Below are 43,822 nucleotides of genomic sequence, written 5' to 3' on the forward strand. Positions count from 1 at the left end.
CAAGCAGTTCCGGGCGGTCGCGACCAGGTACGACAAGCGCGACTACATGTACCGGGCCACCGTCGACATCGCCACGATGAAGATCTGGCTACGCGACCTCACCCAAGATCGACGAGACACGGCCTAGCCGCGAGCGTCCTTTGGGCGACGCGCGCGTTCGACCAGGCTCTCGGACGTCCGGCGCTGCCGATGTGAGGGCGTTCGAGGGGGCGGACGCGCAGTCTCGGGTAGCTATTTGGTGCGAATGCCGGCCAGCATGTGCATGGCGAGGCGCTCCTTGTCTGCGAGTTCGGTGAGGGTCTTCGAGGCGCGGGTCAGGTGGTCGGGATTGCCGGTTTCTCCGGCGGTCGCGATACGGCGGGCGACCTCGGTCCATAGTGGGGCGATCTCGGCGTACGCCTGGTGACCGAGGTGCAGGTTGTCGTCGTCGACGATGGTGGCGCATTCGGCGAGGAAGTCGCGGTACATGTTGCGAAACAGGGCGCCACCGGTGCCGCCGCGTTCCATCAGCGTCGCGGCCAGCGGGAGGTCGCGGGACGGGTCGCTTGAGCGGTCCAGCCACCGCGCCACCTGTCGGGCCGCCTTGCCGATGCCTCGGTGGCCGAGGTTGGCGATGGGTGGGTTGAGGAAGGCGTGCGCGTTGCTGCGGATGGCCGCCCGGATGGCGTCGCCCAGGTCGGGTCGGGTGGCGGGGCCTGCGATGGTGTAGGAGAGGTTGCGGGCGGTCATCGGTCCGCGTGCGCTGCGGGCCCGTTCCAGGCTGTTCAGCGTGGTCGTCACGGCGCCGCCCTGCTGCGCGGTGTCAACCAGATACGCATGGGTGTCGTCGTAGCCGTACATCGCGACGTTGTGGGCCCCGAAATGGATCTTCGTGGTGAAGTAGTCCAGGTGGTAGGAGTCCAGTTGCAGGCCGACCGGCCGCCCGGCGTCGAGTGCGGCGGCGACGTTGCGCCAGGCCTTGTGGGGCGAGGCGGTCTCCTCGATGCGCAGACTCAGGCCGAGCCGGTCGGCCAGAGTCCGGGTGATCGCGGTCGGCTTGGTACGGCCGCCGATGAACGGGAAGTCCATGCTCTTGGCGTCCCAGTAGACGAAGCTCAGGCCTTCGCCGAGGCCGAAGAGCATAGGTTCGGACAGGTTGATGCCCTCGTGGCGCAGCAGGGCGCCGAGCGTGGTGGTCTCGCAGTGCCGGCCGGCGGGGAAAGCCACACCCTCAATGATCATTTGGTTCCTTGGGCTGTTGGGCGGACGGGGGCCGGACGGCGAGCAGACAGCCCGGCAGTTTCCCGGCCGATCGTCGCGGTCGGCCGGGGTGGACGCGCCACGGGCACGAACGACTCCCACGGGTAGCCAGCCTGGCACGCGTCCCGGCTCGGCCAGCACAGCCCCCAACCGCCCGGCGAGCTCGTCGAGCCGGGCCTTCTGCGCGGCCATCCGTTCCCGGTGCCGCCCGAGAGTTCGACTGCGGCGTGCTACTCGTACTCCTGCCCGCACCGGGCCAGTTCCGCGAGATCGGCCCAACCGAGGGGGCCGATGGTGTACGCGCCCGGCTCCGGTTCGTTCACGAGCGGCACGACGGGGCCAGGAACCGGCTTCCGTAAACCGTCGTCTTCGCTCCAGCCGCCCAGGGCTCCGGCCATCCCGCATTCCAGGTACGCCTGTGGGTCGAAGTTGTACCAGCGGATGTCCGTGGCGCGCACACCTCCTGCCGGCCGGGGGGCGTCAATGCCGAGCCGGGCGTACTCGTCCAGCGGTCCCTGATCGGCGAAGTCGGCCAGGTCCGCGATCTGAGACAGCACGATGGCTTCCCAGTCGGCGTACGACGTCGGTTCGTCCGTGTAGCGAAACGAGGCGGAACGCCACGAGGCCTGCAGCGGAGCCGGCTCGACCATGCCCGCCGCCACGACCATCGCGGCAACGGTATCCAGGTCCAGCGAGACCCGATCCGACAGCGGCCGGGCAACCCGCCACCACGCACGCAGGAACACGTCCAAACTGCGCGTGGCGGCGTTCATGCGTTCGCCTGCTGAGACAAGGCGCCGGTAGAGGTCGCGGTTCGTGCGGCAGACCGGCCCGGGTGGCCCGTCGACCCAGTAGGTCTGCTTGTGCACCACACCAGACTCCAGCACCAGGACCTTCGCCAGCGCCTCGACCCGATCAGCGAAGGTGCCCATCCGGGCCCGGTTGCCGTTGTCGTCCTGCCGCCAGAGCTCCCACACAGCCACGGCAGCCACCGTAGTCGTGGCCTCTCTCCGGCGAGCAGCCACATCCGCTCTCGCCGTGGACCGGCCGTACGCCGCCAAGCGTTCCGTCACAGATGGCGACTATCGGCCGTCCTCCCACCGTGCGGCCGCCCACGCCCGCTCGAACTCGTCGCGATCGATTTCCTGGTCTAGCAGTTGCGGATCGAAGAGGTCGACGACCGGCGGATTGAAGGGCCAGTCCTCGGCGTCGGTCTTGATCGCGGTCCCGTCCTCGGCTACCTGCACCTGCCGGATGCGGCGACCGTCGGGCCCGATCTCCATCAGATACGTCGCAGGGTCCTCGCCGTTCCACGCCTGACGCAGGAACACCACCTGCCGGTCGGCGGATGCACCGAAACCAGGCAGCGCGCGCTGCCTGTCGCGCGTGGCGCGGAGCTCGTCCAGGCCAGCGGGAACCGCCGAGGCACCGATGTCCACCTCGTCGAGCTCCCAATCCTCGGCCCGTGCGACGGCGGCCGGATCGTCGACGACCTCGACCTCGGCAAAGGTTTCCCGCACCTCGCGGACCGACCGGGCGTGGATCCACCACCACAGGCCGCCCATGCCGTAGCCAGGTAGAGGTTGCCGAAGACCTGGTCGCGGATGCGCACCGGCAGTCGTGGAGAACGAGGTACCGCTGCTTGGACATCGGATCAGCATGCCTGGCCGCCGCTCGCACGCGTCGACTGGGCGGTCAGTCGCTGCTGCCGTCCGGTCGCCGCCCGGGAGCGGGTCCGGAGCCAGGCGGGTCCACAGGACGACACCGTCCGGCGTGATGTTCCCCGTCCCGGTGTGTAGACGCTCCTGCCCTGGAGGATCGGATGTCCACTCATCGACAGATCCGGATGCCGAGGCCGGCTGCGTTGCCCGTTGTCAGCCTGCGGGTGCCGGCTCGGTGGGCCGCGGCGTGAAGAAGCGGATGATGTCGTCGGCTGCGGTGGGGGACAGCATCATTGCCTGGACTCGTGCGGACATCTCGGCGATCGGGTGGATTCTGGTGAACATGGCCTCCTCGTACGTCTGGATCGCCGAGTCGGGGTCGGCGGGGTTCGTGGCGAGTTCGGCGGCGAGTTCGGCGGCGTCGAGCATGGCTTGGTTGGCGCCCTCGCCGACCGGCGGCATGAGGTGCGCGGCGTCACCGATGAGGGTGATGCCCGGTTGGTGGGCCCAGCGTGTGCCGGTGGGCATCGCCTCGATCCTGCGTGGGGCCGGCGGGCTGTCGCCGGCTTCGATGAGTGCGGTGAGGCTGGGGTCCCAGCCATCGAACATGTTGAGCAGAGCGCGCTTGCTGCGGTAGGTGTCCAGAGGGCGATCGTCCGCGCGTAGGGAGATCCCGACTCGGATGCTGCCGTCGCCGAGGCGTTGCGCTGCCAGGATCTGGTTCACGCCGATGCACCAGAGGTTTCCGGGGCCGACCAACTCGGCGAGATCCGGGTGGCGCCGGTCGACGTTGCTGACGTTGAGCTCGACCAGAGTGGCCACGGAGGACAGTGTCGCGTCGGTCAGCAGCGACCGGACGACCGAGCGTGCGCCGTCCGCGCCGATGAGGACGTCGCAGTCGGCGCTGTGGCCGCCCTCGAACGTCAGCCCGAAGCCTCCGTCGGGTCGTGGCGTTGCCGCGACGAGCCGGTGCTGCCAGGCCACCGCGTCGCCGGGGAGCGAATCGAGCAGAAGATCACGCAGTGTGCTGCGGTCGATCTCGGGGCGTCCGGAGAATGAGCCGGGTTGTGGCTTGTGGTGCACGAGGGTGCGTCCGGCCGGGTCGAGGATGCGATGTTCCTCGCCTTCCGGCCGTGCCGCGGACCGGAATCGGCCGGCGAGGCCAGCATCGGCCAGGGCCCGTTGTCCGGACTCGGGGTGCAGGTCGAGCGATCCGCCCTGTGGTCGCGCGGATCGGCTTGCCTCGCGTTCGTACACCACCGCGTCGATGCCGTGCCGGCGCAGGATTCGGGCCAGCGTCAGGCCGCCGAGGCCACCACCGGCAATCGCAATTCGCATCATCATCTCCGTTACCGTACGGTGTATGTCATGGAGACGTCGTACGGTAGCGCACCGCTGCCCGTCTGGGAACGGCCCGAGCCTCAGCCGCGGGCGGCGCCGGTGCCGCTGAGCCGCGCGAAGATCGCCGCCACGGCGATCCGGATCGCCGACGCACACGGCCTCGACGGGCTGTCGGTGCGCAAGATCGCCAAAGAGCTCGGCGTCGGTCCGATGCGGCTCTACGACTACGTGATCAACAGATCCGAACTGCTCGATCTGATGGTCGACGCCGTGTACGCCCAGATCGCCGAGGCCGGCCAGCACTCCGGGTGGCGCGCCACGGTGCTGGCCATCGTTCACCGGACCCGCGATGCCGCTCTTGATCACGAATGGTTCGTCGACCTGCTCGGGGCAAGGCCACATTTGGGACCTCACGCGCTCGCCGTGGGCGAATCGACCGCGGCGGCGCTCAGCCAGGCCCCTGGCGTGCGCGGCATCGACGATCTCCAGCGGGCCTTGGGCGCCCTCAACGCGTTCATCGTCGGAGCGCTCCGCAGGGAGATCACCGAGCGACGCACCGCCCGTTCAACCGGCACCGACGTGTCCGCTTGGCAGGCCACCCTCGGGCCCTACCTGACACGCATGCTCGAAACAGGCCGCTACCCCACCGTCGCCCGGCTCGTCATCGACGGCGCCCACCTCAACGCCGAGGAAACCTTCCACCACAACCTGATCACCATCCTGGACGGCATCACCAGCCATCCCCACACGTGACCTACTGCTCGCAGGGCGGTACCGGCCGAACACCGGTACACCTCGGTCAGACATCCGGATCTTGCTGCCGCCGACCGTGCGGTCATGTAGCTCGACGCCGTCTGTCGGACGCGGTGGCGATCGCCGGGTCAGCGGATCGTGGCGGTGAGGCGTTGCAGGGCGGCGTGGGCGGGTGGGCCCCAGGTGGGCTTGCCGCCGGGGCGGCCGTGGACGCCGTCGTCGCCGATGAGGATGCCGCCGAGGGCGCGTGCCATCGCCCAGCCTCGGGCGCGGCGCGTGGTGGCGGTGTTCGGGGTCGGCTGGTAGGCCGCGTGGAAGTGGTCGGTGGTGTCGTCCGATAGCAGGAGCCACACGGCGGCGAGGTCGTATGCCGGGTCGCCTGCGCAGAGGTCGCCGAAGTCGATCACGCCGCAGAGGGTGCCGTCGGCGGTGAGGACGTTGGCCGGGTGCAGGTCGGCGTGAAGCCACAGCGCCGGGCTCGTCCATGGAGGCGCGGTGACCGCGTCGTGCCAGACGGCGCGGACGGCGTCCGGGTCGTCGATCAGCCCTCGCTCGGTGGCGGCGGTGACCGCCTTGGCGAATCCCTCGGCGTGGTCGGCCAGTGGCCCGCCGCGGTCCCGGCCGGTGGGCGCGTCGCTGGGGGCGGGTTGGTGAAGAGCCGTCAGGAAGGTGGCCAAGGATTCGGCCGCGTCGGAGGCTCTCGTGACGGGGCCTGGTCGGCGGGTGTGCCCGGAACCCAGGTGGTGACGAGCCAGGGCCGAGGGAACCGCTCGGAGGGCTCGCCGAGTCGCTGCGGGACGGGGGTCGGCAGCGGAAGGCGCGGGGCCAGCGTGGGCAGCCAGGAGTATTCCTTGCGTAGCAGCGCGTCCGCGGACCCGGTGGCCCAGGGTAGCCGGACAGCCAGGTCGTCACCGAGCCGCCACAGTTGGTTGTCCCATCCACGCGCGCCCAGCCGGACCGGGCGGTCGGCGAGGTCGGGGTGCTGGTCGCGGACCAGATCCCGGACCAGCTCCGCCGTGATCTCGATCTCGACGTGGGTCATGCAGAGCAACAGTAGTCCCGTAGGACCGCCTGGCCATGCGGCAGCGGGTCGACGTCGACTACTGCTCACCCCGGTTCGTGCCGCGCTTCGTCGGGGTCGAGGCCGGCCATACCCTGACCCGTCTCCGGGTCCCACGGAACCGACTCGTGGTCGTGGACGATGACCCATCGTCCGTCGCGCCTGCGGCATACGAGGGTGGCGCGCACCCACATGGAGACCTCCTCGCCTGACCGCAATCTCCCGGTCACGTGGTACAGGAATGCGCAGTACCCGAGGTCACCGTCGGCGTCGACATGAAGGTCTCGAACGTCGTATCCGGGCCCGTGGGCGTACCCGTCGAACCATGCCTCGGTCTGAGGCGCCACCTGGTCGGCGCCCTGCAGTCGCAGCGGGGGCAGGACGTTGAAGGCGAGCACGTCTGCGGCCTGTTGGGCGGCAAGCGCCTCGGCGTCCCGGCGCGCCACGGCCGCCACACGCTCCTCGATCAGGTGCCGCAGCTGCCGCTTCGCGTCGTCGGCCGTCATACCTTCGCCCTACCCCAGCCGCGAGCAACGCTAACCTCGTGTCCTGGCGCTCGTTGACACCGCAGTCGATGCGCGGATCCGCCGCGATCCGAGCGTCAACCCAAGTGAGCGTGGACGGCACGCCGGCAGGCTCCTGGAACTGCCGATGGGCGGATGCCCGCGGGCGTCTGGCGCCGTAACCCCGGGCGGCCAGATCCGACCGGGCCACCGACCTCCTGTCAGCGGCACTGGGGCGGTCCGGCCGTCTGGGTCAACGCTGGACGCGGGCGCCGGTCCCTCGGACGAGTGCCTCCACCTCCCTGCGGCTGGCCATCGAGGTGTCGCCCGGAGTGGTCATGGCCAGGGCGCCGAGTGGCTCGGCGGCCAGCTCACCAGCCAGGCGGTGCCACCGGACGAGAACGCCTGGATCGAGACCCAGCTGGCCGCCGTCAGTTACGCCGACTGTAGTCGTCATAACCATGCACTCTGCCGCTGGAGGAATCCCCTTGGGCATAGCAATTCCGGCCGTCCGCATATACTTTTTTGCCATGGTGACGCTGGACGGCTAACTGCTCGCCCCGTCCCAGGATCAGTTCAGCCTCAGTTTCGACAGGTACGACGGCTGGTGCCTGCTGCTGCCGAGGACCGGATCCTTCACCTTCGAGGTCTCCGGCGGGCCGCAAGGGGTGGCGAAGCGCGGCGACATCGTCGTCTGCCCGCCGGGCGGCACGCTCTGGCGCCGGATGCAGACTCCGACCTCCTTCTTCCATGCGCGCTTCAGCACCGAACTGGAGCCGCCGATCGGCCGTACGCGCGTACCGGACGTCGACCGGTTCCGCGCCGATCTGGCAATGCTCGAGGCCGCCGAAGCCCATCCCGACCTGCTGGCCGCTCATGTCGTCACCGACCTCATCCTGATGATGCTCCGTGCCCACCGCGGAGCGCCCGGAGACGAGCTGGTGCGGCAAGCGACAGCGTTGATCCTGGACCACTTCACCTCTCCGGACCTTTCGCTCGGTGAGCTGGCCGCCGCACTCGGCATCAGTCCAACGCAGCTCTCACGTTGGCCCAGTGGGCGCAGGAGAACCTGCCGGCCGAGGAGACGCTTCCGAGCCGTCCGGGGCGTCACGCCGGTCGCATACCTCCGCGGCGTCCGGCTGCGGAAGGCACGGGAGCTGCTGACCGAGACCGACGCCACACTGCAGGCGATCGCCGAGCGCTGCGGGTACCGGAGCGCGTTCTACTTCAGCCGGGTCTTCAGCAACCACACCGGCCAGTCGCCATCGCAGTACCGGCACGACAGCCGCGTCTGAGTGACGAGGGACGTCGCAGCGGACGATCTCCCCACCGCCGAGCAGCTCACCGGCGCGGTCGTCCCCTCACGTACCACGATGACGTGGTTGACGTTCCAACGGGTGCGACGGAGAACTTGGCTGAACGACCGAAGGAACGTTCCACGTTCATGGTTGAACAGTCAACGAATATTCGTCGCGCAAGGGTTACCTGGTGCTACCGGAGCGACCTAGTCTCCGCACCATGTCAGACATCTCCCGCCGCAGGCTTCTCGGCGCCATCGCCGGTGGCACCGCCCTCTCTCTTCTGCCCCCGTCACTGCTGAAGGCGATGGCCGCGCCGCTGCCTCCCGGGGGTATGGATGCGATTGAACACGTCATCATCCTGATGCAGGAGAACCGTTCCTTCGACAACTACTACGGCACCCTCAAGGGCGTACGCGGCTTCGGTGACCGGACGCCGCTGCGTCTGCCCACCGGGGCCACCGTCTTCGAGCAGCCGCGGTCCGGTGGTGGCAAGGTCCTGCCGTTCTCGGCCCGGCAGGCGGCGGTCGACGCCGGCCGCCGCGAGAGCGACATCCAGTACCTCGGCGCGCTCCCGCACGGCTTCTCCGACGCCAACCAGGCCCGGGCGAACGGCTGGTGGAACGACTGGGTCGCGGCCAAGGGCCAGAGCACCATGGCCTTCTACGACCGGCGCGACATCCCCCTCCAGTACGAACTGGCAGACCGTTTCACCATCTGCGACGCCTACTTCTGCTCGGTCTACGGCTCGACCAACCCCAACCGCAACTACCTGTGGACCGGCACGACCGGCTACGAGCCGGGCGGCGTCAACCGGGCTGTCACCAACGCCGCATACTCGTACACCCACGCGGGCTATGACTGGACGACATACCCGGAGCGGCTGGAGACCGCCGGCGTCTCCTGGCAGATCTACCAGGAGTGGGACAACTTCACCGACAACGCGGTGGAGTACTTCCGGCCCTGGAAGGAAATCGGCCGGAAGATCCTCTCCAAGGTCAGCGGCCAGTACTCCACCACCGAGCAGTTCTACGACGGCCTGTGGGGCAAGACCGCGGACCAGCGGAGGGCCGCGCTGGCCCAGTTCCAGCAGGGCGTCGACTCGCTGAGCGAGGCGGAACGCCGGCTGTTCATGCGGGGCGCCTACCGCTCCGAGCCGAACACCCTCGTCCAACGGATCAGGTCGGACATCAAGAACGGCACGCTGCCGAGGGTGAGTTGGCTGGTTCCGACGGCGGCGCTCTCCGAGCACCCCAGCTCCTCCACCCCGGTCGGCAGCGCCAACCTCATCTACGACATCCTCGACGCCGTCGCGAGCGACCCGGAGACCTGGTCGAAGACGGCTTTGTTCATCAACTTCGACGAGAACGACGGCTACTTCGACCACGTGCCCGCCCCGGTCGAGCCCCGGCCCGACTCCGGCAACAGCGACGACTGGTTCAACGGCCTCCCGGTCGGCCCCGGCCCGCGGGTGCCGATGACGGTCGTCTCGCCGTGGACGGTGGGCGGTTTCGTCTGCTCGGAGACGTTCGACCACACCTCGGTCATCCGGTTCCTGGAGAAGTGGACCGGTGTCCAGGAGCCCAACATCAGCGCCTGGCGCCGCAGCGTGTTCGGCGACCTGACCTCCGCCTTCGACTTCAACCGCGGATACGCGCAGCCCGCGCTGGAGCGGCCCGGCCCGGTGCCGTCGGCGGTCGGCCGCTGGAACCCCGTACCGCCGAAGAACCAGTCGCTCCCGCAGCAGGAGGCCGGCACCCGGCCGACGCGCCCCTCTCCGTACCGGCTGTCCCTGCGCGCCGACGTCACCGGCTCCGGCGTCCGCCTCCGGCTCGGCAACGCGGGCACCACCGCCGCGACGTTCACCGCCTACCCCGGTGACGGCACCGCCCCACGCACGTGGGCCGTCTCCGCGGGCGGGACCGCGGACGACACGGTCGGCTACGGCGCCGACGGCTACGACCTGCAGGTCACCGGCCCCGGCTGGTCCGTCTGGGAACTGCGCGGCACCGGTGCGAGCGCCGAGGCCTACCTGGTCGAGCAGGCCGTCCCCGGCCAGGTGAAGGTCCAGTGCGCCAACCCCTCCACCGTCACCCGGACGCTCCTCGTCGGCGAGTCGGTCTACCCGCGCAGCCCCGGGGACCATGTCCAGACCGTCACCCTCGCGCCCGGCGAGACCCAGACCGTGCCGATCCACCTCCCCGACCACGGCTGGTACGACGTCGTGGTCGTCGACCAGGCGGACCCGACGTTCCTGCGCCGGATGACCGGCTGCCTGGCCGACGGCAGGCCCGGCGTCACCGACCCGGCGACCGGGGCCGCCCCGGCGCTGGCCGCGACAATCACCCTGCCGCAGCCGCTGCCATCCCTGGACACGCCGTTCGTCCAGGGCAACCCGGCCGATGTCGTCGTCACCGTGCGGAACCAGGCCGACGCCAAGCTCGACCAGCTCTCGGTCGCCCTGCTCGCCCCCTCCGGCTGGACGGTCGAGCGGACCGCCGCGGCGCCGACCGTGGTCGCCGCCGGGGACTCGGCCGATGTGCGGTTCACCGTCACGCCCGCCCCGAACGCCACCACCGGCAGCCTGGTGGTCGCCGCCCACGGTGACGGCGACGGCCTGCTGAGGTTCGCCGACGCTCGTGTCCGCTCCCGGGTCGCGCCTGCGATGAGCGTCTCGCTGACCGGGCCGGCGAGCTCGCCCGGCACCGACGGCGCCGTGATCTCGCCGGGTAGGCCGGTCACCGTGACCGCCGCCGTCACCAATGCCGGCGGCACCCCGCTTACCAGCCTGGCCGCCACGTTGGCCCTCCCGACGGGCTGGACCGCCACCCCCAGGGGCGACGCGCCGGCGTCCGTCCCGGCCCGTTCCTCCGCCAGCCTGGAGTGGGACGTCGTCGCGCCCGCCACGGCGGCGCGCGCCTCCGGCAGCGTCAAGGTGACCGTCACGGCGAATCTGAACGGCAGCGTCCAGCAGGCGACCGCGTCCCTGTCCACCAAGACCGGGCCCGTCATGACCGGCTATCTGCTCGCGGAGGACTTCGAGTCCGTCGCCCCCGCGCTCGCCCCGGCGGCCGACCTCAGCCGGCCCGGCCTGCTCGGCTGGACCCGGACCACCCCCGAGGGCTGGACGGTCAGCAACGCGCCGGCGATGCCGCAGGGCACCCGGGAACTGCAGGGCTGGACCTTCCTGTCCAAGCAGTTCTGGTTCCCCGGCGGGCAGAACCGCCCCAACTTCAGCCGGTCCCTCGGCGTCGTCGCGGTCGCCGACCCCGACGACTGGGACGACACCGGCAGCCCGTCCGGCCGGGGCCGGTTCGACTCGACCCTGACCACCCCGGCGGTGGCCATCCCGTCGGGCACCCCCACGCTCCACCTGGGCTTCGACTCCCACTACCGGCAGGAGAGCCCGCAGGAGGCCGAGGTCACCGTGCAGTTCGACACCGGCGACAAGGTGCAGCTGCTGCACTACAGCAGCGCCACCTCCGGGAACACCAACCAGGGCCGGGACCAGGAGAACCGGCTGGTCCGGCTCTCCTGCCCCGTCCCGGCTGGGGCCGCGTCGGCGAAGGTCAACTTCCGGATCTTCAATGCTGGCAACAACTGGTACTGGGCGATCGACAACGTCCGCGTGGGCACCAGCCCGATCGTCGATGCCTGACCGGCCGGTGGCCTGACCGCCTCCGCGCGGGGACGCGTGGCCGTCCCCGCGCGGAGCCGCAGCGATGCGCCAGGAGGCGGGCGCCGGTGCCGGCCGGCCCGCCTCCTCACGTGAGCGCCGCTGGTCTTTGCGGCGTCGAGGCGATCCGTCACCGCCTCGGTGGCCGGCGAGGACATGCCGGTTTCACCCGATGCGGGTGACGTTGGGGCGCCCCTCGACGGACTACCTTGTCCCGGTCGGGAGTCGAGCCGAGGGAGTCTTGATGTCCGATCGCACCGCGGAATTGTTCGGCGGGCTCGGCCGCCGCGGCCATGAACCCCTGCTCGAGGAGGCCAACGCCGCCGTACGCTTCGACCTCGAAGCACGAACGCGGAATCGACCACTGGCTCCTCGTGATCCGCAACGGCGACGTCCAGGTGTCGCGTGAGGATCGCGAAGCAGACCTCGTCGTTCGGGTTGACCGGGCACTCTTCGAGCGGATCCTCGGCGGCGAGACCAACGTCTACGCGGCGTGGTTGCGTCACGAACTCTCGGCCGAGGGCGACGTGCGCCTGGCCCGGCTCATCCAGCGGATCATCCCGGGGCCCTCGGGCGCGCGCCATCCGCGGGCCTTCGCCCGCGAGCAGGGACAGCGGACATGAAAGAGGACCTCGTCAGGCTGCTGGACGGTAACACGTTCGTGGTCAGTGAGGACAACGGCGACATCGACGCGTCTCCCACCGTCCCGACCGGATTGTTCTCCTTCGACACGCGATTCCTGTCGAAATGGCTTCTGCGCATCGACGGGGAACGGCTCACCACGCTCACCGTCGACGAGGTCGAGTACTTCGAAAAGCGCTTCTTCCTCGTCCCGACGACCCCCACTCTCGCCGACGCCCAGGTCTCGGCCATCCGGGAACGCTGTATCGGCGGGAGTTTCACCGAGCGACTGACGGTGATCAACCACAGGAGCCGGCCCGTCGATCTGCGGATCCAGGTCGAGATCGAGAGCGATTTCGCCGACCTGTTCGAGATTAAGGATGTCCAGGCCAAGCGCGGAAAGTATTCCGCACGGGTGGAAAACGGGAGCCTGTTCCTCGGGTACGAGCGCGACACGTTCCGGCGGGAGACGATCATCTCCACCAGCGAGCCGGCGCGGGTCGACGAGGACGGCCTGACGTACGACATCTGCATCGGCCCGCACGGACAGTGGGCTACCGAGCTGCATGTACGCACCCTGGGCCCCGACGGGCGGGACATCCGCGAGAGCCTCCAGGGCAGGACTGGTCGAGAGACGAAGGAGATGCGCCGCGAACTGGACCGCTGGCTGTCCGAGGCGCCCCGCCTGGTCTGCGATTCCGCGGCGCTGACGAAGACGTACCGGCGCTGCCTGGTCGATCTCGCCGCCCTACGTTTCACCCCCCTGACGGGCGGCGGGCAGACCCTGCCCGCCGCCGGCCTGCCGTGGTTCATGGCCATCTTCGGCCGGGACAGCGTCTTCACCAGCCTGCAGGCGCTACCGTTCGCGCCAGACCTCGCCGCCACGACGCTACGCCTGCTGGCGCTCACTCAGGGCGTCGTGCTCGACGACTTCCGGGAGGAGGAGCCGGGAAAGATCATGCACGAGTTGCGGTACGGCGAGACGGTCGGGTTCGAGGAGCAGCCGCACGCGCCGTACTTCGGCAGCGCCGACGCGACGCCGCTCTTCGTGATCCTGCTCGACGAGTACGAACGCTGGAGCGGCGACGCCGACACGGTGCGGCTGCTCGAGCGCGCCGCGCGGGCGGCGTTGCACTGGATCGACGAGTACGGCGACATCATGGGCAACGGCTACATCTGGTACCAACGCCGCAACCGACGCGTCGGCCTGGAAAACCAGTGCTGGAAGGACTCCTGGGACGCCATCTCCTACCGCGACGGCCGACTGCCCGGCCTACCCCGCGCCACCTGCGAACTCCAAGGCTACGCCTACGACGCCAAAATCCGCGGCGCCCGACTCGCCCGCGAATTCTGGAACGACCCCACCTACGCCGACCAACTCGAACACCAGGCAGCCGACCTCAAACACCGCTTCAACCACGACTTCTGGGTCGAAGACGGACAATACTACGCCCTCGCCCTCGACACCGACGGCAACCAGGTCGACGCCCTGTCCTCCAACATCGGCCACCTACTGTGGAGCGGCATCGTCGACCAACCCCGAGCCGCGAAGATCGCCGAACACCTACTCGGCCCCCGCCTCTTCTCCGGCTGGGGCGTACGCACCCTCGCCCAAGGGGAAGCCCGCTACAACCTTCTCGGCTACCACGTCGGCACCGTCTGACCATTCGACAACTCACTCATCGCCTGGGGCCTACGCCGCTACGGCTTCAACACCGAAGCCGCCCGCATCGCCGAAGGCATCCTCGACGCCGCCGACTACTTCGACGGCCGACTACCCGAAGCCTTCGCCGGATACCCCCGACACCTCACCCGCTACCCCGTGCAATACCCCACCGCGTGCAGCCCGCAGGCTTGGTCAACCGGTGCCCCTCTGTTGTTGCTGCGGACCATGCTCGGCATGGAACCGCGCGGAGATCACGTGGTGGCCAGGCCGGCGGTGCCCCGTAAGGTCGGCCGGATCGAACCTGCGCCACATACCCGGGCGCTGGCGGCGGGCCGATGTCTTCGGCCGAGGCCGGTTCGGCTGACTGCTCCCGTCCCGGAAACGCAGACTCCCTTCCTCAGGGTGAAGCGTCAGAGCGTGTCCTGCCGATCCTGCACGCGGCTGCGGCGGGCCCGAACGACATCGGCAGGCGTGCCGGAACTGTACCCAGTGCCGGCTCCAGGGCCGGTGCCGTCGCTGGCGTGGGGTCAAGGGTTGACTAAGGTGAGCACAGTTGTTTTCCGGTGAAGCAATTGCCGTGGCTCCGACGGTCGGGGCCGGCCCGGAAGGAGCCCCGGTGATAGCAATTTCACGCCTGCGGGGTCTCGCGGCGGTTCTGGCAGTCGCCGTGGCCGCGGCGCTGCTGTCTTGCGCTCCGGCTTCGACCGTCCCCGATGGCCACGTCAAGGCGATCGATTGGGCCGGGTTCGGGTCCTACACGGGTTCGGACGCGGCGGGAGCGCGGTTGAAGTCGATCCTCGCTAACGAGTCGCGGTACCTGATCGGTCCGGCGTACGCGTCGAAGTACACCTCCTACGAGCCCGACGGCTACCTGAACCTGGGCGGCACGAACGAGCGGGCAGTACGGCTGCCCGGCATGACCGCGGTGACCGTGGCGACGGCGTTGAAGCTGGGGGTGTACGACTCGAGGAACCTCTCCGAGAGCAACGCCACCATCCGCCTGATGAACCTGATCAAGACGATCGCGGCCCGGCACATGTCGAACAACACCAACACCTCGACGCGGTGGGGCCACGGATGGCAGACCGCCCTGTGGGCGTACTACGACGGGGTCGCGGCATGGCTGATGTGGGACAAGCTGTCCACGACCGACCGGGACAAGGTCGTGAACATGCTCGTCGACGAGGCCAAGCGGCTCACCACCGGCAACGACGTGTACCTGATCGGGACCAGCGGCAACCAGTTGTACGAGACCCGTCGTGACGGGACCGCGGTGACCCCGGGGGACAGCAAGACCGAGGAGAACCAGTGGAGCGCCGCGCTGCTGGGCCTGACCCTGTCCATGATGCCCACCCACCCGGACGCCGCGGCGTGGAGCACCCGCTACAAGCAGCTCGCGGTGTCGGCGACCGCGAAGCCCGCCGACCTCAGGGGCCGCTCCACCGTCAACGGCATCACGCTCTCCACCTGGCTGCAGGGTCACAACATCGCCAACGACGGAACCCTGGAGAACCACGGCTTCCTGCACCCGCTCTACATGATCGTCGACCAGGGCCTCTACGAGGCGACCGTCAACGGCTTGGCGGGCACCTGTGCGCCCAACGCCGCCAAGCACAACGTCGCGCTCATGTACTCCGCGCTCGTTGACAAGCAGTTCCCCGCCAGCGGCGGCGGCACGAAGACGATCTACACGCCGGGCTCGTACGAGGTCCACTACCCGGAGGGCAACGACTGGGGCACCGAGTTCCCGATGTACTTCGGCGGGTTCGACCAGCTCGTGTCCCTCTTCGGCCTGGACTCCACCGTGTCCACCCCCGCGGCGACCTGGGAGAAGCTGCACAACGACCGGCAGATCGCGCTACAGGCCCGCCACACCGACGGCCGCACCTACGGCTCCCTCACCGAGAACAACTACTACGGCCGCGAACAGCGCGTCGGCGTCATCTCCGCCCTCACCTACCTCACCACCTGGCTGGTAAACAACAGCGGCGGCAACAAGACTTGCTGGACCAACTCCTGACCTAACTCCACAGCGCGGCCGGCATCCCAAGGGATGTCGGGAACGGCTGCCCGGCGGCCGCGGTGGCGTTCTCACCCCGAAAGATCACCGATGCCCGCTGGTAACAACCGCCGAGTCCCGGGATTCGCCGCAGTGAGGTCGCCGCCCTCAGGTGAGCGCGCCGACGGCTCGCCGGCGGTGCCGTTGCTGAGGGGGAAGGTCCACAGCCGCTCGCCTCGCAGCGCCGCGACGTACGCGGTGTCGGCGGCGATGGCCATGCCCGATGGCGAGGCCTCACGGACGGGCCAGGTGACGAGTGGGTTGGTGTATCGCCCACCGTCCGTGTCACCGGTTCCTTCGACCCGGGGCCAGCCGTAGTTGCGTCCCGGCTCGATGCGGTTGACCTCGTCCAGTTCGTTCTGCCCGAACTCGGTGGCATAGAGCCGTCCAGCCGAGTCCCAGGCCAGCCCCTGCACGTTGCGGTGTCCGAGGCTGTACACGAGAAGACCCGCGTTCGGATTTCCGGGGGCGGGCGCTCCGTCGGGGGTCAGCCGCAGGATTTTGCCGTTGGGGCTCGCGGGTCCTGCGACCGCTGTGTCTCACCGGCGTCCCCGGTGCCGACGTAGAGCATGCCGTCCGGGCCGAAGGCGATCCGTCCGCCGTTGTGGTAGCTGGCCTTGGCGATGCCGTCGAAGATCACTTCGGGGCGTCCGCCGTCGAGCCGGAACCGGACGATCCGATTGTCCTGTTCCGCCGTGAAGTAGGCGTAGATCAGGTTGTCGCCGGCAAACGAGGGCGGGACCGCGAGGCCGAGCAGCCCGCCCTCACCGCCCGCCATCACCCCCGGCACCTCGTACACCTGCCGCGGGTCTCCGCCGCCCGGGCTCAACCGCAGCACCCGGCCGGTGTTCCGCTCCGCGACCAGTGCGTCGCCGCTCGGCAGATACGCCAGACCCACGGTACGTCGATGCCCCGAGCCATCTCCTCGCCGGCGTCGAGATCGGGACGTCCTGACGGCGTGCTGACGGCGGCGCTGGTGGCCACGCCCTGCGGCGCTCGACCGGACTGGTCCCCGCTGCTGGGGCCGCTGTCACAGCCGGCGATGGTGCCCACCATGAGCAAAGCAGCGCACGCCAGGTACTCGCGGGCGCGCTGCGGTGGCCCTTGTCAATGAACGCCTGGAGATGGTGGGTGAGCCGGGCCTGAGGGTGCTTACGTCGTGGGCTGTCAGCGAGTAGGAAGACCTTCGCCGAGTTGGCCGCTACCGAGTTGACGTACCGAGATGTTGGAGCCACGCGCGGCGGAACCTTGCTCACCGGCTACGGCCACGTACACCGTGATGTCTCTGTGCGAACTGGGCGGGCCGTCGGTATGCGGCGACGATGACGTGATGATCGACGGTGTCTGCCCTGCGCCGGCCCGACGGGGCGCCCTCAAAGTTGCGGCGAGCGTCCTGTCCGTCGCAGGACGCCGGCCGCCATGCCGTCAGGTAGTCGGTTCGCCGAGCGACAGCATGAGCCGATTCGCCCAGTTGAAGAACGCCCCGCTCATGATCGCGTCCAGGATCTCGAACTCGTCGAGACCTGCCTCGCGCAGGAGCACGATCTCGGCCTCGCCGAACCGGACCGGCGTCCGGGTGAGCGCCACGGTCGCGCGGACGATGGCGTTCCACCGTGCGCCGAGATCGGCGTCGACTCCCTCGTCGAGCAGGCGCTGGACCTCCTCTCGGCGCTTGGAGTGGTGGGACGCGAATGCCGAGTGCACCGACGCGCAGTAGACGCAGCCGTTGAGCCTCGACGCCGCCGTCGCCGCCAACTCGCGGTCGGCGCGTGGCAGACCGGCCTTGGTGTTGTAGAAGATGTCGAAGTCGGTCTTCGTCCGTTCCAGCAGCGCCGCAGGATCCCGCGCGAGCAGCCGGAAGTACGGGTTCTTGGCCCGCGATGCCTGCACCAACGACTCCAGGTGCTCCTCGGTCAGTTCGGACTCGTCGAGTGGATGCAGCCACGGATGCCAGCCGAGGACGTCCTGGGTGAACCGCGGCGGCTCGACGATCTCCACCTCGGGGGTGAGTGTCTCGCTCATGACAGGTCTCCTTTGCGGCTCGCACTCAGGGCTTGCAGCCCCTGGACGACACGGATTTGAAAGGTCAGGAATGCGACGAGTTGCGACAGCGACACGATCCCCGCCGTCGACCACCCAGCGTCGAGTAGCGCCTGTAGCCGGGTACGGCTCGCATCCCGCGGGTGGAACACCAGGAGGTGGGTGTGTTCGAGTGCCGCGACCAGCCGCTCGCCCAGTACGTCGACGCTTCCGATGGAGTCGATGACGTACTCGCTTCCGGTTGTGCTCTCGCCCGCGGGTTCGAGCCGGAACTGTCCGTAGGGCCCCTCGGTCGCACTGCGGCGGCTCTCGGCGAGGACGACGTTCAGAAGGCTTGTCGAGCCCTCCCCGCTGTCGAGCAGACGGTCCGTGTAGAACCGCGTCGCGGCATCGACGCCATGGAGGCAGGCGACGAACGCGGCGACGGCGAAGCGTTCCCGCAGCGTGAACTGCGAGTCGTCGCGCGGCTCGAAGAAGGCCCGGAAGCTGCCCTGAAGATGTTCGCGCGCTTCCGGCCGGTTGTCGCGGATGGCCGAGATGCGATCACTCGGCCGCAAGCCGATGAGATGGTCGACGACGTCGAAGTCTGTGCTGGCCGACACGAGCGGTCCTTTCTGTGGTGTGGGGGGCTAGGACGGAACGTCGAGACGGGTGCCGAGAGCTGCGAGCGCGGCGCGCACTCCTGCGGGGATGGCGTACTCGGGCTCCGGAGCGAAGTGCGGCGTGTGGTTCGACGGCATGTCGCCGGGCTCCCGGCCGGGGCGGTAGGCGCCGAACATCCAGAAGACGAGCGGCACGCCGATCGCGTCGGCGAGCCAACCCACGTCCTCGCTGCCGGTCGCCCGCAGGTCGCGCGCGACGTTGTCCGGCCCGAAGACGGCATCGAGGGCCGCCGCCACCTCGCCGGCCTGCTCGGGCGCGTTGAAGCACCGAGGAAAGCGGCTGATCTCCTCGATCTTCGGCTCGGGCGCGCCGCTCGCGCTCGCCTCGGCGGCGATTATGCGCCGGACAGCGGAGAGCACGGTCTCCCGCGTCTGGGCATCCGGCGTGCGGATGTTGAGCGAGAGGGTCGCCTCGTCGGGAATGATGTTCTCCTTGGTGCCGGCATGGAAGGTGCCGACGGTGAGCACGGCCGGGGACCCGGGTTCCACCTGCCGGGAGACGACGGTCTGCAGGCGGATGACGAGGTGGGCACCGAGCACGATCGGGTCGATGGACTCGTGCGGGCGGGCCCCGTGCGCGCCGTGTCCGCGCAGTCGCACGTGCCACGAGTCGCCGAGGTTCATGACGTTCCCGACGCCGATCCGCACCTGGTCGCTCGACAGGGATGTCACGTGCTGCGCCAGCACCGCCTCGGGACGCGGGGCCTTTTCCCACAGCCCGTCGTCGACCATCGCCACCGCCCCCGAGGCCGTCTCCTCGGCCGGCTGGAAGATCCACACGACGGTGCCGGCCCAGGCGGCCCGGTTCTCGGCCAGCACGCCGGCGGCCGCGAGCGCGACCGTCATGTGGAGGTCATGGCCGCAGGCATGCATCACCCCGGACACCGATCCATCCGGCAGTTGGCCCTTGTCGGTGCTCGCGTAGGCCACGCCCGACTCCTCCTGGATCGGGAGCCCGTCGAGGTCCGCGCGGTATGCCACGACGGGTCCTTCCCCGTTGCGCAGGATGCCGACGACGCCCGTACCGCCGCACCGGAACGTCTCGATGCCCAGGTCGGCGAGCCGCGCCTCGACGAACTCGGCGGTCCGGTGCTCCCGTCCGGACAGTTCGGGATGGGCATGCAGGTGGTGATAGGCGGTCAGCGACGGAGCCAGCCGTCCCCTGCTCCAGAGCCGGCTCAGGACGGTACCTGCGGGGCCCGCCGCCCGCGCCGATCGGTTCACGCCGTCACCGGGGCCGCAGCCTCGAAATCCTGCGCCAGCTCGTCGAGGGCGGCCGTGACGCTCGCGTCGATGTCGAGTTCGGCGCCCGCGATGATGTCGTCCAGATGCGACTCGCGCCGGATGCCACAGATGACGTTGACGGCGTCTGACGACGCGAGGAGGTAGGCGATCGCCAGCGCACCGGGAGTGGTGCCCAGGGACGAGGCGACGGCGGTCAGTCCCTCGACGAGGTCCATGGCCGGTCCGAAGCGGTCGCCGAACAGCGGGTCGTCACGCCGGGTGCCTGCGCGCGCCGGCGGCGCGGACCTGGTAAACGCGCCCGTGAGCAGCCCGTTCGCGAGGGGTGAGTAGGCGTGCAGGGACAGCCCCGTCGACGCGCACAGCGGCAGGAGGTCGTCGCGTACCCCGCGGGCAAGGAGGCTGTACTTGCGCTGCACGATCTCGATTGCGTCGTGCGCGAGGTAGGCTTTGACGTCCTCCGGAGGACAGTTCGACGCACCGATCGTGAGGATCTTCCCCTCGTCGCGCAGATCGATGAGCGTTGCGATCGTGTCCTCGATCGGCGTCATGAACGGCGGCATCGCCGGGTTGTGGGTGTAGTAGATATCGATGCGGTCGGTGCCGAGCCGGCGCAGGCTCTCCTCCACCTCGATCCGGATGGTCCGCGGACTGAGGTTGCGCTTGACAGCGTGTCCGTCCCACGTGAAGCGGTAGCTGCCCTCGTCGTCGCCCCACCACAGCCCGCACTTGGTTGCGATGATGACGTCGTCGCGGCGACCGCGAATGGCTTCGCCGATCAGCTCCTCGCTGTGACCGAATCCGTAAACTGGTGCAGTGTCGATGACGTTGACACCGCGGTCGAGGGCGGCGCGTACGGCGCGGACCGACACCGCGTCGTCGGCATCCGGGTAGCGGAATCCGCCGCCGATGCCCATGGCGCCGAAGGTGACCACGGACGCCTTCAGCGAGGTCCGGCCGATCGGGCGGTACTTCATGCGATGTTCCTCTCGAAGTAAGTCGGTCAACGAGATGGGCCGGCCGTCAATTGGGCTGGTGGGGCTGTGGTGCCTCACCCGCATCGCCCAATTGACGGACGCCGCCGTCGGTTCCTTCATCGGCGGCACCCCTACTCGGCAACGGCACGGTCGGCCGATGTCAGGTCATGTCGAGGCGAAGGATCCCGCCGACTCCGACGTTTTCGGCGGCATGCTCCTTGATGATGACCACCACCTTGACGGTGTCGCCCCAGTCACTGGCCTGGACGACATCGTGGAGCGCCTTCACTATCCGACGCTTGAGCTCCACGCTCTTGCCGGGTGCCGTGTACAGGAAGAACGTGATCTCGTAGCCGTCCTTCACCGTGCAGTTCTCGGGTGGCAGCGGCACGAGGTAGACGCTGCGCATGTGCGGGGGCAACTCGAAGGCTGTCTGCGCCGCACGCCCGATTTCGTCGACAAACGTGGGGAGATCGACCCTGTCGAGCGGGAGATCGGTCATGCCGACGACGCTGACCATGGTGTTTTCCTTCCTGAGGGGCTGCGGTTCGAGGGGCTGCGAGGAGTCAGGGCGTCTTCTTGAGGCCCTTGTAGGTGTTCGCGATCCAGGTCTTGTAGTCCGCGGACTGCATGAACGAGGTCGCCGCATCGAGCCAGGCGGTGTTCTCGTAGCCCTCCTTGACGACCCAGAGCGTGCCTCCGTAGGTGCCGTAGACCTCTGGCGTCTCCTCGTAAAGGGCCTTTATCGAGGGGTCCTTCATCAGGTAGACGGTGATCGAGGGAGCGGTCATCGCGTCCAGGTCGGGGAACGCCGCGGCCTTGCTGCGCGGGTTGACCTCAACCCAGCGGAGGTTCTTCGGGTTGGAGGTGACGTCGAGGGTTGTGGGCGCCTCGACGCCCTTCGCGAGCTCGATGAGGCCGTTGGCGGCGAGGAGTTGAAGCTCCCGGGCGCGATTCGCGGAGTCGTTGGCGATGCCGATGCGCGCCCCGTTCGGGAGTGCGTCGGCCGAGTCGTGCTTGCTCGAGACGAACTGCACGGCCGTGGTCTGCAGCCAGGGGCCGTAGGTGACGAGCGATGATCCGTTGCTGTCCTTGTAGCTTTTGAGGTAGTTTGCGTTCTGGAAGAAGTTGGCGTCGATGCTGCCGTCCTCGGTGGCCCGATTCATGGCGATGTTGTCGTCGAACACCTGGACCTTCATCGTGTAGCCCTGTTGAGCCAGATGCTCGGCCACGAAGTTCAGGTCGGGCTCCTCGCGGGCGAGTACGCCGATCCTGACCGTCTTGCCGTCGCCTCCGGAGCCGGAGCCGGACGAGCAGGCCGCGAGGGACACGGCCAGGGCGCCGACGACGAAGAGCGGGATCACTCTCCTGAGGGGGTTTCTCATGGGGGTGCTGCCTTTCGTGCTGGGACTCATGGGGCTGGAGTTACCGGAGTTTGCGGTAGAGGGCGTTGCCGCCGAGCTGAATGCCGATCACCATGACGACCAGGATCGCTACGGTGCCGTACATGATGTGGTCGTTGAAGTTCTGGTAGCCGTAGGTCAGGGCGACGGCACCCAGGCCGCCCGCGCCGATCGTGCCGGCCACTGCGGTGAAGCCGAGCAGCGAGATCACGCCGAGCGTCATCTGCGAGACGACCGCGGGTACCGACTCGGTGACGATGACCCGGAAGGTGATCTGCCGGTCGCTCGCGCCGAAGGATCGTGCCGCCTCGATGAGGCTCGGATTGACCTCCTTGAAGGCGCTCTCGAGGAGCCGCGCGATCAGCGGGCTGCCCGCGAATGTGATGGCGAAGACCGCCGCCCACACGCCGATCGACGTGTCGAGTACCAGGCGGGTCAGCGGGATGATCGAGATGGCGAGGATGATGAACGGCACCGACCGCAGCATGCTGATAACGGTGCTCACGATCTCGTGGACCGTCCGGTTGGGTCGAAGCCCGTGTGTGTCGGTCGTTACGAGGACCAGTGCGAGCGTGAACCCCACCAGGGTGCACGTGATGAACGAGCCGAGCAGCATGGTGATGGTGTCAAGCAGCCCGGGCAGGATGATCCGCTCGAAGAGCTCGGAAAACTCGTACTGGTACATCAGATCTCCTTCCAGTCGGCCCCGAGAGCGGTCAGGCCGTCGCACACCGCGCGAAGATCGGCGTCGGCCACATGAAGCAGGAACGATCCCGAGACCCGGTCCCGGTAGCGGTCGAGCCCGCCCCACGAGATCTCGAACGGCACGCCGGTGCGGATGGCGAGCTGCGACAGCAGACTGGTCTCCGCGACGTCCCGCTGGACGACCCGCACGAGCGAGGTGCCGGGAGCGACTTCTGGGCGACGCCCCGCGTCGCGGATGAAGTCCCCCAGCAGCTCCGGGTTCTCCAGGAAGAAGTGCTCGACGGCCCCCTCCGCGCGCAGGTGCCCGTCGCTGAGCAGGCCCATCCGAGTGCACACGGACTTCATGACCGCCACCTCGTGGGTCACCACGACGATCGTGAGGCCGAGTTCGCCATTGATGCGCTTGAGGAGATCGAGGACCGCCTCAGTGATGTTCGGATCGAGCGCGGAGGTGGCCTCGTCGCACAGCAGGATCGTCGGATCGTTCACCAGGGCCCGCGCGATGGCGACCCGCTGCTTCTGCCCACCGCTCAACTCCCGGGGCAGCGCCTTGAGCTTCTCACCGAGTCCGACGAGGTCGAGGAGATCGCGCACCTTCCGGTCGGCCGCTGATCTGCGTACGCCCTGGCACTTGAGAGGGAAGTACACGTTGTCGTAAACGCTCTTGCGCTCCATCAGGGAGAACTGCTGGAACACCATGCCGATCCGGCGGCGGAACTGCGGCAAGTCCCGATCGCCGATGGCGCGTACGTCCGTGCCGTCGACGATGAGGCTGCCGCTGTCGATCTCCTCGAGCCGGTTGATGCACCGCAGCAGCGTGGACTTCCCCGCGCCGCTCACGCCGACCAGACCAAAGATCTCTCTCTGGTCGATATTCAGGTTTATATCGTCGAGCACGACGTGATCGCCGTAGGACTTTCTCAGGTCGCGGAACTCGATCACCCTCGCTGCGTTTCCTTCCCACGCTCATTTCAGCCTCGACACAATCCGGAAAACGGCAGGCGACAGCGCGCCGGTGTGGTGAGTTGCCCCTGGTTGAACCTCGTGCGGCGCATCGTCACCGACACCGTTTTTGATCCGCCGAAAATCGTCGACGGAAAGTCAACCGCCGGCATGACGGCGGGTTATGCCCTCGCCGAAGGCGCCTCCGATGCCCCGATCTCACCGACATCGAGGCGGCGGGTCCGGGTCATGGCACACACTGTCCGTCCTGCCAGCGTCACACCGCGACACTGCTCGCGTGTGCTGGGTGACCAGCAATTTCACCATGCCGGAACTCTACTAAACCTAGCGACCAAGTAGGGTAGGGCTGTGACCCGGTTCATAGACATTCGTCCACTATGGACATCCCGCCCCTCCCGCCCCGTCATCGCGCTCATCGGCGCTGGCCCCCGGGGGGTATCGCTGCTCGAGCGAATCGGTGCGAATCTCGCGGACTTCACCGATATCGACCACCTCGACATAATTGTCATTGACGACACTCAACTCGGTGCGGGTCGCATCTGGCGTACCGACCAAACGCGCCAGATGTGCATGAACACCCTCGCGGGGGCCGTGACACTCTTCACCGATGACACTGTGACGATGGCCGGCCCGGTCGCACCCGGGCCCACGCTGTTCGAGTGGTGCCGGCTCGCACTCGATGCCGCGCACCCGTCGCCGTCGTCGGCGGTCCAGGTGGCAGACATCGATCCGGCCCACCGCGCCGCGTTCGCCTCGCTTGCCGTCCGCCCGGGCTTCGTCGACGACTACCGCGACGAGCTTGAGGCGATCACGGTTGCATCTCATCCAAGCCGATCACTTTATGGTGAGTACATCCGCTGGTGCTTCGAGCGGGCACTCAACACCATGCCGGAACGCGTGACGGTTGCCACCCACCTGGCGCGAGCAGTCGGCATACGCGAGGACGGCGGGCGTCAGCTCATCGAACTCAGCACCGGTGAGGTGCTCGCGTGCGATGCCGTCGTGGCCGCGACCGGGTGGATGCCGCGCGACCACACCGACGAGGAGCACGGCTTCCTGGCGGTGCTGGCCAGGCATCCCGAGATGATGTGGGTAGGTCCCGACAACCCGATCGACCAGGCCCTCGGGGATGTTCCGGACGGGGCGACCGCGATCGTACGCGGGCTCGGGATGGGCTTCTTCGACGCGATGACGCTGCTGACCATCGGCCGCGGTGGGCGATTCGTCAACGACTCGCTGACGCGGGCGGGCGTGCGCTACGAACCGTCGGGCCGCGAGCCGAAGATGCACGTCACCTCTCACCGGGGCGTCCCGTACCGGGCGAAGTCGCTCTACGGCTCACTGCCACCCTCGGCGCCGCAGCGTCACCTGCGGTCGGTCGACTGGTCGACGATCCCACGCCCCATCGACTTCGACCGTCAGCTGTGGCCGCTCATCGTCAAGGACGCATTCGTCGACTACTACGAGACGCTTCACCGCGTGCGCCCCGAAGCGTTCGCCGCCCCACTGACCACGGTCCTCGCGACGATCGACACCACCGAAGGCCTGCCGTCGGCACTCGACGCCGCGATAGCGCCACACGTTCCGGACGCCACGGACCGCTTCGACCTGCCGGCGGCGATGTCGCCGGTCCGCGGAGCGTTCCCCGATCCCGAGACATTCACCGCCTGGGTCATCGACTACATGGCCGACGACCTCACCGAGTCGGCGAAGGGACGGGACAGCGCCATCAAGGCCGGACTGTGGTCGATCAGCGCGGCGCGACAGCTGGCGAACGTCATCGGAACGTTCGGCGGCTTCGACGCCGAGTCGCGCGCGAGCGGCTTCCGCGCCCTGCAGGCGTTCGGCGGCATGGTCGGCAGCGGCCCACCGGCCTTTCGCAGCCGGCAGTTGCTGGCCCTCGTGGACGCCGGTCTCGTCAGGTTCATCGGCCCCGCGGCGCACGTCATCGCCGACGACGAGCTCGGCCTCTTCCGCGCCGAGTCGCCCGCTGTCGCCGGTTCCGCCGTCACCAGTCCCGTGCTCATCGACGCGTGGATGCACGCGCACGACGTCACGGCCAGCGCCGATACCCTCACCCACTCGCTCGCGGCGGCGGGCCGCATGCGTCCATTCAGCGTCCGCGGACGGGACGGACGCCGGCACCCCACCGGCGGATTCGATGTCGACCCCCAGACGGGGCTACTGGTCCGTCCCGACGGCACGCGCGACACCGCGTTCCACGTCGCCGGCATCCCCCTTGACGAGGTGATGGGCGACACGATCATCAGCCCGATGCCGCGCACCGATCCCACGATGCTGCGTGAGACCGACCGCGTGGCTCGTAGCGTCCTGCGGGTGGCGGCCGAGGCCGCCACCTCCCTTCGTATGTCGAGGGGAAGCCGCGTTTCGCCGACGTTCAACGGTTGACAATGGCGCCTCCCCAGCTTCCGACGGCGGCACCGTGCTGCTCGGCGACGCCGAGCCGGGCGTGCCCTACTCGGTGCACGGGGCGCTCGGAACCTCGCTCCGGGCTCGGCGCACGCGGGCCGCCGAGGCCCCTGCCGGCAACACGGCCGGGCTGCGCCACTGGGCCGAGGGCATCCAAGAGCGCCATCGCGTCATCCTCACCAACCCTCGCTGCAGCGGGTGGCAGGTGTGGAACAAGCAACGTACCGATGAGGTATTACTGGACGTCGAGGACGTGGCGATGGACCACACCGGCGTCATGCGCTGGAGCGCCTACGACAACTGGGTGATCTCCAAGCAACGGGCCCACATCGCGCTGATCAGCGAGTTGGCCGCCCTTTTCACCGCCCCATGCCGCGACGGCGGCGACGACAGAGGGCCCGATCGTACCGGCGATGCCGTAGGTGGCGACGTCCCAGCCCTGGGCGCGGCGCTGGCTGCGCTGGCCGGGGCCGGCGATCGCAGGCAGGCGGCTGCTGATGCCTGCGGTCAGCAAGGGCCGACCAAGCCTGAGACGGCCAGCAGTACGGCGATCACCGCCGGCCAGGTGTGCGGGTAGAGCAGCGCTGCCGCGGCCAGGGTCCCTCCGTGGACAGATCAGGCGACGGCGATCACGGTGCGTCCGTCACGGGCGGTATCCAGCGGCCGCGCGATGAACGGCCCGGCCAGATGCGCTGACCCGGCCGGCGGCGGCGTTGACTTCCTGCTGCGGCTCGGGGCGTGGGAAGGATGCGCCCTCTCAAGGGGGCGCTGTTTCTGCAGGCGCCCCGCGTCCTCGTACTGGTGGTGTGGGGGGCGCGGCGTAATACGCCCTCACCGTGCCACTGCTTAGCCCATGCTCTTGGCACCGTCCAGGGACTCGCGGATGATGTCGGCGTGGCCGGCGTGCTGCGCGGTCTCGGCGATGATGTGCATGAGCACCCGGCGGGCCGACCACCGCCCGCCGGGCTCGAACCACGGGGCCTTCGGTAGCGGCTGGGTGGCGTCCAGGTCAGGCAAGGCGGCGACCATCTCATCGGTCCGGCGGGCCACCTCGGCGTAGTCGGCCAGCACACCGGCCAGTGTCTCGCCGGGTAGCAGCCGGAACCCGTCGGCCCACCGGGCCCAGTCGGCCTCCGTCATGGTGGTGAAATCACCCATCGCCGACGGGCCGTCCAAAATGAAGCCCACCCAGTTCCGCTCGACCGCAGTGACGTGCTTGATCAATCCGCCCAGGCACAGCTCGCTGACGGTGGCCCGCCGCCCGGCCTGCTCGTCGGTGAGGTCGCGGGTGGTGAAGCGCAGGAAGTGCCGCTGTTTGGCCAGCGTCGCCAGCAGGTCGGCACGCTCGCCAGTGGCGGCCGGCGCGTCGGCCAGGTCGTGGGTGGTCCGTTCATCGGCGGTGGTGGTCTCGCTCATGGTCTCCAGTTCCTTTTCCTGTTCCCGTTGGTCAGGACCCACGTTAGGCCGCCCTGCGGACACTTCCTGACCTGAATAGCGCAAGAATCAACGACATGGCGAACACCAGCACCCGGACCCTGCGGCTGCTGTCCCTGCTGCAGAACCACCGGTACTGGCCGGGCACCCACCTGGCTGAGCGACTGGGGGTTTCGGTCCGCACCCTGCGCCGGGACATCGACCGGCTGCGCGAGCTTGGCTATCCGGTCGAGGCGCAGCGCGGGGTGGACGGCGGCTACCAGCTCACCGCGGGCGCGGCACTGCCGCCGCTAGTGGTCGACGACGAGGAGGCGGTCGCCCTAGCCGTGGGGCTGCAGGCCGCGGCACACAGCGCGGTGGAGGGCCTCGCCGAGTCCTCGGTGCGGATGCTGGCCAAGGTGGTGCAGGTGATGCCGGCCCGGCTACGGCGCCAGGTCGAGGCGCTGAGCGCAATGACCCTGCCCGCCGGCTGGGACAGCCCGACCCGGCCAGGCGTCGACCCGGGCGTGCTCACCGCGGTCGCGCTGGCATGCCGGGACAGCGAACACCTCCGCTTCGCCTACACCGCCGCCGACGGCCAGCACACCGACCGGCACGTCGAACCGCATCGGCTGGTCTCCCTCGGCCGCCGCTGGTACCTGGTCGCCTACGACCTCACCCGGCACCAATGGCGCAGCTTCCGAATCGACCGCCTCACCGCGCCACACGGCACCGGCTCCCGGTTCCGGCCCCGCGACCTACCCGCCGCCGACGCCGCCGAGTTCGTCCGCACCAGCCTCGGCAACCTGCCCCGCCCGTCCCGGGTGGAGGCCTTGGTCGACGCCCCTGCCGCGGCCGTGCGCGAGCGGATCGGCCGGTGGGGCACAGTCGAGGAACTCGACGCCGAGCACTGCCGAGTGCGGATGACCGCCGACTCCCTGGACTGGCCGACCATGGCACTGGGCGCGCTCGGCGCCGACTTCCGCGTCCTCGACCCGCCCGAACTGCTCCAGCAGATCCACAACTGGGGCGCCCGATTCAACCGGGCCAGGGCGTGATCCGCCGCCCGCAGTCGACGCGGCATGACAGCCCCATCCGCTCATCGGCATGAGCATGCAGCTCCACGTGGCGGCGCCAGCGGCCTCGACCGTCACGCACCGTTGTCCGTTGTCAGAGAAGTTGGTCCGAGCGGAATGCGCCGAGCTGGGCGGGTCAGACCGGATGGCCAAAGCGAGCTGGGTCTCGGCGCCGGTGGCCACGGCCACGCCATCCACAGCGAAGGGGGCCCGGATGTCACGGTCGGCGAACGCATCAGCGCGTTCACCGAAGCCGTCCACGTCATCCGAGCGCTGACCGTACCGGGGCCGCCGGTCACCATCGGCGGCCGATACCACCGCCTCCACCAGGCGATGCCCGGGCCACCCCATCCTCATCCGATCGGACTATGGATCGGAGCCGTCAAACCGCGGATGCTCCGGCTCGTCGGCCGCATCGCAGACGGCTGGATTCCTTCTGCGACCCGGATCCCTCCGCACGAACTCGATGCCGCCAACGCCCGCATCGACGATGCCGCCCGCGCTGTCGGCCGCGACCCGGGCGAGATCCGGCGGCTTTGCAACATCCCCGCTCCGCCCCAGGCCCAGCCGGGCGTCTGGGCCGACCAGCTTGCCCGGATCGCCATCCGCCACGGCATCAGCCGCTTCCTCCTCTTCAGCGACGACTACGAGACGATCTCTCGCTTCGCCGACGTCGCTGCACGAGTACGGGAGGCAGTCACATGACCCGCAACCTCCCGCCGTGCCTGCGATCCGAGACCTACGAACGCGACCGCCCGCCGGGCCCGCGACTCGGCGATCCCGACAGGCAAAGCAGGCTGACCCAGGTGTACGCCTACTCGACCGGTGCTCCGGGCCGCCTTCCGCAGCCGGGGCCTGATCGTCGTGCACGCCTCAGAACAGGCAGCGGCGGGCGGCGACGTGGTCCGGCGAGTACCGGAGCACCGGATCGCGGCCGACGATGTCGTCAGGCGCCGGGTCATGCCACGGGCCCCCGCGGTCGTCACAGGGTTCTCTCCCGCATGCCCGCTATCGCAAAGTCCACAAGCCGGTCAGCCTGCTGCGTCGAGCCGTTCTCCCGCAACCAGGCGGCGCTGTTCATCAGCGCGAAGACATCCTGCCCGCGCACCTCGGGCCTGATCGCGCCGGCCGCCCGCGCCTGCCCGACCAGCCGTTCCCCGATCTCCACCATGCGTACGCAGCTGGCGTGCAACTCTGACGCCTCGTCGTCGGCGCCACCGATGAGCTCGGCGGCCAGCCCCTGGTAGGCCGCGGCGTGCTCGACGACGGCGTGGATCCAGCGTTCCAGGGCGCGGTCGGCGTCGCGGGGGGACTGGGCGATGAGCTTGTCGCCCAGCGCGAACAGGGCTTCGTTGCGTTCCCGCAGTAGCGCCCCGAGCAACGTCCGCCGGTTCGGGAAGTGCCCGTAGAGCGTGCCGATGGCGACTCCGGCGTCGCGGGCGATGCCCTCCAGCGGTGCCTGGACGCCCCGCACCCGGAACGCGGTCTCCGCCGCTGCCAACAGCCGTTCGTAGTTGCGCAGCGAGTCGGCGCGTGGCCGCCGCTTGCGGTCCGGCGCCGGGCTCACCGTCGACTGGCGGACCGACCATCCCGTACCGGTCGACCGCTCCGCCGGCCCGTCGGCCTGCGTCCTGGTGAGCTGCCGGCCGACCGACCTGGCCACGGTCCGGGCCGCCTTCCCCGATCGGCTGCCGGTGAACGTCGTCGCCGACCTGACCGAGGAGGCACCATGACCAGTCGAGGGCTGACCCGAGTCGGCGGCTGGCGGTGGCCAGCGTCCTGGCCCTGGAACCCCGGATCCTCATCGTGGACGAGCCGACAACCGGCCAGGACTGGCGCGGCGCGCGGGCGGTCATGGACCTGGTCCGCGAGCTGAACCGGGCCGGCCGGACCGTCCTGATGGTCACTCACGACATGCCCCTGGTCGCCGAGTACGCGCATCGGGCGCTGGTGTTCGACGCCGGGCGGCTCCGCGCCGACCTTCCGGTGGCCGACCTCTTCGCCGACGAGGACCTGCTCGCCGGGACCCAACTCGTCGCACCCCAGGTGACCCGCCTGGCCCGGCGGCTCGGGCTGCCCCCGGTCACCACCGTGGAAGCGTTCGTCGCACTGTGGGAGGAAGCCTGATGTTCCTCGAGTATCGGCCCGGCACGAGCTTTTTGCACCGGATGGACGTCCGCACCAAGCTCCTCGTCTTCGTGGTCGCGGTGGTGTTGACCTTCCAGTTCGCCCACCCGCTGCCCAACGCGCTGCTGGCCGTCGGCTCGCTGCTGCTCCTGCCCGCGATTGGCGTGCCGGGGCGGCAGGTGGGCAAGCTACTGGCGCCCCTGGCCCCGGTCGTCGCCCTGATTCTGATCTTCGCGGCGCTCAGCCGGGGCCCCGGTGACTTCGGCTCGTCCTCCTCCGCCCGGGTGCTGGTGCACCTCTGGTTCGGTGACGGCCTGCCGCTGACCGTCGGCGGCCTGGCCCACGGCGCCAACCTGGGCCTGCGGATCCTCACCATGGTCTGCCTGACCGCCGCGCTGATCGTCAGTACGCCGGTGGAGCACTTCGTCGCCCTCATGCGCATGGCCCGACTGCCGTTCCCGGTGGTCTTCATCGTGATGACCGCCCTGCGGTTCGTCCCGACCATGCAGCACCGGGCCAACCAGGTACTGGACGCCCAGCGGGCCCGGGGCGCGAAGATCGACGGCGGGATGATCGGTGCGATTCGCGCCTACACCACCATCATGGTGCCGCTCTTTTCCACCGGCATCCGGATGTCCGAGGAGTTGGCCGCCGCGATGCTCAACCGCGGCTACGGCATCACCCGGCAACCCACCGCGCTGACCATCCTGCGTCCGACCTGGCGTGATCCCGCCGTGGCCGTGGCGACCGCCGCGGTGCTCGGCGCGGTCGTCTGGGCCCGGCTGACGGGGTGGGGATCGTTGTGACCACTGTAGAACCAATGAACGGAGTACCCGACATGACCGACCGAGCGACGCTGGACACCGTGACCACGGCGGACCGGGCACGCGGCTGCCTAGCCGGGGTCGCGCTCGGCGACGCCATGGGCATGCCCGGCGAGCTGTGGCCACGCCAGCGGGTCGTGTCGACCTTCGGGTCGACCAACTCCGGGTGGTCAACGGGATCGACCCCGAAAAGCTCGCCGACGCGCTGCTCGACCACCGTCACTGACCCGCCATCGGGTGTGGTGCTCGGCGACCCGTACGTGGCGGGTCACTCGTCGCACTCGTGGTTCGGCAAGGGCCACCGGCCGCCGTGGACGTTGAAGGTCACATGGGGGTACCGTTCGCGCGTCACCGTCCGTGACGCCCCCGTCCGCTGACGGTCGCCGCCCGGCCGCCCCGGGCGCTCGTGATCGAGGTCGGCGTCTGTCAGAAGTCCATGCTCATGTCGCTGCTGGCCGGCGCCTTCGGCACGGGCACGACGGCGCGGGCTGGTCCGGGAGCTCGACGCCCGTCCCCGGCCGGGGACGGGCGTCGACGTGGGGCTCCGCGATTGACCTCGGGCTCCGTGTTCCACCCACGCCCGGTGCCGCCGCCTCCGCTGTCGTCCATGTCGCCGCCCACGGATGCGGCGCTCGCGCCGGACGTGACCGCCACGCCACCGCCGTCGGGGTCCGGGAGCGGGTACGCGGCCGGCTCGGTCTCGCCCCGGGCGCCTTCCTGCCGGTGTTCTTCGGCCTCGTCCACCCCGGTCGAGATGGGCCCGCTGTCTGCTGGGGGCGCTGCCGGCGCTGCGCGCCGAACGGCCGGGGCCGCACCTCGCCGTGGTGGTCGACGGCCACGACGCCGACGCGCTGATCGTCGACCACCGCCCCACCGAGGTCTACCTGGCGCGCATCGAGCTCGACCCGGACCGTCGAGGCCGTGCCATCGGCGGCCGCCTCATCGGTCAGCTGCTGCGCGAAGCTGCCGATCGGCGCCAACCCGTCGTGCTCGCACCGGCCCGTACGTCTCGGGCAGCCACAGCTGCACGGCGCGCCGCGCCGGGTCACGAGCCCGGTCGCCCGGAGTGCTGCGGACGGTTGATGGCCGACCGCCTGCACCTGCGGTTCGGGGCGGCGGGGTTGACGTGGCCAGATGCGGCGTGGATTCTCATTACTGGCATAGACCAGTTCGGTTCAACTGATCTTGGTTGGGGGAGTCGAGGATGCGGCGCAGAGCTCAGGTCGTCCGGCGCCGCGACTGTCACGTTGGCTGTGGTTCAACCTGGGTGGCGCCCGCGTCCACGCGAACGAGTCTTGCGCTGGCCCAAATTCAACGACTGGAGGTTCGATGTTTTTGTCGCGCTCGTTTCGTGGCTGTCGCCGCGCCGGAATATTCGCCGGATTGATCGGGCTCGCCATTGGCCTGGTGAACCCGCCTCCTGCTCGGGGGGAGGCCCAGGCGCCTGATCCGTCGGAGACGGCGCGCATTCTTCCGGAGCCGCAGCATGTCGAGCCGCGTCCGGGATCCGTCGTCCTGCCCGGCGATGTCGATGTCGTCGCGGGCGCGGCCGTGGATCCGGCGGCCGAGGAATCGCTCGTGGAGTTGCTCGGGGCGCACGGTGTCACGGCCAAGGTCGTGCGAACCGTGGACCTGTCCACCTCGCGCCCGTTGATCCTCCTCGGCGGACCGGGCGAGACGTCGGCGAGCACCGCAGTGCTGAGTGCCCTCGGGGTTGAGGGGCCAGCGGGGCTTCCCGGGGAGGGGTACGTCCTGGCGGCCGGGCACGATCGGCTCGGGCGACCGCGGATCGTCCTCGCCGGCGTGGACGGCGCCGGCACTTTCTACGCCGTTCAGTCACTTCGTCAGCTGCTCGTGGCGGAAGGCTCCCGGGTGGCCGTCGACGGCGTGGCGGTGCGCGACTGGCCGGGTTACCGGATCCGTGGCGGCATGGAGTCGTTCTACGGACCGGTGTGGTCGCAGGAGGACCGGCGCTCGCAGATCGAGTTCCTCGCCCGGCACAAGATGAACCAGTTCTTCTATGGGCCTGCGGACGACCTGCGTACCGGATCGAACTGGGACTCCCTGTACGACGAGGCGGAACTGGGCCGGCTGAAGGAGATCGTCGGCCTGGCGCGGTCGCGTCATGTCGATTTCGTGTACCGGATCTCGCCGGAGGCGCCTCTGGCACCCGGCCGGGGGATCTGCCACGTGCGCGAGTCCGATCGGGCCAAGGTACTGGCCCGCTTCGCGCAGTTGTGGGAGATCGGGGTCCGCAGTTACGTCATCGCCTGGGACGACGTGTCCGGTAACTTCGCGTGCCAGGAGGACCGGGACGCCTACCGGGGCGATTCGTCGCCGCTCGCCGCCGCCCAGGCCGGGGTCACCAACCTGGTGCAGCGCGAGTTCATCGAGAAGCACCCCGGCGCCACCCGTCTGGTGACCGTGCCGACCGAGTACTGGGGCATGACCCGTACGCCGTACAAGAACCGGTTCGACGAGTTGGTGAGCACCGACGTCGACCTCTACTGGACCGGGCCGGAAGTGGTCTCGCCGAGCATCACCCGGGACGACCTCCAGTCGGCGCGGGCCGCCTGGCCGCGGCACCGGATCATGCTCTGGGACAACTACCCGGTCAACGACTACAGCCCCAACCGGCTGCTGCTGGGCCCACTGGTGAACCGCGACGCCGGCATGGCGGACGACGTCATCGGCATCTCGTTCAACGAACTCGTCCAGCACCAGGAGGCCTCGCTGATCTCACTCGGCACGCAGGCCGACTACGCCTGGAATCCCGGGGCCTACGACCCGGAGCGCTCATGGACGCGCACGCTGCAGATCGTCGGCGGCGACGCGTACCAGGAGCTGCGGCTGTTCGCGGAGAACAACCGGGCCAGCGTCCTGGACAACACCGCGCGGCCGCAGTTCGCCGCGCTCATCAACCGGCTCATCGCCGAGTACTCGGCGGGCCGGCCGGTGGGCGACGAACTCGAGCAGCTCGATCGTGAAATGCGCCGCCTGGCGGAACTGCCCGCCGCGCTCCGGGCGCGGCTCGACAACCCCGCGCTGCTCAAGCAGATCGGGCCCTGGCTGGACCGCGTCGGAACGACCGGCCAGGCAGGCCGGGCGGCCGTGGCCATCCTCCGGGCCCAGGACCGGGGGGACGGCGAAGCCGCCTGGCTGGCGCGACGGGATCAGGCGCGTGCCCGCGGCATCCTCGACAGGACGTGGCAGCAGATCAGTCCGGGTCCGGTCGACGACCTGCTCAGCTTCGCGGCCTCGCAGAGCGACGGTTACATCGGTGACCGCTGGTACGGCGACGTCGGGGCTCCCACGGGCCTACCGGCTGCCAGCCAGGGGTCGGCGCTGGGCAACCTGACCGACCGGCGCGACGACACGGCGTACGTCGCCGCCGGCGAGCCGCAGGACGGCGACGCGATCACGGTTCCGATCACCAAACCGCACCGGCTGTCGGCGGTGACCGTGGTGCAGGACGCGACCGCTCCCGCCGACGGCATGATCCAGGCGCTGGTCGACGGCGCCTGGGTGGATCTCGGACCGCTCGCTGACGGGTTCACCAGGGTGCCGGCGGCGGACCTGGCGGCCAGCGCGGTACGGATCCGGTGGACGTCGGGCAGCGCGGCCCCGCGCGTCTACGAGATCGTCCCGCACTACTCCGACGTGTTCAGCGGCACCGTCTCGGTCGATCCGCCGGGCTCGCTCATCGCACCCGGGAAGACGAAGCGATTCCAGGTCACCTTCGAGGTGTTCGCGGATCACCAGATCAGCGGCCAGGTGACCGCCGCCGGCCCGGGCGGCTGGACCCTCGACCCGGCGACGCAGGTGTTCCGTGCCCAGCCGGGCGGTCGGACCATCGTCGCGAGCGTGCCGGTGGAGGTGACCGTCCCGGCCGGTGCCGCGACGGGACGCCACCAGGTCACGGTGTCCTTCGCCGAGGACGGCGCGCCGGCGGTGAACGTGTCGCTCCCGATCCTGGTCGGGGAGCAGAGCTACCCGAACCTCGTGACCGGGGCGAACCCGGCCGGCTACTGGCGGCTCGGCGACGCGGCCGACTCCGGCACCGCCGTGGACAGCTCCGCCGGCGGTCGGAGCGGCACCTACCTGGCCGGCGCCCACCCGGGCGTCGAGGGTGCGATCACCGGTGACCGGGCGGCGGACCTCTCGGCCGGGTACGTCGAGGCGCCGCGGAGCCCGCGAACCGACCTCCGGGGCGCTTTCACGCTGGAGGCGTGGGTGAAGCTCGACACGCTCGCTCCGGCGCCGGGGCAGGCGATCATCGAGAGCTACAGCGGGCCGGCGGTCAACGGGTACGCGCTGAGGGTGACCGACGGCGTCCTGCAGGCGTGGTCGCTGGGCGCTGCCGGAAAGGGGTACGGCCTGGTGACCGGCCGTACCCGGCTGACACCGGGCGCGTGGCACCACGTCGCCGCCGTCTTCGACGGGTCACGACTGACCGTGTACCTCGACGGCGTGGCGGACAACAGCGTCGCGACGTCGGTGCCGCCCGGCAGCGGTACGGCGAGCGTCAAGCTCGGTGGCCGTGGGGACGACGCGAACCAGCGGCTTCAGGGCGACCTCGACGAGGCGGCGATCTACGACCGTGCCCTGGCCGCGGCCGAACTCGAGGCGCACTACCTCACCGGTCTCGGCTGACCGGCCCTCCGCCGATGTGCGTCAGCCCTCCGTGGACGGGGGGCTGACGTGCATCTCGATGGCGTAACGATCCCCGCGGTAGAGCGACCGGCCGAACTCCACGACCTTTCCCATGTTGTCCACCGAGATGCGTTCGATCAGGAACGCCGGGCTGCCCTCGGCGACTTCGAGCCGCTTCGCCTCGGTGTCGGTCAGCCGGGCGATGGTGACCGTCTGCCGCGCCGATTCGAGCCGCACCCCGAAGACGCGGCCCAGCACCTCGTACAGCGAGTCGTCGTGTCCCATCACCGTCGGCAGGTTGGGGAACCGCGCCGCGGCGAGGTTGGTGCGCTCCAGCGCCATCGGGATGCCGTCCGCGGTACGGATCCGCTCGATGTAGTGGGTCGGCTCGCCCGGGGCGATGTCGAGGCTGGCCGCGACGGCGCGGGTCGCCGGGCGGGTACGGGCGCGGTACGACTTGGCCCCCGGTGTCATGCCGCGCATCCGCATGTCCTCGCTGAACGAGCGGAAGATCTCCGAGTGGGTCAGCGTGGGGTGCTGCACGAAGGTCCCGCGCCCGGGCACCCGCCGGACCATTCCCTTTGACTCCAGCGCGTCGATGGAGCCCCGGACGGTCATCCGGGCGACGCCGAACCGTTCGGCGAGGACGCGCTCCGAGGGGAGCAGCGCACCGTCCCGCGAGTTCAGGACCATGGTCGTGAGCACGTCCCTGATGTGCTCGCCTTTGCCGCCGTTGTGCTCCGCCAGCAGAGACTCGAGCGCCTCGTCGCTCGGCTCGTGTCGCCTCCTTGGCACCGGACCCGCTCTCCTTCCCGCGCAGTTGGGGTCATCGTACGGGCATTTCCCGTCCCGCCGTTGACCTCGACGTGACCCGTTGACCCCCGGTCTATACCAGTATTAGGCTCGGCTCGTCCGCCAGGCCGGGAGGGTGGCGGCCACGACGATCGGAGATGAGATGCCCAGAAGATTCGGTGTGATGGGGGTGGTGGCGACGACACTCGCCGTCACCCTTGCCGCCTGCGCGCCGGGCGACAGCGGGGATGGTGGCGGCGACGCCGTCAACCTGAAGGTCTGGGGCTGGCGGCAGGAGGACGTCGCGGCGTACAAGAAGATCTTCCAAATCTACGAGAAGGCCCACCCGGGCGTGACCGTGGAGTACGTCCCCTACAAGAACACCGAGTACGACACGATCCTCAAGACCGGGCTCACCGACGCCAACGGCCCCGACGTCGCGCAGCTGCGCTCCTACGGACTGCTCCAGCCGCTGGTCGGCTCCGGCAGCCTGGTGCCCCTCGACGACCAGGTCGACAAGCTCAGCGGCTTCCCGAAGCCGATCCTCGACGGCGCGAAGGGCGAGAAGGACGGGCGCGTCTACGGCGTTCCGTTCGCGATCCAGACGCTGCACGTCATCTACAACAAGAAGATCTTCGCCGACAACGGCATCGCCGCCCCCACCACCTGGGCGGACATGACCGCGGGCTTCGACAAGCTCGGCAAGGCCGGCGTCACCCCGCTGGCGAACACCGTCACCGACAAGTGGATGCTGCCGATCGAGCAGGAGATCTTCGGAGCCACCACCTACGGCGGCCCCGACTACCTCACCAAGATGCTCGACGGCTCGGCGAAGTTCACCGACGCGCCCTGGGTGAAGTCGCTCGAGACCTGGAAGAGCACCCAGAAGTACTGGCCGGCGCAGGCGTCCGGGGTGAGCTACACCGACGCGCAGGCGCTCTTCACCTCCGGCAAAGCCGCCGCGTTCCCCGGTGGGGTGTGGGAGCTCGCCGGGTTCAAGAAGGCCAACCCCCAGCTCGACATGGGCATCTTCAACGTGCCGCCGGCGCCCGGCGCGGCGGTCGACAAGACGTTGGTGCCCGGCTACGTCGACGGGTCGTTCGGCGTCTCGGCGAAGTCCCGCCACCGGGACGCGGCGCTGGACCTCGTGCGGTGGATGGCGACGGAGGAGTTCGGCAAGGCGCTGTCCAACGAGCTCCAGCAGATCTCCCCGGTACCGGGCGTCGAGCCGCAGGACGAACTCCTGGCGCAGGCACTCAAGGGGTACCAGGCGAACCCCAGCCCGTACGTCACCTACGCGTACTTCTCCGGCGGCACACCCACCGCCTGGGACCTCGCCTCCGAGGCGTTCTCCGACTACGTCCTGGGCCGAGGCACCGCCGCTGACTCGGCCGCACACATCCAACGAGGGGTCGATCAGTGGTTCCGGCCCAAGAACTGACGGTCCGTCCGGCCCGGCGGTCACGCCGCCGGGCCGGACGGGTCTCGGCAGGGTGGATCGCGTCGTTCTGCCTGCCGGCGTTCGCGCTCTACGGCCTCTTCCTCGTGGTACCGCTCGTCACCGCCTTCTACTACGGGCTGTTCCGCTGGGACGGCACCCGCCAGGGACAGTTCGTCGGGATCGGCAACTACCGCGAGATCCTCACCCGCTACCCGCTGAGCGACGAGATCCCCGCCGCGCTCGGGCACAACGTGCTCTTCTTCGTCGGCACCATGGCGATCCAGAACACCATCGGGCTCGGCCTGGCGGTGCTCCTGCACCGCAACCCCTGGGGCAAGCGGCTGTTCCAGACGCTCTTCTCGCTCCCGTACCTGATCAGCCCGCTGATCGTCGGGTACATCTGGTCGCTGTTGCTGAGCCCCACCTTCGGCCCGATCAACTTCGCGCTCAGGGCGGTCGGCCTGGACGCGTGGGCGCGGCCGTGGCGCGGCGAGCCGGATCTGGCACTGCCGGTACTGATCCTGGTCAACGCCTGGCAGTGGATCGGCGGGCCGATGCTCATCTTCGGCGCCGCTCTGGCCGGTATTCCCCAGGAGCTGGAGGAGGCGGCCGCGATGGACGGCGCGTCATCGACCCGGACGTTCTGGAGCATCCGGTTCCCGCTCCTGATACCGGCGGTCGGGGTGATCACCGTGCTGACGTTCATCGGATGCTTCAACATCTTCGACCTCGTCTACGCGCTGGGCGGTTCCGACGGCGGCCCCGGCGGCGCCATGGACGTCCTGGGCCTGCTCTACTACCGGACCGCCTTCCGGGGCGGCAGCAACGCGATCGGAGAGTCGTCGGCGTTGGCCATGCTGATCTTCGTGCTCATCTTCGGCGTCTCCCTGGCCCTGGAGCGGGCGCTGCGCCGCCGGGAGGTCCACTAAATGAGCATCACCCTTCGCAGCGCCCCCGGCCCGGTGTCGAAGGCCAGGGCCGAGGTCGCACGTCCGCGCGGCGCCCGCCAGCGTTCGCCGCTGCGCGGCGCCGGCAGCCAGCTTCTCCTGTGGGCGTACGCCGCGATCGCCTTCGGCCCGCTGCTGCTGGTGCTGATCGGCTCGCTCCGGCCCAACGCGGAGATCCTCCGGGCGCCGGTCGGCCTGCCCAGCTCGTTCGACCTGAGCAACTACGCCCGCGCGTGGCAGACCGCGTCGATCTCGACGTACTTCATCAACTCCCTGACCGTCACCTGCGCTTCGGTGGCATTGTGCGTCAGCGTGTCGGCGATGGCCGCCTATGCCCTGGCCAGGTGGAAGTTCCGGGGCCGGGCCCTGCTGGCGGCGTTCTTCCTGTCCGGGTTGATGATTCCCGCGAAGCTCGGCCTGCTGCCGGTGTTCTACATGTTCCAGTCGATGGGTCTGACCGACAGCCGGATCGGGCTGGTGCTGCTCTACGCGGCGAGCGGAATCCCGTTCTCGGTCTTCGTGATCATGGGGTTCATGCGGGGACTGCCCGGGGAACTCGAGGAGGCCGCGCGGATAGACGGGGCGAACGAGGGCAGTCTGTTCGTGTCGGTCGTCCTGCCCCTGATGCGGCCGGCGCTCGCGGTGGCCACGGTCTTCCAGTTCGCGCCGACCTGGAACGACTTCTTCTACCCGTTGGTACTGCTGCGCAGCGGCGACAAGTACACCGTCCCGGTCGGGCTGACCCGGTTCTTCGGCGAGTTCGCCGCCGACCGCGGCACCCTGTTCGCCGGACTCGTGATCGCCCTGGTACCGCTGGCCGTGGTGTTCGCGCTCGCGACCAAGCAGATTGTCGCAGGGCTGACCGCAGGGATGTCGCGATGACAACGACGATCACCATCGACGGCGGCAAGTCGGAGCTTCGGCTGCTGCTGAGTACCCCGGCGGGCCGTCGGATCGGCGTCGGCCCGGGCTTCTTCTACCGTCCGGACGAGGACGGCGTCGACCGGATACTGGCCGCCGTTCGTGGCGCCGCGGCGACGATCTCCCTACCCGCGCAGGTGGCCGGCGTGGTCGCCGGCCTGACCGGGGTACCGGGGGAGCGCGCCGAGCGCCGGCGTCTCGCCCTCGCCCTCGAACGGCAGTTCGGCGGCCCGGCCGTCGTCGTGGAGGACAGCATCCTCGCGCACGCCGGCGCTCTCGGCGGTCCCGGTGTGCTGCTGTGCGTCGGTACCGGGACGACCGTGCTCGCGGTGGACTCCGGCGGCGACCACGTACGGCTCGACGGATGGGGGCCGCACCTCGGTGACCGTGGCAGCGCGTACGCCATCGGGCTGGCCGGAATGCGCGCCGCGACCGCGTCGCACGACCAGGTCGGGCCGACAACCGTACTGGCCGACCGCCTGGTCGCGGCGCTCGGCGGCATCGACCTGGCGTCGCTCCAGCGGTACTACCGGGACCCCGCCATGATCGCCCGTACCGCCGCCTTCGCCCGCGACGTGCTCGACGCGGCCGCGCAGGCAGACCCCGTGGCCGGCCTGATCTGCGCCCATGCGGCGACCGACCTCGCCGACGCGGCGCGGGTGGCAGCCGTCCGGCTCGGTCTCAGCGGGGCGGCCCGGCGGGTGTCCTTCAGCGGACGGCTGCTGGCCCCGGGAAACGCTCTCCACCGGGCGCTGGCGGCCGAACTCGAGGCCAGGGGGCTGCCCCTGGTCAGCCCCAGAGCGGAGCCGCTCGACGGCGGTCCGGCGCTGCTGAGCGGTGTCGAACCCTACGCACGCCTGCTGGCCAGCCACGGGACCGGTGGCGACGCATGAGGGTCGGACACGGGGTGGCGCGGCTCGAGGTCGTGCCCGGAGAACCCATGGGCGGTTACGCCGACCGATCCGACGGCGTCCAGAACGTGCTCGACCCGTTGGAGGTCCACGCCGTCACGTTCGCCGACGACGGCCACCGGTTCGCGCTGGTGGTCGCGGATCTGATCTGCGTCAATGTCGATGTCGTCGAGCGGATCCGGGGCGCCATGCGGGACATCGGCGTGCAGTCCTGCTGGGTCGCCGCCACGCACACCCATGCGAGCCCCGAGGCGGGCTGCAGCCCCGGCGGCGAGGCCACCCCACGGCACGTCGCCGACCGGCTCGAAGCCGCATCACTCGCGGCCGCGCGGTCCGCCCTGGCGTCCGAGCGCGCCGCCAGACTCGGCTCCGTCCGCACACTGGTTCCCAAGCTGGCGGGTCGCCGTAACGTCACCGACTCGGGCCCGCTGGACATTCCCGTCGACACCATCACGGTCACCGCGGGCATCGACGTGGTGGGGCTGGTCGTGATCTCGCCGGTCCACCCGACCATCCTTCCCGCCGACAACAACCACGTGAGCGCGGACCTGAACGGCGGCATCCGTCGGGCGCTGTCCGCGCCAGGCAGGTGGGTGGTCGTCGCCACCGGTGCCGCCGGCGACATCAGTACCCGACACACCCGTCAGGGGCGGGGGCTTGACGAGGTGAATCGGCTCGGCGCCTGGTTGGTCGACCGGGTCGGACCGGTGCCGCCGCACGTCGGCGGGGGCGCCCCGACGCCGGTACGGCCACCGATCTCCCGAACCGTCACACTCGCCCCCAAACAGCCGGAGGAGCTCGACGCCGCCCTGCGGCAGACGCCGCCGCCGGGGGTCAAGGACGAACGCATCCGCTGGGTTCTGCAACAGGGGCGGCGGATCGCGGAGGAGCAGGCCGCCCACCGGCGCACCGAACCGTACGTCATCGAGGTGGAGGCGGTGGACCTCGACGGGGTCACGGTCGTGGCCGTTCCCGGCGAGCTGTTCCTGGAGCTGGGCGAAACGATCCGTTCGGCAGCGCCCGACCGGGTGGGGGACATCGTGGTCCTCGGCTATGCGAACGGCTACCTCGGCTACCTTCCCGCCCGCGACACGCCACCCTGCTACGAAACCTATGTCAGTCCGGTCACCTCGGGCAGCGGCGAGATCGTCGTCGAGGCCGCCGTCGAGGCCGCCGTCGAAGCCGTCGGTGACCGTGAACATTCCAGGAGGATCAGTGCCTGAGCCCGCCTACGCCACCATCGCCCGGAACGCACTCGAACAGGTTCTGGCCGCGGAGCTCGACGCCATCGAGGCCGCGGCCGGGCTGGTCGCCGACGCCATCGCCGCCGGTGGTGTCCTACAGGCGTTCGGGACCGGCCACTCGCGGATCGTCACCCTCGAACTCGCGGGGCGGGCCGGTGGGCTCGCCGCCGTCAGCATGCTGGCGGTCAAGGATCTCGTGATGTTCGGCGGCGCCGACCCGGAGCCGATCCTCGACCCGACGTACGAGCGCGAGTCAGGTCTCGCCGAGCGGATCTACCACCTCGCCGCACCCTCCGAGCACGACGCCTTCCTGATCGTCTCCAACTCGGGCATCAACGCCGCCGTCATCGAGATGGCGGAGTTGGCCCGCGAGCGCGCGCATCCGATCGTGGCGGTCACCTCTCTCGCGCACACCCGCTCGGCCGGTGCGCGTTCTACCGAGGGACCGCATCTCGCTGACATCGCGGATGTGGTGATCGACAATCACGCGCCGGCGGGAGATGCGGCACTGGAGATCACCCCAGGAGTTCGGATCGGGGCGGTTTCGTCGTTCACCGGAGTCCTCATCGCGCAGCTGCTCACCGAACTGGTCTGCCGCCGGTTGCTGGGCCGCGACATCGACCCGCCCGTCCACGTATCCGCGAATCTCGCTCAGGGCGACGCGCACAATCGCGGCCTGTATGAGCGGTACCGGGATCAGGTCCGCCCGATCGAACCCTGATCCGCCACGGACGAAGGCTTCCAGGCGTCGGGGGAGAAGTTCGAGCTGCCCGTTCAGCGTGTCGTCGCCCGACTCGGTGAGCCGGCGGATTGGTTTGAGTAGGTGCTTGCCTGGGCGTGGGGGGCTCGGCCTGGGCCCGCGCCATGTCGCCGACATGGCGGTGTCGCAGGGGCGGCGAAGGCCCCATGTCGCCGACATCGCGGTGAAGCGGGTGCGTCTGCCGCATCTGCCCGAACGCGCGGGTGGCCCCTGGGCACCGAGTGCACGCCCGCCAGCCCGCGTCGCGGTTACCGACTCGATGAGGAGCAGGACTGATGGCTGCTAGACCCAACGCCGCTCGGTTAAGGTCCGGCGGGTGTTTCGCAATGGTTTGTGATGATGTCGATCGCGATGGTGGCTTTGTAGCTATGCCGGTCTACGTTGGGTCCGCGGGCTTGGTACTTGGAGTTTGAG

38 protein-coding genes and 2 pseudogenes are annotated in these 43,822 nt (G+C 69.6%); 20 read left to right on the forward strand and 20 right to left on the reverse strand.

The window, feature by feature from the left end; translation table 11 throughout:
* Positions 1–231: 231 nt before the first annotated feature.
* The 4 genes from ABGB16_RS23820 to ABGB16_RS23835 all read right to left on the reverse strand — a co-directional run bounded on the left by ABGB16_RS23820 (position 232) and on the right by ABGB16_RS23835 (position 4,244).
* A complete protein-coding gene (locus ABGB16_RS23820) occupies positions 232–1,431 on the reverse strand; it encodes a BtrH N-terminal domain-containing protein (protein ID WP_347670317.1) in 1,200 nt (399 codons plus the stop codon).
* 38 nt (positions 1,432–1,469) lie between these two features.
* On the reverse strand, positions 1,470–2,222 hold the full coding sequence (locus ABGB16_RS23825) for a hypothetical protein (protein WP_347670318.1): 753 nt from the start codon (positions 2,220–2,222) through the stop codon (positions 1,470–1,472).
* A 99-nt stretch (positions 2,223–2,321) separates the two neighbouring features.
* Positions 2,322–2,804 (reverse strand): hypothetical protein, encoded by a 483-nt coding sequence (locus ABGB16_RS23830; RefSeq protein ID WP_347670319.1) that lies wholly within the window; start codon positions 2,802–2,804, stop codon positions 2,322–2,324.
* Between the two features lie 309 nt (positions 2,805–3,113).
* On the reverse strand, positions 3,114–4,244 hold the full coding sequence (locus ABGB16_RS23835) for an FAD-dependent monooxygenase (protein WP_347670320.1): 1,131 nt from the start codon (positions 4,242–4,244) through the stop codon (positions 3,114–3,116).
* A 24-nt stretch (positions 4,245–4,268) separates the two neighbouring features.
* Here ABGB16_RS23835 and ABGB16_RS23840 point away from each other — a divergent pair, with 24 nt between their 5' ends.
* Positions 4,269–4,994: a TetR/AcrR family transcriptional regulator gene (locus ABGB16_RS23840; RefSeq protein ID WP_347670321.1), complete on the forward strand. Its 726-nt coding sequence runs from the start codon at positions 4,269–4,271 to the stop codon at positions 4,992–4,994.
* 128 nt (positions 4,995–5,122) lie between these two features.
* On the opposite strand, the pseudogene ABGB16_RS23845 reads toward ABGB16_RS23840, so the two are convergent.
* From ABGB16_RS23845 to ABGB16_RS23855, 3 genes and pseudogenes are all read right to left on the reverse strand, one after another.
* Positions 5,123–6,036 (reverse strand): annotated as a pseudogene (locus ABGB16_RS23845) (aminoglycoside phosphotransferase family protein).
* Between the two features lie 65 nt (positions 6,037–6,101).
* Positions 6,102–6,560 carry an SgcJ/EcaC family oxidoreductase gene (locus ABGB16_RS23850; protein ID WP_347670322.1) on the reverse strand — a complete coding sequence of 153 codons (459 nt, stop codon included), beginning with the start codon at positions 6,558–6,560 and terminating at the stop codon, positions 6,102–6,104.
* Between the two features lie 250 nt (positions 6,561–6,810).
* A complete protein-coding gene (locus tag ABGB16_RS23855; RefSeq protein WP_347670323.1) occupies positions 6,811–7,014 on the reverse strand; it encodes a hypothetical protein in 204 nt (67 codons plus the stop codon).
* Between the two features lie 268 nt (positions 7,015–7,282).
* On the opposite strand from ABGB16_RS23855, the gene ABGB16_RS23860 reads away from it, so the two are divergent.
* The 5 genes and pseudogenes from ABGB16_RS23860 to ABGB16_RS23880 all read left to right on the forward strand — a co-directional run bounded on the left by ABGB16_RS23860 (position 7,283) and on the right by ABGB16_RS23880 (position 15,838).
* Positions 7,283–7,852: an AraC family transcriptional regulator gene (locus tag ABGB16_RS23860; protein ID WP_347670324.1), complete on the forward strand. Its 570-nt coding sequence runs from the start codon at positions 7,283–7,285 to the stop codon at positions 7,850–7,852.
* 223 nt (positions 7,853–8,075) lie between these two features.
* Positions 8,076–11,513: a phospholipase C, phosphocholine-specific gene (locus ABGB16_RS23865; RefSeq protein ID WP_347670325.1), complete on the forward strand. Its 3,438-nt coding sequence runs from the start codon at positions 8,076–8,078 to the stop codon at positions 11,511–11,513.
* A 392-nt stretch (positions 11,514–11,905) separates the two neighbouring features.
* Positions 11,906–12,154 carry an SCP2 sterol-binding domain-containing protein gene (locus tag ABGB16_RS23870; RefSeq protein ID WP_347670326.1) on the forward strand — a complete coding sequence of 83 codons (249 nt, stop codon included), beginning with the start codon at positions 11,906–11,908 and terminating at the stop codon, positions 12,152–12,154.
* A pseudogene (locus tag ABGB16_RS23875) lies at positions 12,151–14,182 on the forward strand (glycogen debranching N-terminal domain-containing protein). Before ABGB16_RS23870 ends, ABGB16_RS23875 begins: the two are co-directional and overlap by 4 nt.
* Positions 14,183–14,602: 420 nt before the next feature.
* Positions 14,603–15,838: a hypothetical protein gene (locus tag ABGB16_RS23880; RefSeq protein WP_347670327.1), complete on the forward strand. Its 1,236-nt coding sequence runs from the start codon at positions 14,603–14,605 to the stop codon at positions 15,836–15,838.
* Between the two features lie 71 nt (positions 15,839–15,909).
* On the opposite strand, the gene ABGB16_RS23885 is transcribed toward ABGB16_RS23880, so the two are convergent.
* From ABGB16_RS23885 to ABGB16_RS23930, 10 genes are all read right to left on the reverse strand, one after another.
* A complete protein-coding gene (locus tag ABGB16_RS23885) occupies positions 15,910–16,377 on the reverse strand; it encodes a PQQ-dependent sugar dehydrogenase (protein ID WP_347670354.1) in 468 nt (155 codons plus the stop codon).
* Positions 16,365–16,775 (reverse strand): PQQ-dependent sugar dehydrogenase, encoded by a 411-nt coding sequence (locus ABGB16_RS23890; protein WP_347670328.1) that lies wholly within the window; start codon positions 16,773–16,775, stop codon positions 16,365–16,367. Before ABGB16_RS23890 ends, ABGB16_RS23885 begins: the two co-directional genes overlap by 13 nt.
* A gap of 527 nt (positions 16,776–17,302) precedes the next feature.
* Complete coding sequence (locus tag ABGB16_RS23895; protein ID WP_347670329.1) at positions 17,303–17,899, reverse strand: alkylhydroperoxidase domain protein; 597 nt, start codon at positions 17,897–17,899, stop codon at positions 17,303–17,305.
* On the reverse strand, positions 17,896–18,519 hold the full coding sequence (locus ABGB16_RS23900) for a CMD domain protein (RefSeq protein WP_347670330.1): 624 nt from the start codon (positions 18,517–18,519) through the stop codon (positions 17,896–17,898). The genes ABGB16_RS23895 and ABGB16_RS23900 overlap by 4 nt, the downstream gene beginning before the upstream one ends.
* Before the next feature lie 27 nt (positions 18,520–18,546).
* The gene (locus tag ABGB16_RS23905) at positions 18,547–19,803 is read right to left on the reverse strand and encodes an amidohydrolase (protein WP_347670331.1); all 1,257 of its coding nucleotides are present in this window, start codon (positions 19,801–19,803) and stop codon (positions 18,547–18,549) included.
* Entirely contained in the window at positions 19,800–20,798 is a 999-nt protein-coding gene (locus ABGB16_RS23910; protein WP_347670332.1) for an aldo/keto reductase, read from the reverse strand. Before ABGB16_RS23910 ends, ABGB16_RS23905 begins: the two co-directional genes overlap by 4 nt.
* Before the next feature lie 160 nt (positions 20,799–20,958).
* On the reverse strand, positions 20,959–21,318 hold the full coding sequence (locus tag ABGB16_RS23915) for a tautomerase family protein (RefSeq protein WP_347670333.1): 360 nt from the start codon (positions 21,316–21,318) through the stop codon (positions 20,959–20,961).
* 46 nt (positions 21,319–21,364) lie between these two features.
* A complete protein-coding gene (locus ABGB16_RS23920) occupies positions 21,365–22,183 on the reverse strand; it encodes a MetQ/NlpA family ABC transporter substrate-binding protein (protein ID WP_347670334.1) in 819 nt (272 codons plus the stop codon).
* 40 nt (positions 22,184–22,223) lie between these two features.
* A complete protein-coding gene (locus ABGB16_RS23925) occupies positions 22,224–22,886 on the reverse strand; it encodes a methionine ABC transporter permease (protein ID WP_347670335.1) in 663 nt (220 codons plus the stop codon).
* The gene (locus ABGB16_RS23930) at positions 22,886–23,848 is read right to left on the reverse strand and encodes a methionine ABC transporter ATP-binding protein (protein WP_347670336.1); all 963 of its coding nucleotides are present in this window, start codon (positions 23,846–23,848) and stop codon (positions 22,886–22,888) included. Before ABGB16_RS23930 ends, ABGB16_RS23925 begins: the two co-directional genes overlap by 1 nt.
* Before the next feature lie 369 nt (positions 23,849–24,217).
* Between ABGB16_RS23930 and ABGB16_RS23935 the strand changes: the two genes are divergently transcribed.
* The gene (locus ABGB16_RS23935; RefSeq protein ID WP_347670337.1) at positions 24,218–26,278 is read left to right on the forward strand and encodes an FAD/NAD(P)-binding protein; all 2,061 of its coding nucleotides are present in this window, start codon (positions 24,218–24,220) and stop codon (positions 26,276–26,278) included.
* 34 nt (positions 26,279–26,312) lie between these two features.
* Positions 26,313–26,876: a hypothetical protein gene (locus ABGB16_RS23940; protein ID WP_347670338.1), complete on the forward strand. Its 564-nt coding sequence runs from the start codon at positions 26,313–26,315 to the stop codon at positions 26,874–26,876.
* A gap of 269 nt (positions 26,877–27,145) precedes the next feature.
* Here ABGB16_RS23940 and ABGB16_RS23945 read toward each other — a convergent pair whose 3' ends face one another.
* Positions 27,146–27,715 carry a DinB family protein gene (locus ABGB16_RS23945; protein ID WP_347670339.1) on the reverse strand — a complete coding sequence of 190 codons (570 nt, stop codon included), beginning with the start codon at positions 27,713–27,715 and terminating at the stop codon, positions 27,146–27,148.
* A gap of 95 nt (positions 27,716–27,810) precedes the next feature.
* Here ABGB16_RS23945 and ABGB16_RS23950 point away from each other — a divergent pair, with 95 nt between their 5' ends.
* Together ABGB16_RS23950 and ABGB16_RS23955 are read left to right on the forward strand one after the other, a co-directional pair.
* Positions 27,811–28,770, forward strand: coding sequence for a YafY family protein (locus tag ABGB16_RS23950; RefSeq protein WP_347670340.1), 960 nt, complete (start codon positions 27,811–27,813; stop codon positions 28,768–28,770).
* A 135-nt stretch (positions 28,771–28,905) separates the two neighbouring features.
* Positions 28,906–29,493, forward strand: coding sequence for an LLM class flavin-dependent oxidoreductase (locus ABGB16_RS23955; protein ID WP_347670341.1), 588 nt, complete (start codon positions 28,906–28,908; stop codon positions 29,491–29,493).
* Positions 29,494–29,770: 277 nt separating this feature from the next.
* Here the strand turns inward: ABGB16_RS23955 and ABGB16_RS23960 are convergent, their stop codons facing one another.
* Positions 29,771–30,451 carry a TetR family transcriptional regulator gene (locus tag ABGB16_RS23960; protein WP_347670342.1) on the reverse strand — a complete coding sequence of 227 codons (681 nt, stop codon included), beginning with the start codon at positions 30,449–30,451 and terminating at the stop codon, positions 29,771–29,773.
* A gap of 104 nt (positions 30,452–30,555) precedes the next feature.
* On the opposite strand from ABGB16_RS23960, the gene ABGB16_RS23965 reads away from it, so the two are divergent.
* From ABGB16_RS23965 to ABGB16_RS23980, 4 genes are all read left to right on the forward strand, one after another.
* Positions 30,556–30,915 (forward strand): hypothetical protein, encoded by a 360-nt coding sequence (locus ABGB16_RS23965; RefSeq protein ID WP_347670343.1) that lies wholly within the window; start codon positions 30,556–30,558, stop codon positions 30,913–30,915.
* Entirely contained in the window at positions 30,915–31,721 is an 807-nt protein-coding gene (locus tag ABGB16_RS23970; RefSeq protein WP_347670344.1) for an energy-coupling factor transporter transmembrane component T, read from the forward strand. The genes ABGB16_RS23965 and ABGB16_RS23970 overlap by 1 nt, the downstream gene beginning before the upstream one ends.
* Before the next feature lie 32 nt (positions 31,722–31,753).
* Entirely contained in the window at positions 31,754–32,116 is a 363-nt protein-coding gene (locus ABGB16_RS23975) for an ADP-ribosylglycohydrolase family protein (RefSeq protein WP_347670345.1), read from the forward strand.
* An 808-nt stretch (positions 32,117–32,924) separates the two neighbouring features.
* Positions 32,925–36,392 carry a beta-N-acetylglucosaminidase domain-containing protein gene (locus ABGB16_RS23980; protein ID WP_347670346.1) on the forward strand — a complete coding sequence of 1,156 codons (3,468 nt, stop codon included), beginning with the start codon at positions 32,925–32,927 and terminating at the stop codon, positions 36,390–36,392.
* Between the two features lie 21 nt (positions 36,393–36,413).
* On the opposite strand, the gene ABGB16_RS23985 is transcribed toward ABGB16_RS23980, so the two are convergent.
* Positions 36,414–37,187 carry a GntR family transcriptional regulator gene (locus tag ABGB16_RS23985; RefSeq protein WP_347670347.1) on the reverse strand — a complete coding sequence of 258 codons (774 nt, stop codon included), beginning with the start codon at positions 37,185–37,187 and terminating at the stop codon, positions 36,414–36,416.
* 160 nt (positions 37,188–37,347) lie between these two features.
* Between ABGB16_RS23985 and ABGB16_RS23990 the strand changes: the two genes are divergently transcribed.
* The 6 genes from ABGB16_RS23990 to ABGB16_RS24015 are packed head-to-tail and all read left to right on the forward strand — an operon-like array spanning position 37,348 to position 43,369.
* Positions 37,348–38,625, forward strand: coding sequence for an extracellular solute-binding protein (locus ABGB16_RS23990; RefSeq protein ID WP_347670348.1), 1,278 nt, complete (start codon positions 37,348–37,350; stop codon positions 38,623–38,625).
* A complete protein-coding gene (locus ABGB16_RS23995; protein ID WP_347670349.1) occupies positions 38,604–39,554 on the forward strand; it encodes a sugar ABC transporter permease in 951 nt (316 codons plus the stop codon). Before ABGB16_RS23990 ends, ABGB16_RS23995 begins: the two co-directional genes overlap by 22 nt.
* The gene (locus ABGB16_RS24000) at positions 39,555–40,454 is read left to right on the forward strand and encodes a carbohydrate ABC transporter permease (RefSeq protein WP_347670350.1); all 900 of its coding nucleotides are present in this window, start codon (positions 39,555–39,557) and stop codon (positions 40,452–40,454) included.
* Positions 40,451–41,386 (forward strand): BadF/BadG/BcrA/BcrD ATPase family protein, encoded by a 936-nt coding sequence (locus ABGB16_RS24005; RefSeq protein ID WP_347670351.1) that lies wholly within the window; start codon positions 40,451–40,453, stop codon positions 41,384–41,386. Before ABGB16_RS24000 ends, ABGB16_RS24005 begins: the two co-directional genes overlap by 4 nt.
* Positions 41,383–42,627: a hypothetical protein gene (locus tag ABGB16_RS24010; protein WP_347670352.1), complete on the forward strand. Its 1,245-nt coding sequence runs from the start codon at positions 41,383–41,385 to the stop codon at positions 42,625–42,627. The genes ABGB16_RS24005 and ABGB16_RS24010 overlap by 4 nt, the downstream gene beginning before the upstream one ends.
* Entirely contained in the window at positions 42,620–43,369 is a 750-nt protein-coding gene (locus ABGB16_RS24015; RefSeq protein WP_347670353.1) for an SIS domain-containing protein, read from the forward strand. The genes ABGB16_RS24010 and ABGB16_RS24015 overlap by 8 nt, the downstream gene beginning before the upstream one ends.
* The last annotated feature ends 453 nt before the right edge of the window (positions 43,370–43,822 follow it).

Origin of the sequence: Micromonospora sp. B11E3, assembly GCF_039871625.1 — a bacterium.
Taxonomy (GTDB): Bacteria; Actinomycetota; Actinomycetes; order Mycobacteriales; family Micromonosporaceae; genus Micromonospora.

Excerpts from the sequence above, each read along its gene's own strand:
- ABGB16_RS24010 (WP_347670352.1), top strand. The coding sequence starts at position 41,383 with ATGAGGGTCGGACACGGGGTGGCGCGGCTCGAGGTCGTGCCCGGAGAA.
- ABGB16_RS23970 (WP_347670344.1), top strand. The coding sequence starts at position 30,915 with ATGTTCCTCGAGTATCGGCCCGGCACGAGCTTTTTGCACCGGATGGAC.
- ABGB16_RS23850 (WP_347670322.1), bottom strand. The coding sequence starts at position 6,560 with ATGACGGCCGACGACGCGAAGCGGCAGCTGCGGCACCTGATCGAGGAG.
- ABGB16_RS23895 (WP_347670329.1), bottom strand. The coding sequence starts at position 17,899 with ATGAGCGAGACACTCACCCCCGAGGTGGAGATCGTCGAGCCGCCGCGG.
- ABGB16_RS23975 (WP_347670345.1), top strand. The coding sequence starts at position 31,754 with ATGACCGACCGAGCGACGCTGGACACCGTGACCACGGCGGACCGGGCA.
- ABGB16_RS24000 (WP_347670350.1), top strand. The coding sequence starts at position 39,555 with ATGAGCATCACCCTTCGCAGCGCCCCCGGCCCGGTGTCGAAGGCCAGG.
- ABGB16_RS23925 (WP_347670335.1), bottom strand. The coding sequence starts at position 22,886 with ATGTACCAGTACGAGTTTTCCGAGCTCTTCGAGCGGATCATCCTGCCC.
- ABGB16_RS23820 (WP_347670317.1), bottom strand. The coding sequence starts at position 1,431 with ATGGCCGCGCAGAAGGCCCGGCTCGACGAGCTCGCCGGGCGGTTGGGG.
- ABGB16_RS24005 (WP_347670351.1), top strand. The coding sequence starts at position 40,451 with ATGACAACGACGATCACCATCGACGGCGGCAAGTCGGAGCTTCGGCTG.
- ABGB16_RS23855 (WP_347670323.1), bottom strand. The coding sequence starts at position 7,014 with ATGACGACTACAGTCGGCGTAACTGACGGCGGCCAGCTGGGTCTCGAT.
- ABGB16_RS23865 (WP_347670325.1), top strand. The coding sequence starts at position 8,076 with ATGTCAGACATCTCCCGCCGCAGGCTTCTCGGCGCCATCGCCGGTGGC.
- ABGB16_RS23910 (WP_347670332.1), bottom strand. The coding sequence starts at position 20,798 with ATGAAGTACCGCCCGATCGGCCGGACCTCGCTGAAGGCGTCCGTGGTC.
- ABGB16_RS23920 (WP_347670334.1), bottom strand. The coding sequence starts at position 22,183 with ATGAGAAACCCCCTCAGGAGAGTGATCCCGCTCTTCGTCGTCGGCGCC.
- ABGB16_RS23840 (WP_347670321.1), top strand. The coding sequence starts at position 4,269 with ATGGAGACGTCGTACGGTAGCGCACCGCTGCCCGTCTGGGAACGGCCC.
- ABGB16_RS23835 (WP_347670320.1), bottom strand. The coding sequence starts at position 4,244 with ATGATGATGCGAATTGCGATTGCCGGTGGTGGCCTCGGCGGCCTGACG.
- ABGB16_RS23860 (WP_347670324.1), top strand. The coding sequence starts at position 7,283 with ATGCAGACTCCGACCTCCTTCTTCCATGCGCGCTTCAGCACCGAACTG.
- ABGB16_RS23955 (WP_347670341.1), top strand. The coding sequence starts at position 28,906 with ATGCGCCGAGCTGGGCGGGTCAGACCGGATGGCCAAAGCGAGCTGGGT.
- ABGB16_RS23915 (WP_347670333.1), bottom strand. The coding sequence starts at position 21,318 with ATGGTCAGCGTCGTCGGCATGACCGATCTCCCGCTCGACAGGGTCGAT.
- ABGB16_RS23830 (WP_347670319.1), bottom strand. The coding sequence starts at position 2,804 with ATGGGCGGCCTGTGGTGGTGGATCCACGCCCGGTCGGTCCGCGAGGTG.
- ABGB16_RS23990 (WP_347670348.1), top strand. The coding sequence starts at position 37,348 with ATGCCCAGAAGATTCGGTGTGATGGGGGTGGTGGCGACGACACTCGCC.
- ABGB16_RS23945 (WP_347670339.1), bottom strand. The coding sequence starts at position 27,715 with ATGAGCGAGACCACCACCGCCGATGAACGGACCACCCACGACCTGGCC.
- ABGB16_RS23950 (WP_347670340.1), top strand. The coding sequence starts at position 27,811 with ATGGCGAACACCAGCACCCGGACCCTGCGGCTGCTGTCCCTGCTGCAG.